Origin of the sequence: Streptomyces sp. NPDC056987 (assembly GCF_042673865.1) — a bacterium.
Classification (GTDB): domain Bacteria; phylum Actinomycetota; class Actinomycetes; order Streptomycetales; family Streptomycetaceae; genus Streptomyces.
Window position 1 is genome coordinate 1 of record NZ_JBHURV010000005.1, and the last position, 50,315, is coordinate 50,315.

Here is a 50,315-nt window from a genome sequence, read left to right on the forward strand (position 1 = left end):
GGACCCGGTTGCGCGGGCCCCGGCCGGTGAGCCGGCCTGGGTCTGAACGGGTCAGGTGCGCCCACGCGGGACCGGGTTCCGGACCGGCCCCGGCAGAGGCGCTGAGGCGTTAAGGCGCTAACGGTCGCAACTGGTACGGCCCGGATACCAACGGCACGCCATCGCCGCGAAGCCGCCGTCCGCGACCACCGGCACGGACAGCGTCGCGTCACCGCGCACGGTCCTGCCCTCGCGTACCAGTCCGCCGGGACCGTCCGTGACCGTCTCCACCAGCCATGTGCCGTGGCCGAGGCGCAGCGGGACCTCGGCGGTGCGGGCCTCGCCCGCGAAGATGCCGCCGATGAACCAGCGTCCGCCGTCGCGCCGGGCCAGGACCGCGCTCCTGCCCGGGTCACCCGCCAGCAGCTCCGTCGTGTCCCAGGCCGCCGGGATCTGCTCCAGGAAGCGCCGGGCCTCGGGGCGCGCGTCGTACGACTCCGGCGTGCCCGCGAGATTCTGGATGCCGGACTCGTAGAGCACGGCGAGCCCCACCTCGCCGGCGTCCGAAGCCGCGTTGGGACGCTCCGCACGATGGAAGGCGCCCGGCGTGTAGTCCATCCCGCCGATGACATTGCGGGTGAAGGGGAGCGTCGCCAGGTGCTCCGGGGTATTGGTCCTCTTCTCCTCACCGCTGACGCCCTCCAACGTCATGACCTGCGGCCATGTGCGGTGGATGCCCTTGGGGATCGTCGAGCCGTGGAAGTTGACGAGGAGGTGGTGCTTCGCGGTTCCGGCCAGGATCGCGTCGTACCAGCGGAAGGTCTCCTGCGCCTCGGAGTCCATGAAGTCGATCTTCACGCCCTTGACGCCCCACTTCTCCAGTGTCGGCAGCCACTGCTGCCGCTCCTCAGGAGTGTCGAGGTCGCGTTGGTGGATCCAGACCTGGATGCCGACGCCGCGCTCGCGGCCGTATCGCACGAGCTCCGGCATCCAGCTGTTCGTCTGCCAGTCGGGGTCGGTGACATCCCACTGGTCCGGGTCGAAGTACCAGCCCGCGTCGACCACGGTGTACGGCCAGCCGCGCTCAGCCGCGTAGTCCACGTACGCCTTCTGCTTCTCCAGGCTCTGCCCGGCCGGCCTGCCCCCGGCGAGCCAGGTCCACAGCGCGGGCGCGGGCTTGATCCAGGAGGTGTCGCGGACCTTCGAGGCGGGGGCTATGTCGTCGACGAACGTGGATTCGGTGACGGTCGCCAGATCGCCGGTGATCACGGCACGCCAGGGGGTGGTGAGAGCCCCGTCGACCCGCACCTGTTCGTCCCAGAGCCTGACGCGGTAGGTGGCCGATCCCGCGTCGTGGGAGAGGCGCGCGCCCGAGTAGGTCCCGGTGAGGTCGGACTCCGCGACCAGTGCGTAGGTGTCACCGGTCCTGAAGAGCGCCTGCATCATGTACTCGCCGGCGGGCGCGTCGGCCGCGTCGTACCGGGCGAACAGATTCTCGTTGTCCTTCCGGTACTTGCCGAGCCAGGACGCCGAACCCGCGGGCAGGGTGAAGGCGGAGGTCTCACCGAGCACATCGCCGGTGTCGCCGGGCAGGACGTAGCGGTACGCGACCCCGTCGTCGGAGACCCGCACGAGCAGATCGAGCCTGGCGCCCTCCGCGGTGCCGAAGCGGAAGCGCGCCTCGGTCATCCGGGCACGGCGGTCGCGCTCCTTGCCGACGGTGGTGCGGTACGACTCGGAGACCGTGCGTTTTCCGAGCCCGAGGAAGTGCAGCCCGGCGGAGAGGTCGGCTCTTTCGGTGACGATGCCGACGGGAGAGGGCTCGATGACGGTCTCCCCGTCGTGGGTCACCTCCAGCGACGGACTGCCGCTGGAGGGATCGAGTCTCAGCATGGCGCCGGGACCGTGCCCGGCTCGCGCGGACGGGGCGGAAACCTTCCAGGCGGCAGGCTCGGCGCGGGCCGGGAGCGCGGTGACGAGCGCTGCGGCGAGGCCGAGACACAGCATCAGGACTGTCGCACGGATACGGTCATGGACCGCCATAGGGATCCATCCCTTCCTCCATAGACATCGGATGAATGGGAGGGTGGCGGGGATTTGAGGGCCTGTCAATGAATCTGACGCGCAATTCATTGGATGGCTGAGAAGCCGTTGCCGCCCCGATGGCGCGGTCTCTCTTGATCGAAATGGATCGCGATCTGGTTGTGCCGCAGCCGGTGCGGCGCGGACCTCGGCCCCCGGCGACCCCGCTTCCCCGGTGCGGTACCTGTTAGGTACCGTAGGTGTATGCCGTCACTCAACATCAGCTTCACCGACGACGAGCTGGAGGCCGTGCGCGCCGCCGCCGCCGCCGAGGGCAAGTCGCTCAAGCAGTACGTCCACGACCTGCCTCTGCGTGAGCAGCAGCGGCTGCAGTTCCTCCGCTACGCCGTCACCTGGGGCGAGCAGCACAAGGGCGAGTTCGACGAGGCGTTCGCCGGCGAGGTGCCGCCCGCCCCGGGCGGCAGGCAGCAGGTGGAAGCAGCCTGATGCCGGTCCTGTACATCGATGTGGCCTGGCTCCTGGATGTACAGGAGCAGGCCGTTCCGGAGGACGTGTCCGTGGCCGACTACTCGGCGCTCGTCGCGGCCGTCGCCCGGCACAAGACCCGCATCCCGCGCCCGGCCACGAGCGAACCCGACGTGTCCTGGCGCGCCGCGGCCCTCATCCACACGCTGGTACGGCTGGAGCCGCTGCCGTACCGCAACAGCCTGTACGCCTGCCAGGTGGCCGCCGCGTACATGCACGCCTCGGGTGAGGGCATCGACCCGCCGTACGGGGCGCTCGTCGAGCTGGTGCGCGCCATCCAGTCCGGCAAGGCCAGCGTCTACCAGGCCGCGGACCGGTGTCCTGGTCGGGGACACCGGAGCCCGGCCGTCCCGCCCCCCGGCCCGGGGCGGCCGGAAGCGCTGCCGGGAACGAGTACACCGCGACCGCCCGCCCCGGGGAAAGCGAGTTTCGGTGGTCACGACGCCCAGAACACGGTCCGGAGTGCGCACGGTGCACGGTCCGGGGCGGATCCCGCGCTCCGCCCGTGGCGGGCGGGCCGCCTCCTGGTCACGGCGCACGGTCGGCGTCGGGCGCCGGATCGCACCGGCCCAGCCGCGGGCCCTCGCCCGAGAAGTGGAAGGCGTACACGAGATCGTGCACGCCCGAGCCCGTCGCCAGCAGATCCCGCCCCAGCAGCCGCTCCGCGGTGCGCAGCCGGGCCGCGACCGTGGTGCGGCTGCCGCCCAGGCGCCGGGCGGTCCGGCGTGCGTCGGCGTTCGACTCGATCCAGGTACGGAGCGTGTCCCGGACGCGCTGATGGCGGGGGTCCCGCAGCGGGCCGAGGAACTCCGCCGCCCACGCGGCGGCCGGGGACGGGACGGCCACCGGTGCCGGGCCGTCGGCGGGTGCGCCGTCCTGGTGCAGTGTGGTGACGGCCAGGGCCAGCGCGGCCCGCGCGCGGATGTCGCGGAGGTCGAGGCCGAGCGCGGCCTCGGACCGCTTGAGGTGGGCGGTGACCGTGTTGCGGCTGATGCCCAGCAGGGCGGCCACCCCGGACCGGGGGAAGGAGAGGGCGAGGCGGGTGGTCTCGGCGGTCAGCTCCGGCAGGAACCGCAGCGGTCGCAGCAGGGCGTGGGCCCAGGCGAGCGTCTCCGCACGCGGCAGCAGCCGCTCCAGCGGCTCCTGCCTCCGGTAACCGGCCACCCTGCCGGGGGTGTTGCCGGCGACCGCCAGCGCGTGCCGGGCCTCTTCGTACGCCGCGGCCGTCGCGCGCAGCGGATGCGGGGAGCTGACGCCCAGCGCGTACTCCTCGCTCTCGGCGACCAGTTCGCGCAGGACGCCGCCCAGCTCCGGCGGGGCGTGCTCGTCCTCGGCGACGAGGCAGATCAGATGCTCGTCGTAGACCGGGCAGCGCACCATCAGGGCCCGGCCGTGGTAGCCGGCGGGGTCCTGGTGGGCCTGGGCGATCCGGTCCCGTTCGCCGGGCCGGCAGCGCAGCAGATGCACCCGGATCCGGTCGGCGCCCAGCAGCTCGGGAACGGCTCCGGTCGTCATCCGCCGGGCCAGGACGGGGTCGCCCGCCATGAGCGCCATGAAGAGCGCCACCCGCATCTGGTGGGCCTTCTCCTGGTAGTCGCGGAAGACCGTGCCAGCCGCCCGGGCGCGGTGCAGCAGGGCGATGATGTGGCCGGTGTGCGAGGCGGCGGCCGCCTCCTGGCTGGTGAGCCGGTCGGCCCCGGCCAGGATGAGCACCCGGTGCGGGCTGTCCGGGCCGACGCGCTCCAGCCGTACCCGTACCGCGCCCACCTCGGTGGCCGCGGCGGCCATCCGGCCGGTGGCCAGCCGGGTGAGCACCGGTGCGAGCGCGGGCAGTATCTCCCGGGGAAAGCCGGGCGTCGACAGCTCCACGGTGTGCCCGCGGCCGACCAGGGCGACCTCCGCGCCGAGCTGCCGGTGGAGCCAGTCGACGACCCCCTCGACCCCCGCGTCCGGCCGCCAGGCCTGCCGGCCGACCAGATAGAGCAGTTCGTCGAGCCGGCCCGCGGGCGGGGGTGTCTCGGGCCGGCCACGCATACGTACTCCTGACAACTCCGCCGACGGCCCCCTGAACAGGGACAGTTTACGGCGTGGTCACCCCGCCTTCTTCACGAACTCCGTGGTGTACGTCTTCTCCAGGTCGACCTTGGCGTTCTTGAGGTTGGGGTTGAACGCCTTCAGGACCCGCTCGACCGTCGCGGGCCCGTCGGCCGGCATCACCCCGTCCGTCGTGAACATCGGCAGGGTGCTCCTGATCGACTGCGCGTACAGCTCCTTGCCGCCCTGCGCGTAGTCCGCCGGCATCTTCGCGGCGATCTCCTCGGGGGTGTGCGAGGACATCCAGCGGAGCGTCTTCACAAAGGCGTTGGCCAGCTTCTGCACCGTCTCCTTGTTGCCGTTCACCCAGTCGGTGTTCATGTAGAGACTGGAGGAGGGGTACGGTCCGCCGAGCGCCTCCTTCGACCCCTCGGGCGTCCGCATGTCGACGAGGACCTTGCCGAGCTTCTTGTCGAGGATCTGCGCGACGGTGGGGTCGGTGGTCATACCGCCCTCGATGGAGCCCTGCTGGAGCGCGGAGATGAAGGTCTGCCCCGCCCCGACCGCCACCGTGGAGAACTCCTCCGTCGACACCCCGTCGTTGACCGCGAGGTACTTCGTGAGGAAGTCGGTGGACGAGCCGAGCCCGGTGACCCCGAGCTTCTTGCCCTTGAAGTCCTTCGGGGAGGTCAGCCCGGCCGCCGCCTTGTTCGAGACGACCTCGACCTCACCGGGGGCGTGCGAGAACTGCACCACGGACTCCACCTGCTTGCCCTTGACCTGAAGATCGAGGGTGTGGTCGTAGAAGCCCACGACGCCCTGGACGTCCCCGGAGACGAGCGACGTGGTGGCCTGCACGCCCGCCGGTTCGGTGAGGAGCTGCACGTCGACGCCCTCCTCCTTGAAGTAGCCCAGTTTCTGGGTGAGCATCGCGGGCAGATAGATGACCTTGTCCAGGCCGCCCACCATGATCTTCACCTTGCCGCCGGAGCTCCCGCCGGCGGCGGAGTCGCCGCCGCAGCCGGTGACGGTGGACAGGGCGAGCAGCGCGGAGACCGTCGCCGCCGACATTCTGAGATACGTACGCATGGCCGGTCACGTCCTTGTGAGGAGAAGCGGGGGAGTTGTCGGGTGGTGGTGGGAGCGGGAGGAGGGGCGCCGTCAGCGCTCGGCGCCGGACTCGGCCGGCTTCCAGCGGAAGAGGCGTTTCTCCAGGAAGGTGAGGAGCGCCTCGGCGAGCAGGGCGACGACCGCGAGGATCACCATCGCCGCGTACACCCCGGCCGCGTTGAAGGTGCCCTGCGAGGCCGAGACCAGCAGCCCGATGCCCTTGGTCGCGCCGATGTACTCGCCGACGATCGCGCCGATCAGCGCGAAACCGAAGCTGACGTGCAGGCTGGTGAAGATCCACGAGGTGGCGGAGGGGATCACCACCTGAAGGGTGACCTGACGGTTGCTCGCGCCGAGGATCCGCGCGTTGGCCACCAGGTTGCGGTCCACCTCCCGCGCGCCCTGGAACGCGTTGAAGAAGACGGGGAAGAAGACCAGCACGACCGCCGAGGCGACCTTGGAGGCCGGGCCGAGGCCGAACCAGATGAGGAAGATCGGGGCGAGGACGATCCTCGGCAGCGCGTTGAGCACCTTGATGTACGGGCCGAGCACATCGGCCAGGAAGCGGACCCGGCCGAGCGCGATCCCGAGGACCACACCGCCGGTCACCCCGATGACCCAGCCGAGCAGCGCCTCGTACAGCGTGTACCAGATCTGCTCCCACAGGGGGCCCTGCGGGGTGCCGTGCACCGCCCACTGCACGATCTGGTCCCAGATCTTCGACGGCATCGAGAAGTTGAAGGGATCGATGACGGCCGCCCTGGCCAGCCACTCCCACATCCCGATCAGGGCGATGAGCAGCAGGACCCGGGCCCCGTACACCAGGACCTGCCGGTTGCGCGCGGCGCGCGCCCGGGCGCGGGTACGGTCGCCGCCCCCGTCCTGTGCGGTGGCGGCGGGCTTCGCGGGGACCGCGCCGGCGGTCACGGTCTCAGGCGGCATCGGCCGCACCCCTCTCGCGGGTGATCCGGACCTCTTCGCCGAGCGACGACCAGATCTCCCGGTAGATCTCGATGAACCGGGGTTCCAGCCGTACGGACTCCACCTTGCGGGGGCGCGGCAGGTCGACGGTGAAGACCTCCTTGACGGTCGCGGGACCGGCCGTCATGACCACGACCTTGTCGGCGAGGGCGATCGACTCCTCCAGGTCGTGGGTGACGAAGACGACCGAGGCGCCCGTCCCGGCCCACAGCTCCAGCAGTTCGTCGGACATCAGCGCGCGGGTCTGGACGTCGAGGGCCGAGAACGGCTCGTCCATGAGGAGAAGTTCGGGGTCGTTGACGAAGGTCGCGGCGAGCGCGACGCGCTTGCGCTGGCCGCCCGAGAGCTGGTGCGGGTAGCGGTCCTCGAAGGACGCGAGCCCGACCCGGGCGAGCCACTCGCGGGCCCGCTCCCTGGCCTCGGCCTTGGGCACACCGCGGAAGCGGGGGCCGGCCATCACATTGGACAGGACGGTGCGCCAGGGGAACACGGCGTCCTGCTGGAAGACGAATCCGATCTTGTCACCGATGCCGTCGACCGGCTCGCCGGCCACCAGCACCTCGCCCTCAGTGGGCTCCTCCAGACCGCTGACCAGGGTCAGCGTCGTCGACTTGCCGCATCCGGTGGGGCCGACCACGGCGACGAACTCGCCGCGTTCGACCGTCAGATCCAGATCCCTGACGGCGGTGTGAAGCGCACCGGACGGGGTCCGGAACGCCTTGCTCGCTCCCCGCAGCTCGATGGCTGGGCTCGTTCTGCTGCTCATGGGCCGGGAGGCTAGGAGTGACCCGGACCACAGCGGCAGTCTTGTGGGCGCAACCCGTCGTTGTGCGCGCAAACCGCGTTCTGCTCATTCTGCTCACGCCCGGACGACAAAAGAACCGCACAGGGCTGGGCAGCGGCGCCCCGGCGGCTTACGTTTCGTTCACAACGGTGTTAAACGGAGACAGCCGTTCCCCGCGGCGGGACGGATCCGGGAGCAGCGTGATCCGGGCGGAACAGGATCCGGGAAGAGCGGAACGGCCGGCGGGCCGGACATGAGGAGGACCTATGCGTGTGCGCTGGCCCCGCCGTGTCTTCGCCCAGGTGCTGGCCGCGCAGCTCGCCCTCACCACCGGGGTGATGACCCTCGCCACCTGCCTCTTCCTGGCTCCCCTCGGCTCCGAGCTGGACGACGAGGCGATGCACCGCGCCCTCGCCATCGCCCAGACGACCGCCGCCGATCCCGACATCGCCCGGGAGGTGCTCACCACCGCGCCGAGCGCCCGGGGCCCGGTGCAGACCGAGGCCGAACACATCCGGCGGGCCACGGACGCGCTCTACGTCGTGGTGATGGACACCCGCGGGGTGCGCTGGTCCCACACCAACACCGCCGAGATCGGCCGCCATGTCTCCACCGACCCGAGCGTCGCGCTCTCCGGCCGCGAGATCCGCCAGATCGACGACGGCACCCTGGGCCGCTCCGCCCGCGCCAAGGTGCCGCTCCTGGACCCCGGAGGGAAGATCGTCGGCGCGGTCTCCGTCGGCATCGCGTACGCCAGTGTGCGGGAGCGGCTGCTCGACGCCGTGCCCGCCCTGCTGCTCTGCGCGGGCGCCGCGCTCGCCGTCGGGGCGCTCGCCGCCTACGCGGTCTCCCGCCGGCTGCGCCGCCGCACCCACGGGGTCGCCTTCGCCGACATCTCCGCCCTGCTCGACGAGCGCGAGGCGATGCTGCACGGCGTACGGGAGGGGGTCGTCGCCTGCGACCGGTACGGCAGGATCCGGCTGGCCAACGACGAGGCGGCCCGGCTGCTCGGGCTCGGCGCCGACGCCACGGGACGCCCGCTGGACGAGGTCCTGCCGCCCGGCCGGACCACGGACGTGCTGGCGGGGCGCGTGACGGGGACCGATCTGCTGACCGTCAGCGGCCGCCGGGTCCTGGTCGCCAACCGGATGCCGACCCGGGACGGCGGGGCCGTCGTCACCCTCCGGGACCGGACCGAGCTGGAGCAGCTCGGACGGGAACTCGACAGCACCCAGGGACTGCTGGACGCGCTGCGCGCGCAGGACCACGAACACGCCAACCGGCTGCACACCGTACTCGGACTCCTCGAACTCGGGCGCCACGAGAAGGCCGCCGCGTTCGTCGCCGAGATCGCCGACACCCACCGCTCCTCCGCGGAACAGATCGCGGAACGGGTGCACGACCCGCTGCTGTCGGCGCTCCTCGTCGGCAAGGCGGCCGTCGCCGCCGAGCGCGGTGTGTCGTTGCGGGTCTCCGCCGCCACCCTGCTGCACGACCGGGTGGTGGACCCGCGCGACCTGGTGACCGTGCTCGGCAACCTCATCGACAACGCGCTCGACGCCGTCGCCGGGCACCGGGACGCCGCCCCGGGCGGTGCGGAACACACCGGCCCCCGCGCCGAACCCTTCGTGGAGGTCGAACTGCGGGCCGAGCACACCACCGCCGTCCTCCGGGTCGCCGACACCGGACCCGGTGTGCCGCCCGCGCTGCGCGACCGGATCTTCGCCGAGGGCTGGTCCACCAAGCACACCGGGCATCCCGCCCACCCGCCGCTCCCGGCCGGCCGGGAGCACCTGACGCCGGGGGAGACGGCCGCGCCGGGCCCGGTCGCCTTCCACCGGGGCAGAGGGCTCGGCCTGGCCCTGGTGCGCCGGCTCGCGGAACGGTACGGCGGGATGGCCCGGGTCACCGCCCGCGCCGGGGGAGGAGCGGTCTTCACCGTCGTCCTGCCCGAGGCGCTCACCCCGGCCCCCGCCGAGGGGGACGACACCGTGGGGGACGACACGGCCGGGGACGGATTCGCCGAGCGTCAGCTCATGGCAGCAGGAGAGCCCCAGTGATCGATGTCCTCGTCGTGGACGACGACTTCCGCGTCGCCGAGATCAACGCCGCGTACGTGGCCCAGGTGCCCGGCTTCCGGGTCCGGGCCCGTGCCCATACCGCCGCCCAGGCGCTGGCCACCCTGGAACGCGACCATGTCGATCTGGTCCTGCTCGACCACTACCTCCCGGACGAGACGGGCCTGACCCTGGTGCGCCGGATGCGCCAGCTCGGCCACCAGGCCGATGTGATCATGGTGACGGCCGCCCGTGACGTGGCCACGGTCCGGGCGGCGATGCGCTACGGCGCGCTCCAGTACGTCGTCAAACCGTTCAGCTTCTCCGGGCTCAGCGCCAAGCTCGACGGGTACGCCGCGCTGCGCCGCACCCTCGACGGCGTCGGCGGCCGGGGCGAGGCCGGCCAGGAACAGGTGGACCGTATCTTCAGCGCCTTCAAGACGGCGGACACCCCGCGCTCCGAGCTGCCCAAGGGGCACTCCGCGGCGACGGTCGGCCTGATCCGCCGGGTCCTGGGCGCGGCGGGCCGGCCGCTCTCCGCGCACGAGGTGGCCGAGCGCACCGGGGTCAGCCGCTCCACGGCCCAGCGTTATCTGAAGTACCTGGAGCGTACCGGCCATATCAGTCTCACACTGAAGTACGGCGACACCGGGCGCCCGGAACACCGTTACGCCTGGGCCCCGGTGCCGTGACCCGGGCCGCCGCCTTCCCGCGGCCCGGGTCCGTCCCCCCGGCCCTGGGCGGCCGGAGGGACGGACCGGGCCCGCGCCGGGCTCAGTTGACGTACACGCTCGGGCTGCCGGACTGGCTGGTGTCCTTGACCGGGCCGTACTTGGCGGAGAAGTAGCTGGAGGCGGGGCAGGTGATGGGGCCCGACGACCGGCTGAACAACTGGTTCGCGAACGTGATGGAGTTGTCGGTGTTCGACGTCGTGCCGTTCAGCCCCGTGGAGGTGTAGACGCAGGTCGTCGTGCCGAGGATGGTGCTGAGTTTGACCGTCGTCTGCACCACGCCGGCGCTTCCCGCGGTCACCGTGAGCGCGCCGGCCGAGGCGACCGAGGTGGTGAACGGCAGGTGCTCGACCGTGATGCTCTGCACCCCGGTGGTGCCGATGATGTTGCTGGTGCACCCGCCGAAGGTGTGCGCGGTGAGCGACTCGGTGGCGGTGCCCGGGGCGGCCGGATTCCCGGTGACCGTCGCGGTGAACTGCGAGGCGGTGCAGGTGATGCCGGTCGTGCCGCCGGAGGTGGTACGGATCGCGACGGTCGTGCCGGAGCTGAGCGAGGACGTGAGCACATCGCCGACGGCGACGGCGGAACCGGCCGCGCTGCCGTAGGTGAGCACATTGCCCGCCGCCGCCGAGGTCCCGGCGGCGGCCGCCGGACCCACGGCGAGAAGGGCGGCGGCGGTGGTGAGGCCGGCGGCGGAGAGAAGAGTGCGTCGTGCGCGCATGCGAAGTCCCTTTCGCGAAGGCGGGTGGGGAGAGTGACGCGGAGACATGCCCGGGTGGGGCGGTGGGTGCGGTGACGGGTACGGCGGTGCCGAACGCCCCGCCGCGGCTCGGCCACGGGGCGGAGAACGGGTGGGAACGGGGCCGGCGCCACGGACCCGTTCCCGTGCCGGGGACGAGCCGCGGCACAGGAATCCGCGGACGGGAATCCGCGGAAGGAAACGGCGGAAGGAAACGGCAGAAGGAACCGCGGAGGAGAACCGCGGAAGGAGAACCCAAGAGGGTTGTAGACCTGTCCGGGCGACCGAGTCAAGGTTTCAAGTGTCAACCGGCAGAGGAAAGTTACCCACGGTACGCCGACGTCGGCGGGGGTGTCCGGACGCGCACCCGCCGTGAGCTGCCGACGGTCCGCCCGGGACCCGGCGAGACCGTGACCGTACCGCGCACACGATCAACACCCAATTTTCACAAGGCTGTTGACCCCGACCATACCTGGGAGTAACTTCACCTCGACTCCCACGGCCGCGCCGTCGCCACACCGGGAAAACCCGTCGGCGCCGGGAGTCGTCCGCGCCAGGACCCCGCCGCGCAAGCTCGTTCCGGTCACCACACCCTCAGGAGCAGCTCATGGCCACGTCCGAACTCACCGGTGGTGAGGCAACGCCCGAGGGCGACGAACCGCGAGGAAGGGTACGGCTGCGCCGGGCGGCCGTCATGGGCGTACCGGCGTTCGCGGTGGCCGCCGCGCTGGTCGTCCTCACCGCCCAGGGCGCCATCGCCGCGCAGTTCGCCATCTCCGGCATGCCCTTCGTGGTCACCGCCGACCGCCTGGAAGCCGAGGGCTTCGAGCAGTTCGGCGGGATGGACGAAATGGCTCCGGGCAGCCCCAACGCCGGTGACACCGGCGGGCAGGTGCTGGTCGTCATCTCCGCCATCAAGAAGGCCGAACTCACCAAGCTCTGCCAGAGCGTCGAACTCGGCGGCACCTACCTGCACATCACCGCGGGCAACAAAGGCACCCCGGTCTCCGCGACCGATCTGGCCACCGACTCCACCGAACTCAGCGGAACGCAGGCGGACTTCAAAAACATCGAGATCGGCGGGGACGCCAGCACCTTCACCAAGGCCGGCGTCAAGGGCCCGCTGGGCGTCTTCGGACAGCAGGCCGACACCGTCGTCATCACCAACCTGCGGCAGACCAACTACGCCACCACCGCGGCCCGGTTCACGCTGCCCAACCTGAAGCTCAACTTCAGCTCGAAGGGCTGCTGAGCGTGGTTCCGCCGCCCGGGGCGGCGGAACCCCCGGCGGGGACCGCCGCCCCCGCCGGGGAGGACCGCCCGCAGCGCAGCCGGGGGCGCTTCGCCACCTGGCGAGGCCGCCGCCCGTTCTGGGGCGGTTTCCTGCTGCTGCTCGGCGGGGGCGAGATCCTCCTCACCGAACAGGCCTCCATCTCCGTCGTCCTCCAGGCGGGCGCGGGCGGCATCGCCGCCTATGTCCTCCCGCTGATCATGGTGGTGTGCGGGCTGCTGCTGATCCTCAACCCCGCCCAGCGGCTCTTCTACTCCGTCATCGGGGTGCTGACCGCGCTCGGCACCTGGGTCACCTCGAACCTCGGCGGCTTCGTCATCGGTCTGCTCCTCGGCGTCATCGGCAGCTCCCTGGCCTTCGGCTGGCTGCCCGACCAGCAGCCGCGCCGCCGGCGCCGCTCCGGACGGCGGCCCGCGGCCCCCGTCCCGGCCTCCGCGCCCACCCCCGCGACGGACCCTCCCGCCTCCTGACCCCGTCCCGCCCCGCCCCGATCCGACCCCGGCCGCCACCGGCCACCCCTCCACACACGAGCGGCCCCGAGCGGGCCCGGCCCCACCGGCCGGGCCCGCTCAGTCATGCCCGGGGGCCCAGCACGGCAGTCCGTCGAAGCGCTTCGATCGACCTATGGACAGGTCATCGGCATGCCAACTACCCTCGAACACAGTGTTGTCGAAGCGCTTCACCCCACAACGGCCCGCCTTGGAGAGCTGAATGGTCACCCTCGCCGATGTAGCTCAGCATGCCGGAGTCTCCGCCAGCACGGTGAGCTATGTCCTCAGCGGCAAGCGGTCCATCTCCGCCACCACCCGCGAGCGGGTCGAGCGCAGCATCGAACAGCTCGGCTACCACCCCAACGCGGGAGCCCGCGCCCTCGCCAGCAACCGGTCGAACATCATCGCCCTCATGATGCCGCTGCGCACCGACATGTATGTGCCGGTGATGATGGAAATCGCCCTCGCCGTCGCCACCACGGCCCGCACCTTCGGATACGACGTCCTCCTGCTCACCGGCGAGGAGGGGCCGACCGCGGTGCGCCGCGTCGAGGGCAGCGCCCTCGCCGACGCCATGATCCTGATGGACGTGGAGCTGCACGACGACCGGCTGCCGCCGCTGCGCGAGACACACCGGCCCGCCGTCCTGATCGGACTCCCCGCCGACACCACCGGACTGAGCTGCGTCGACCTGGACTTCGCCGCCGCGGGCGCCCTCTGCGCCGAGCACCTCGCCGGACTCGGACACCGGGAGATAGCCGTCATCGGCGAGGCGCCGGGCGTCTACGAACGCCTCACCGGCTTCGCCGAACGCACCCTGAGCGGACTGCGGGAGCGCAGCGCCGAGCTGGGCCTGCGGGTGCTGCACCGCCCGTGCGAGGGCAGTTACGCGGCGGTCTCCGCCACCGTCGGCCGGATCTTCGACGAACGCCCCGGCACCACCGCCTTCATCGTCCAGAACGAGGCCGCCACCGACCCGCTGCTCGCCCTGCTGCGCCAGCAGCGCCGCGCGGTGCCCGAGGACGTCTCGGTCGTCGCCATCTGTCCCGACCAGGTCGCCGTGCACGCCTCGGTCCCGCTGACCTCCGTCGCCGTCCCGGCGCAGGAGATGGGGCGGCGCGCGGTCGAGCAGGTCGTCGCGAAGCTCGCCGGACGCGGCACCGACGAGGTCGTCCTGATCGGGCCGGAGCTCACCGTACGGGAGAGCGCGGGCCCCCGGGCCACGCCCGGGAACCCGCTCTAGTACCCGACGCGTCGTCAGTTGCCGCTGACCGAGAAGCTGTTGGTCACGAAGTCCAGGCCGCCGGAGGACGAGGTGATCTCGTACCCGAACTGGACGTCACCGACGGTCACATTGCCCCACCACCCCTTGGTGTCCTTGATCCACTTGAGGATCGGCAGGACGTCGACCGTCCCGGAGGTGGAGTTCGAGGTGCGCAGGAACGAGAACACCTCGTTGGAGCCGTTGGACCCCTTGTAGACGTTCCAGGAGTGGCCGCCCAGCGTGACCGATCCCTGCGAGGTGCCGAGCGGGCCCACCGCACCGCGGTAGTTCACCCACAGCATGATCTCGTAGTCGTAGTTGCTGTCCCAGATGTCGTACGAGGTGTTGTAGGCACCCGACGACGGCACGGTGACGTTGTAGCTGCTGCGCAGCGAGGAGAGCGAGTTCAGCGGCTTCCCGATCACCTTCTTGGCGTTCGGGTACGACTTGATGCCGCCGGTGTTGGGATGGTTGGCCCACACCCCCCAGTTGGACGAGGAGTTGGCCCAGATGGTCTGCGGGCCGGTGCCCGAACCCCAGATGTTGTTGTAGAGCGTGTAGCCGTCGGACGTGGTGTAGTTGCCCCACTGGTCCGACGAGGACCAGATCGCCGCCTGCGCGGGTGCGGCGGCGAAGCCGACGAGCGCGGCGAACGCGACCACGGGGGCGAGCAGCAGCCGTTTCCAGATGCGCAGTGCCATGGTTCCCTCCATGGGTGGGGGAGTACCGCGGCCCCGGGGCGGAGCCGCGGCCTCGCCAGCCTCGTAGCCCCGTGGAGCGCGGGGACCGTGGGGGTGCCGGCGAAGGTCTTCGGTCGTGCGGTGCGCTCGTGGTGCGGTGTCCGGGGCACGGCGAGGGCTCCCTCGCGGGTCACACGGCGCGGGCCCCGGCGCGGGCCGGTGGACTACCCGGGGAGCGGGCGGAGCACGGCGACCCCGAAGCGGTCCAGCTCGACCGCGCCGTCCACGGGCCGGCCGCCGAGCACCTCGTGATGACGGCCGTCGACCGGGACCGTGACGGCCTTGCCGCCGTGATTCAGCAGGAAGAGGAGATCGCCGCGGCGCACCGCCTCCACGCCCTCGGGCAGCCCCTCCAGTGTGGGGGAGACTCCGGCCTCCCCGGCGATCCGCGTCAGCAGCGCGCGCAGGGCCGCGGGTTCGGGGAGCGTGGAGACGTACCAGGCGCGCCCGTGGCGTACGACGGCCGGCAGACCGGCCAGCTCCCCGCTGCGGTACGAGGCGACCGCCTCGCCCGTGGACAGCTCCAGCTCCTCCGACCAGAGCCCCGCGCGGAACCCGTCGCACTCCACGGTCTCGTCCGCGTCGAGCGGCCACCACTCGTGGAGCGTGCCGATGCCGAACAGGGTGCGGAGCCGGGCGTCCATGCCGCCGGCCCGCACCCGGTCGTCCTCGTCGGCGACCCCGGTGAGGAAGCCGCACACCAGGGTGCCGCCGCGCGCGACATGGCCGAGCAGGTTCTCGATGGCGGTGTCGTCGAGCAGGTAGAGATGCGGGACGACGACCAGCCGGTACCCCCGCAGATCGTGGTCGGGCCGGGCGAACGCGGTGGGCAGGTTCGACTCCCACAGCGCGCGGTGCCAGTCCCGTACGATCCGCGCATGGTCGAGGCGGTCGGAGAGCCGGCCGTCCTGCTGGTCCGCCCACCACGAGTCCCAGTCGTGCAGGACGGCGATCTCCTCCGCCCGCACCCGGGTACCGGACACCTCAGGGCCCAGCACCGCGAGATCGGCGCCGATCCGCCGGATCTCGCGGAAGGCGCGGCCGCTCTCGCCCGCGTGGCCGAGCATCCCCGAGTGGAACTTCTCAGCGCCCTGCCGGGACTGGCGCCACTGGAAGTAGCAGATCGCGTCGGCCCCCCGGGCCACGGACTGGAGCGACCAGAGCCGGTTCAGCCCGTACGGCTTGGGAGGGTTGACGCCCCGCCAGTTGACGGCCCCGGCCGCCTGCTCCATCACCGCCCAGGGTCCCTTCGCCTGGGAGCGCGTCATGTCGCCGATCATCGCGCCCAGCTGACCGGCGGCCGGGTCCTTCGGATCCGGATAGATGTCGACCGAGACGACGTCCTCGTGCTCCGCCCACTTCCAGGCGTCCTGACCGATCCAGAACGGCATGAAGTTGGTGGTGACCGGGATGTGCGGGGTGTGGCGCCGGACGATGTCCCGCTCGGCGACGTAGCATTCCAGCAGCGCGTCGGAGGTGAAGCGCCGGAAGTCCAGGGCCTGCCCCGGGTTCTTCATGTACTGGGCCCGCCGGGGCGGGATGATCTCCTCCCAGGAGTCGTACCCCTGGCTCCAGAACGCCGTTCCCCAGGCCTCGTTGAGGGCGTCCAGACCGCCGTATCTGGCCCGCAGCCAGGCCCGGAAGTGCCGGGCCGTCCCGTCGCACCAGCAGTGGGTGCAGTACTCGTTGTTGATGTGCCACAGGTGCAGCGCCGGATGGCCGCCGTACCGCCGCGCCAGGTCCTCGGTGAGGGCGGCGGCGTACTCGCGGTAGACGGTGGAGCTGGCACAGAACTGCTGGCGCGAGCCCCACCACACGGTCCTGCCGTCCTCGTCGCGCGGCAGGGTCTCCGGGTGTCGTGCGCCCATCCACGGCGGCGGGGAGGCGGTCGGGGTGGCCAGCACCACGCCGATGCCATGGCTGTCCATGAGATCCATGAGCCGGTCCAGCCAGCCGAAGTTCCGTGCGCCCGGGCGCGGTTCGAGCTTCGCCCAGGAGAAGACGCCGAGGGTCACGGAGTTGACCCCGGCCTCCCTCATCAGCCGGGCGTCCTCGTGCCAGGTCTCCTCGGGCCACTGTTCGGGGTTGTAGTCACCGCCGAACAGGACCCGGCCGCGGGTGGAGTCGTCCAGGGAAGGCATCAGGCGGGGTCTCCGTACTGGATGCCACGGCCGTTGGTGCCCAGATAGACCCGGCCGTGGACACGGGGGTCGCCGGTGATCGTCTCGCCGGTCCATCCCCACTGGTGTGCGTCGTCGTTGATCCTGGTCCAGCTGGCGCCGGTGTCGTCGGAGCGGTACACACCGACGAAGTTCTCCGTCGCGCCGGTCTGGAAGACGGCGGGGTACGAGGCGCCCGGGGCGGCCTTGCCGAAGCCGAGGGCGTACGAGCCCCAGCAGCTCGTCAGTTTGGTGAAGGTGGTACCGCCGTCGGTGGACCGGTACAGGCCGTTCCACTTGGCCGAGAGCCACAGGTCACCGGTGCGGCCCGGGGCCGCCGCGATCCGGAACTGGACGTCCCCGGAGGGCAGCCCCGACGCGCCTTTCGTGAAGGTCGCGCCGCCGTCCGTGGACCGGTACACCGCGCCGCCGTCGGTGTCGTACCCGTAGAACCGCCGGGGGTCCGCCGGGTCCGCGACCGGCACCGCGCCCTTGGGGAACGTGGTCACCTCGCTCCAGGAGGCGCCGTTGTCCGTGGAGCGGAAGCCGGGGTGCTTCGTACCGTCCCAGTGGACGAACGACCACAGCAGGGTGGCGCCGTCGGCGCTCACCGCGATCGGCCCCGGCGCGGTCGAGGCGATCGCGGGCTGCGCGGCGAACGGCGCCCAGCTCCGCCCGCCGTCGTTCGAGTAGGCCCCGTTGCCCGCGTCGCCCCAGCCGGTCCGCACGACGTACGCGGGCTTGAGCGCGGCCAGCGCCAGTCCGGTGGCCGAGCCGAAGACCGGATTGGCGGCCATGCCCCGGGACGGGGAGGCGGTCAGCGAGTCGTGGTACATCACCCCGATGTCCCCGAGGCCGCTGAGCAGGGGCGCGGTCCCGGTGGGCGGCGAGATGAGCTGCCGTACCGCGGACTCCTCCAGGCCCCGGATCTGCGGCGCCCAGCGCACCAGGTCACGGGTGCCGTACAGGGTGGCGCCCGTTCCGAACACCAGGTGCCTGGAGTCGTACGGGTCGAGCGCGACGGCCTGGATCCACCAGCCGAACTTCGGTGCGGAACCGCCCCAGTTGAGGTACGGGGTCTCCCGCACGTCCAGGACCGCCGCCTCCTTGAGCGAGGTCCAGCTCCGTCCGCCGTCGGTGGACCGGTACAGGGTGTCGACCGGCCCCCAGCGGTTGTTGGTGGAGACGACCACCGTTCCGGCGACCCGGGCGTCGACGGCCACACCGCCGTAGCCGAAGGCGTCGCCCCCGCCGGGCCTGACCGGGGTCACGTCCGTCCAGGCGCCGGTGGCGGTGTCGAGCCGGCGCACCGAGCCGTCGGTCTGGTTGTTGGGCCCCGGCGTGTTGGCGTACGTGACGTACAGCGCCCGGGTGTTCGCGTCGTAGGCGGCCCGGACCGGCACCTGGGCGGCGGAGCCGGCCGGTTGGCCCGGTACGGCCTCCCAGTTCACCCCGTCGCCCGTACGGTAGAGGGCGCCGCCGCCGTCGCCCCACCCCGCGTACACCACCCGGCCGGCGGCCACCAGCAGGGTGATGCCCTGGCCGGAGGGGTTCGGGGCGGGCGGGAAGGCGGCGGCGGACCAGGTGGCGCCCCGGTCCGCCGACCTGAGGAGCCCGTTGTGGCGGGTGCCGAGATAGAGCGTGTCGCTGTTCAGCGGCGAGACGAGCAGCCGCTCACCGGTGCCGCGCCCGTCCTCGTTGGCGCCGAGCTTCACCGTGAGATCGCTGCGGCTCCAGGTCGCGCCCCGGTCCGTGGAGCGCAGCACCGCGCCGTTGCCCGCCCAGGACTGCGTGTAGGCGCCCAGCGCGAGATAGACCCGGTCGGGCTGGGCCGGGTCGACGGCGACGGCCTCGACACCGAGCAGGTTGTAGTCGTCCCAGCCGATGTGGTCGGTGAGCGCGGTCCAGGTGGCGGTCGCGTCGTCCCAGCGGTACGCGCCGCCGATGTCGGTACGGGCGTACGCCAGGCCCTTGACCGCCGGGTGGAAGAGCACCCCGGTGATGAACCCGGTCCCGCCGATGGCCGCGGTGCGCCAGCGGTACGCCTGCGCGGCCACAGCCGCGCCGGCCCGGTCCGCTGCGGCCGCCCCGGGGGCGGCGGCGGGCGCGGCGCCCGGCCGGTCAGCGGCGGCCGCGGCGGGCGCGCCGGTCAGGGCGAGCGCCGCGGCGGCTCCGGACGCGGTGGTGAGCACGGTACGTCTGCTGTGTCCCTGGTGCGGCTCGGACATGACGTCACCTTCCGTCGGTGGGGGGCGTGACGAACGGGGTGCTGTGCTGTACGGGCGGTGCTGTGCGTGGGGGAGGGCACGCGGCACGGCGGGGCGCGGTCAGCCCTTGACGGCGCCGGTGAGCATGCCCTTCCTGAAGTGCTTCTGGACGAACGGCGAGACGACCGCCACGGGGAGCAGCGCCAGCACCATGACGGCCATCTGCACCGAGAGCGGCGAGAGCTGTCCGGTCTTGATCTGCTGGCCGAGTCCGGCCGGCGGCTCCTGCTTCTGCACGAGCTGGATCATCACGTTCTGCAGCGGCATCATCTCCTGGTCGGTCAGGTAGATCGACGCGTTGAACCAGGCGCTCCAGTAGCCGACGGCGTAGAACAGCGCGATGACTGCGAGGACGGCGCGGGAGAGCGGCATGACGATCTGCCAGAGGATCCGCAGGTCGCCCGCGCCGTCGATGCGCGCGCTGTCCATCAGCTCCGGCGAGATGTTCATGAAGAACGAGCGCAGCACCAGGATGTTGAAGACGCTCACGGCGCTCGGCAGGATCAGCGCCAGATAGCTGTCGGTCAGCCCGAGCGCCTGCACCAGCAGATACGTGGGGATCAGGCCGGCCCCGAAGAACATCGTGGCGAGGAGGGTCAGCAGGATCCAGCGGTGCCCGAGCGAGTTGGTACGGACGAGCCCGTACGCGCACAGGACGGACACCGTCATGCTGAAGAGCGTGCCCACCAGGGTCACCCCGAGGCTGACGAGGGCCGCGCGCTGCACCTGGCCGCCGCCGAGCAGTTCCTGGTAGGCGATGAAGGTGAGGTCCTTGGGGACCACCACCAGCCCGCCGGCCTCGGCGATGGTCTCCCGGGAGGAGAGGCTGGTGACGATCACGATCCACAGCGGGAAGAGGATCGCGAGGCAGGCGGCGGTCAGCGCGATGCCCTTGCCCGCGAGGCCCGCCCTGGTCGGCTCCTCCTCCCAGACGGGGCGCGGCGGGGCGGCCCAGCGGCCCGGCGGACGCGGCGCCCCGCCGCCCGTGCCGGAGGCCCCGGGGTTTTCGGCGCGGGTGGCCATGTCCGTACCGGGGTCGGTGAGACTCACTTCTTGTACACCCCCTGCTCACCCATGAGATGGGCGACCTTGTTGGCCGTGAGGACCAGCCCGAGGCCGATGACGCCCTTGATCAGGCCGGCCGCCGCCGCGTAGCTGAAGTCCTGGTTCCTGATGCCCGACCACCACACGAAGGTGTCCAGCACTTCCGCCGCGTCACGCCCCACGGCGTCCCGCTGGAGGAGGATCTGCTCGAAGCCGACGGTCAGCGCGTCGCCCACCCGCAGCACCAGCAGCAGCGCGATCACCGGGCGCAGGGCGGGCAGCGTGACGTGCCACATCCGCCGCCAGCGGCCCGCGCCGTCCATGGCCGCCGCCTCGTACAGCTCGTGGTTGACGGAGGAGAGCGCGGCGAGGAAGACGATGATGCCCCACCCGGCGTCCTTCCAGACGCCCTCGGCCGTCACCAGGAACTTGAAGACGCCCGGGTCGGTCATCAGGTCGAAGCCGTCGATCCCGTGCCGGCGCAGGGTCTGCGCGATGATCCCCGCGCCGCCGAAGATCTGCTGGAAGACGGTGACGACCAGCACCCAGGAGAAGAAGTGCGGCAGATACATGACGGCCTGCGCCACCGCGCGCACCCGGGGCCTGATCACACTGTTGATGAGCAGGGCCAGCGCGATGGGGACCGGGAAGTACAGCACGAGCTGGAGGAAGAACAGGACCAGGGTGTTCCGCGCCGCCGCCCAGAACGCGGAGTCGGCGAAGATCCGCTGGAACTGCTCGAAGCCGACCCAGGGGCTCTGCACCATCGCGATGAAGCCGTTGTCGCTGAGATACGGGTCGTAGTCCTGGAAGGCGACGACATTGCCGAGGATCGGTACGTAGGCGAAGACCAGGACCAGGAGCAGCGCCGGCAGGGTCATCAGGAGGAGCGTCCGGTCGCGCCGCAGCCGGATCCGCCACCCGAGCTTCGGCCCGCTCTCCTTCCGCCGCCCCGGCTTCCGCTCCACCACCCGGGGCAGTGTCCCGGCCCGGGACCGCCCTGCGTCCGCCGCTCCGGCCGGTTCGCCGTCCCCGGCGGGCGGCGCGTCCGGCACTGTGCTGTGCGACACGATGAACTCCTCGTTCTCTCGCGTCAGTTCGCGGCCGGTCCGGACGCGTCGAGCAGCTTCTTGTACCAGTCGCGCAGCTTGTCGCCGCCCTGGCTCTTCCAGTCGGAGACGGCCTGCTGCATGTCGCCGACCTTCTTCCGGCCGCGGACGACGTCGTCCTCCAGTTGTTCGAAGTTGTCCGCGAGATTGGTCCAGCGGCCCGGCTCGGTGACGGTCAGCCCGTAGAAGGGGGTCTTCTTGGTGAAGGCCCCCATCCGCTGCTGCCACTCGACCTGGGCCTTCGCGATCTCGGGGCGGTCCGGGTGGGCGATGTACGCGGCCGGGTCACCGGTGTAGTCGAAGGCCCCGACGATGTCGATGTTGCCCTGGTCGTTCTTGACCGGCAGCCCGTCCTTCACCGAGAAGTGGGTGCCCTCCACCCCGTAGTCGGTGAGCATCCGCTCCGTGGTGCCGTACGGCGCGGCGGTGAAGTTGGAGACGGCGAGCACATCCCGGACGAGCTTCTCCGGCGATCCCTTCCTGACGAAGGCCCACATCCCCGCGGGCTGCTGGGCGTAGAGCCGCGGATCCCCGCCGTCATGGCCGAAGATGTCCATCGCGCCCATCTCGAACTCGGCCTTGGACCTGCCGGTCTGCTCGACGGACTTGCCGTACCAGCTCGACAGGTCCTGGTTGTAGATCAGCACCTGCCCCGAGACGAACCGGTTGCCGCCGTCGCCCTGGACGGCCCTGGCGTCCGGGTGTACGACATCGGCCGCGTACAGCTTCCTCATCCACTCCAGCGCTTCGAGGTACTCCGTGGTCTCGATCCGGTTGACGAGCTTGCCGTCGACCAGGTCCCACCACAGCGCCTTGTCGCTGCCCGGCGGCACACCGAACACGTTGAAGGCGGTCCACTTCAGGTCGTCGCAGGCCCAGACCTTCGACCGGGCGCTGGTGATCTCCTTGGCGAAGGAGAGGAACCCGTCCGCCGTCGTGGGGAGTTCGTAGCCCTCCTTGTCGAAGATGTCCTTGCGGTAGAAGGGGGCGATGTTCACGACGTACGAGGCGGGCATCGGGATGCCGCGCAGCGCGCCGCCGAAGATCGAGCGCTGCCACGCGTCGGTCGGCACGGCGGCGAGGTTCGGGAAGTCCTTGACCTTGTCACCGGACAGATAAGGGCCGAGATCCTCGAACTTGGCGTTGACCGCGCCGGGGATCTTGCCCGTCAGATTCCAGCTGGGCACGATCACCACGTCGGGGATGTCGCTGGAGGCGAGCACCGCGCCGAGCTTCTCGTCGTAGGTGTTCCCGTCCTGGTTCTGCCAGACGGTGCGCACCCCTATCGCCTCGTTCATCGCCCGGTAGTACGCGTTCGAGCCGGCCGGCGGTGTGCCCCAGAACGGGGACATGATCTTGATGGTGCTCCCCTTGCCGAGCTTGCCGGCGACGGAGGACTTCTGCTCGGCGGCGGGGATGAAACGGGTGAACCCCGCCGAAGACCCGTTCCTGGACGGGATGTCCGGCGGCACGACACTCCGCGCCGCGAAGGCCGGAAGGATCTTCCGCGCGTCCTTCCCGGAGGTGGCGCCCTCCTTCTTGCCGCTCTGCCCACCGCCGCAGGCGGTCAGCAGCGGGGCCCCGCCGGCCACCGCGGCGGCGGCGACCGCCGTGGAGGCGAGGAAGCTTCTCCGGCTGGGGGCGGAGGAGGACTTCGGCGTCATTGCGTCAACCCTTCGTGGTGCGCCGGAACACCCGGCGGAGGGCCGCCGGTCGGCTGCGATGTCGTACGCGGGTGCGAGGTCGTACGGGGTGCGTGTCGTACGGGGGACGAGCGTGAGCCGAGGATCCGGCCGATCCGAAGCAGCTGGTGAACGACCGGGCCATCCCGGAAATCGGCCATGAACTGTCGAAGCGCTTCGATGTTGCTGCGAGGTTAAATCAACGCCCCGAGGGGCACAAGAGTCGGTCCCAAGATTCCTTGACGGCGCGTCGTGCCTCATCAACAGGGGCATGACGGAACCGTGTTGAGGCACCCAGGAGCCGGCGGATCGGTGCTGAGGGACGCCTTGACATGCGACGAAGAGACTCGGAGCATCGAAGCGCTTCGAAAGTCCGACAGTCCCCTCGATCCAGGAACCCGTCCCGCCCTCCGCCAACTCCGCCAAGAGGAACCGCCCGTGACGCCAGTCCAGCCGCCCTTCCGCGACCCGCAGTTGTCCCGTGCCGAACGCGTCGACGATCTCCTCGGCCGGCTCACCCTCGACGAGAAGACCGCCCTGCTGCACCAGTACGCTCCGGCGGTGGAGCGCCTGGGCGTCGCGGCCTTCCGTACCGGGCAGGAGGCCCTGCACGGGGTGGCCTGGATGGGCCCGGCGACCGTCTTCCCCCAGGCCGTCGGGCTCGGCGCCACCTGGAACGAGGACCTCGTGCGCCGGATCGGCGAGGCCGTCTCCACCGAGGCACGGGCCATGCGCACCCGCGACGACCGGGTCGGCCTCAACGTCTGGGCCCCCACCGTCAATCTGCTGCGCCACCCCTGGTGGGGAAGGAACGAGGAGGGGTACGCGGAGGACCCGTGGCTGACCGCCGCCACAGCCGTCGCCTACACCCGGGGCCTGCGCGGCGACCACCCCGACTTCTGGCGCACGGCGCCGGTGCTCAAGCACTGGCTCGCCCACAACAACGAGACCGACCGGGACACCACCTCCTCCTCGGTCCGCCCCCGCGTGCTGCACGAGTACGACCTGAGGGCCTTCCGCGCGGCCGTCGAGGCGGGCTCCGTGGCCGGTGTCATGCCCGCGTACAACCTGGTCAACGGGCGCCCCAACCATGTCTCGCCGTATCTGCGCGAGCACCTGCGCACCTGGACCGGCCGGGAACTGCTCGTCTGCTCCGACGCGGGCGCCCCCAGCAACCTCGTCGACTCCGAGGCGTACTTCGACACCCACGAGGAGGCCGCCGCCGCCGCGCTGCGCGCCGGTGTCGACAGCTTCACCGACCACGGCACCGACCCCGCCCCGACGGTCGCCCGGATCCGGGGCGCCCTGGAGCGGGGGCTGATCGGCGAGGACGACATCGACACGGCGGTACGGCGCCAGCTCACCGTCCGCTTCTCGCTCGGCGAGTTCGACCCGGGCCTCGACCCGTACGCGGACATCGGGCCCGCGGGCGGCTGGGACACACCGCACCACCGCGCGCTCGCCGAGGAGGCCGCCGAACAGGCCGTCGTCCTGCTCAAGAACGACGGCCTGCTGCCGCTCACACCCGGCCGGCGGATCGCGGTGGTCGGACTCCTCGCCGACGAGTGCAAACTCGACTGGTACAGCGGCACCCTGATCCACCGCGCCACCCCGCTCGACGGGATGCGCGCGCGGTTCGGGACGGACCGGGTCACCTTCGCCGAGGGCACGGACCGGGTGCGGCTGCGGGCCACGGAGTACGGCGGCTGGGTCGCCGTACCGGAACCCGCAGGCCCGGAGGCCGAGGGGCCGGCGCGCGGCGCGGAGGGCGCGCTCGACCCGGCGCTGCTCGCGGGCCGCACGGACCTGCCCCCGCTGACCGGCGGGGCGGACGACCCGGACGCGGCCGAACTCGCCCTGATCGACTGGGGCGGCGGCGTCCTCACCCTGCGCGCGCCCGACGGCCGCTACCTCTCGGTCGCCGAGGACGGATACGTACGCGCCGCCGCGGACCAGCCGGGCGGCTGGGTCGTCCAGGAGACCTTCCGGTTCGAGGAGCATCGGGGCGGGCACCTCCTCCTGCACCTGGGAACCGGCCGATACGTCTCTGTCGCCGCCGACGGCCTGAAGGTTGCCGACCGGGGCGAACCGTTCGAGATCGAATACACCGAGCGCGGGGAGGAGGCGGTCGCCCGCGCGGCGGCCGGGGCGGACGTGGTCGTGGTGGTCGCGGGCAACGACCCGCACATCAACGGCCGCGAGACCGAGGACCGCGACACCCTCGCCCTGCCCGCGCAGCAGGACCGGCTGTGGCGCGCCGCCCACGCCGCCAACCCGCGCACCGTCCTCGCCCTGACCTCGTCCTACCCCTACGCCGTGTCCGACGCGCACACCGCACTCCCGGCACTGCTGTGGACGGCGCACGGCGGCCAGGCCGCGGGCACCGCGCTCGCCCGGATCCTCGCCGGTGACGTGTCACCGGCGGGCCGGCTGCCGCAGACCTGGTACGCGGCCGACACCGATCTGCCCGGCCTGCTCGACTACGACATCATCGGCGGCAGGCAGACCTATCTCTACTTCGACGGCACACCGCTCTACGCCTTCGGCCACGGCCTGTCGTACACGTCCTTCGACTACGACGACCTGGTGGTGGACCCGCCAGGACCCCTCGATGACACCGTCCGCGCCCGCGTCACGGTCACCAACACCGGCGCCCGCGCCTCCGACGAGGTCGTGCAGCTCTACGTGCGCGAGGCGGGTCCCCGCCCGGGGAGCCCGCACCGGCGGCTGATCGGCCACGCCCGGATCCGGCTCGCCGCCGGGGCCTCCCGTACGGTCGGACTGACCGTTCCCGCGGCCGCGCTCGGCCACTACGACGTGGCGCACGGGGCGTGGACCGTACCGGCGGGGACCTATGTCTTCGAGGCGGCGGCCTCCAGCGCGGACATCCGCTGCTCGGTCCCGGTCGCCGTCCCGGGGCAGGCCCCGCGCCCCCGCTCCGTGCGCGAGGACGGCCTGGCCGCCGCCGACTACGACGAGCAGACCGGTACCGCGCTCGTCGACCGGACGAAGACGTCCGGCGACGCGGTGACCGCGCTCGACGGCTCCGGCGAACTGCTCTTCAGGGCATGCGATTTCGGGGACGGGGTGCGCACCGTCTCCGTCGAGGTGGCGGGCGAGGGCTCGGTGGAGATCGCCCTCGCGGGCGGCGGGACGGTGGCGCTCGTGGAGGTGCCGCCGCCGGGGGGCGGTCCGTACGACTACACGACGCTCCACGCGGAGGCACCGCTCACCGGGGTGGCGGATCTGCGCCTCACGCTCAACGGGTCGGTGCGCCTGGCCCGTGTCGGGTTCGGCGGCTGACCCGGACGCGCCGACGCCCGCCGCCGGAGAGGCGACGGGCGTCCCTGGGTCACCGTTCGGGCCGCCGGACCCTTACGGTACGAGCCGCAGCAGCTTGTTGGGCGAGCCGCTGCCCGGTCCGGTCACCACCCCCGAGGTGGCGCCGTTCACGAGCGCCGTGGCGACCTGCGCCGGGGTGGCGGCGGGGTGCCCGGCGAGATAGACCGCCGCGGCCCCGGCGACGTGCGGGCTGGCCATCGAGGTCCCGGAGATCGAACTGGTCGCCGTGTCGGAGGAGTTCCACGCGCTGGTGATGGAGCTGCCGGGGGCGAAGAGGTCCACCCGCGCGCCGTAGTTGGAGTAGCTCGCCCGCGCGTCGGTGCTGGTCGTCGCCCCGACGGTGATCGCCTCCGGGACCCGGGCGGGTGAGTAGTTCTGCGCGTTGGCGTTGCTGTTCCCGGCGGCGACCGCGTAGGTCACCCCGCTCGCGATCGAGTTCTGCACCGCCGTGTCCAGCGCCGCGCTGGCGCCGCCGCCGAGGGACATGTTCGCGACGGACGGGCCGCTGTGGTTCGCGGTGACCCAGTCGATTCCGGCGACCACCCCCGCCGTCGTCCCCGATCCCGCGTTGTTGAGCACCCGGACGGCCACGACCTTGGCCTTCTTGGCGACACCGTACGCGGTGCCGGCGGCGTTGGCGGCGACATGCGTGCCGTGGCCGTTGCCGTCCTGCGCGGTGTTGTCGTTGTCGACGGCGTCGTACCCGTAGGACGCCCGGCCGCCGAAGTCCTGGTGCGTGATGCGGACTCCGGTGTCGATGACGTACACGGTCGTGCCCTCGCCCGCCGAGTCGGGGTAGGTGTAGGAGCTGTCGAGCGGCAGCGACGCCTGGTCGATCCGGTCGAGACCCCAGGACGGCGGGTTGGTCTGGGTGCCGAGGGCGCGTACGGTGCGGTCCTGGAAGACCTGGTCGACCGCCGGGTCGGCGGCGAGTCTGCGCGCCTGGGCGTCCGAGAGGGTGGCGGCGTAGCCGTTGAGCGCGGCCGTGTAGGTCCGCTTGACGGTGCCGCCGTACTCGGCGACCACCCCGCGGCCCGAGGCCGAGGCGGCCTTGAGACCGGAACTCTTCTTGAGCGTGACGATGTAGCTGCCGCTCACGGCGTCCTGGGCGCCGGCGCCGACGACCGTGCCGACCGCGGGCGCCGCCTGGGCGGGCAGGGAGAGTGCGCCGAGAGCGGCGGTGGCCGCTACCGCCGTGAAGACCGCGGTGATCCGGTTCCTGGTGGTACGTATCACTGCCATGGTGAGGGGTCCTCCTCATCGTGGTGCGCGGGGGTGTGCGTAGAGAAACGATCGCGGAGAGCGGCGTTCCGGAGCAAGGGAAGTGACGGAATGTCATAGCCATGACATGACAAGGAAATGAACGGGAATTGAGAATCAACCCGCCTGCGGACATAACGACTTGGCGCACGCCCGGTGGAGAAGGCGCGAGGCCCCGGTCCCGGGCGGTGTGGGCAGCGCGGGACCGGGGCGGTCAGGGTCTGCCCCTAGGGGGCAGCTCTCGTCAGGGAGCGGTGATCAGGTGGTGCGGGGGCACGGTCACCGTGCGGGCGCCGGGCTTGCCCTTCAGGACCACCTTGCGCAGCGCGACGTTGTTGGACAGGTCGGTCTCGTGCAGCCGCTGCTCGGGGTTGGCGATCACCTGGATGTAGTAGGTGCCGTTCGGCAGGTCCGTGACGTCGAAGGACTGGCCGGGACGGTACTGGGTGTACGTGTCCCCGGAGCCGACGTCCAGCACCTCGCGCACCGAGATCGAGTTCTCCACACCGCACGCGGTCGACAGATCGGTGTTGTACGGAGCCCAGTTGGCGTTCTCCACCGTGTAGTCGATGGCATCGGTGTTGGCCAGGCAGAACGCCTCCTTGCCGCTGCGCACGATCTCGCTCTGGTCGGCGCTGAGCAGCCGGTAGCTGGCGAAGTCCGTGAAGTGCCAGTGCTCGTGGCCCACCCGGGCGTCCCACTCCATCGTCCCGGAGGGGGAGTAGCCGACCTGCTTGCCGGACGCGTCGTAGTAGTACTGGTACGCGTCCATCAGGTCCTTGCCGGGCGTACGGAAGCCGTCCACCACCAGCGGAGCCGGACCCGCGTTCCACACGTTGGCGCTGAACGCCAGGTAGTCCTTGCCTGCGATGTCGCCGTCCTCGCCGTCCGTGATGGCGATGTCCCAGGCGGGCAGGGCCCGCAGGTCGGGCTTGGGGACGTCGGGCACGCTCGCGCGGCCGGTCGGGCGCTGGGCCGCGGCCTTCAGCGCGGGCTTGACCCGCGAACCGTCGTTCCTGCCGGTGGCGTCGCCGGGCTGGGCCGACCTGCTGACGGCCGCGCCGCCGTTCTTGAGCACGTGCGGGAGCTCGGGCGTGGTGGGGGCGTCCGCGCCCCGGCCGTCGTGATGGCCGCCGTGCGCCGCGGCGGCCGGTGCGCCGGCCTTCGGTCCCGCGCCCATCGAGTGACCGGCCATGGAGCCGCCTGCCATGGAGTGACCGGCCATGGCGTGGTCCGGGGCTCCGGACGCCGCCGGCTTCCGCCCCGACCGGGCGAAGCCCGCGCCATCGTCGTCCGTGGGCTGCCGCACGGTCACCTTGACCGTCTGCGGCTTGTCCGCCATGTTGAACAGCTCGCGGTAGCGCTTCGCCACGGAGACGGTGGCGGTGTACTCGCCGACCGCCAGATCGACCGGCGTCCCCTCGTACCGCCGGCTGGTGTTGGTCGCCCACCCGTTCTCGACGCCCCACACCGAACCGAGGGTGAAGGGGTTGGCCGGGCAGCTCTCCGGATACTTCGAGGTCGCCGGGGCGTCGGGCCGGATCCGCCCCGACGCGTTGTTCGGGCAGAAGGTCTCGCTGGTCGACAGCACCTTCTTGCCCGCCGCGTCGGTGAAGGTGATCTGCAGGAAGTCCTGGAGGCCGGTGAAGTCCTTCACCATCCCTTCCGGGAGGGTCTTGATCCGGGTCGTGCCGCCCTTGTGGATGATCTGCTGGGCGACCACGGGCGTCTTGTAGTCGGCCGCGCGCTTCACCCGGAACTCCAGGGGCCCGCCCTCGACGGTGACATACGTACCGAGGTCCACGTACACGCCCGGCTCGCCCTCCCACCGGTTGAGTGTCACGGAGGTGGAGGCGGCTATCAGGTCGAGTTGCGGAGCGGTGGGCGTGGCGGCTCCGGCGACGGGCGCGGCTCCGGCCACGCCCGCGACGACGGCGAGCGCCGCGGCGCCGGCGACCGCCGAACGCCGCGCGCGGCTGTGCTGAGGTCTGGTCATCGGTTCCTCGTCTGGCTCTGCCACGGGGGCAGGGGGATGGGGGTGACGCTCGCGGTTCGTGCCGGTACATCCCGATGTGCCGGGCCGAGCTGTGAGCAACCTGTGAGATCCGATGAGGTGCCCTCCGGTTGCCTGGGTCCCCGAAGTAGCTGATCGTTGGCCGGAATTCAACGCTCTTCCGTGGATCCGGCCAAGGTGAGGTGCGACCACTTTCCCCGGTGTGGCCGACGTGGTAGACGGCCGTGCTCCGGTGGCCCCGGACATGACGGAGCGCCCCGGCCGAACGAGCCGGCCGGGGCGCCGTGGTCCCCAGGAGGAGGGGGCGGTGCGGTCAGACGAGGTCGGCGTACTGGTTCCAGCCGCCGGAGCCGATCTTCACGCGCTCCTTGAAGGGCGTGGCGGCCAGGCCCGTACCCGCGTAGAAGTACAGCTCGCCCGCCGAGTTGGACGCCAGCAGGTCCGCGCGGCCGTCGCCGTTCAGGTCGCCCGGCGCGGTGAGCTTGTTGTACTGGCTCCAACCGGCCCCGCCGACCTGCGACTTCGGGCCGAACGGCGCGCTCGCGTCGCCCGTGCCCGCGTACAGGAACAGCCCCTCGGAGCTGCGCGCGACCAGGTCCGCGCGGCCGTCGCCGGTCAGGTCACCGGCGCCGACGATCGTGTTGAACTGCATCCAGCCGCTGCCGCCGACCTGCACCCGGGCCTTCACCGAAAGCCCGTTGCCGCTGCCCGCGTTGAAGTACAGCGCGGTGGAACTGCGGGAGAGCAGATCGCTCTTGCCGTCGCCGTCGAGGTCCCCCGGGCCCATCACCAGGTTGTACGCCTTCGAACCGCCCGCGAGCTGCGGCTTGTCGGCCGCGTAGAGGCCCGTGTTGTACAGCGCCCCGTCGTACGTGCTGTGCTCGATCAGGTCCGAGATGCCGTTCGCCCGCAGCGACACCGAGTGCGTCAGCCGCGAGTCGGCCGGGTCCCAGCCCTCACCGACGAGGTACCGCTCGCTGAGGCGTCCCGTACCGGTGGCGACGTAGTAGAAGAGGTCGCCGTTGGGGGTACGGGCGAACACCCCGTCCTTGCCGAAGTGCGGCGGGTTGCCCGCGCCCGCGAACTGGGTGAGCATGCCCCAGTTCTCGCCGATCGTCTCGCGGGCGGAGAGGGTGCCGTCGGCGTTGCCCTCGTAGTAGTAGAGGGTGCCGTCGTACGCACGGGCCACCAGGTCCGGGGTGCCGTTTCCGCTCAGGTCCGAGCCGCCGACGATCTGGTTGTACTGGAGCCAGCCGGTGCCGCCGAGCTGGATCCGCTCCTGGAACGGATACCCGCTGACGCTGCCGTTGCCCGGGTAGAGGTACAGCCCCGTCTCGTTGCGCACGAGGATGTCGGCGAAGCCGTCCCCGTTCAGGTCGTCCACGCCGATGAGCTGGTCGAACTGGCTCCACCCGGCGCCACCGACCTGGATCCCGGCGCCGAAACCGGTACCGGTGCCGGGGAAGAGGAAGAGCCCCGCCGCGCTGCGCGCCAGCAGATCGGGCTTGCCGTCCCCGTTCAGGTCGCCGGGGACGAACAGCTTGTTGTACGCCTGCCACCCTGTGGAGAGGGTGGTGTACGAGGTCATCCCGCCGTCGCTGGTGGCGTTCGCGCCGTTGTGCAGCCGCAGCGCGCCGGTGGGGGAGAGAGTGAGGATGTCCGGCTTGCCGTCGCCGGTGAGGTCGCCGGGCAGGAGCAGGTCCTTGACCTCGGCCGCGTCCTCGGGGATGACCTCGGCGCCGCCGGTGGCCCAGTCCACCCATACGGCGCCGTAGTTGGTCCGGTAGACCAGCTCACCGAGGCCGTTGCCGTTGAAGTCGGAGCGGTTGACCGCGGCGCGCGCCGCCGCCCGCGCCGAGGCGGAGCCCTTGGACTTGGCGGAGCTGCGGTCCGGGACGGCGAACGTGGGACGCTCGGCGCCGTCCGGCACCGGCAGGGTGACGGTGCCCTGCGGCCCGCCGGGCGCCCCGTCGGCCGAGGCCGGAGCGGCCAGGACGCCGCCGGTCAGCACCGTGGCGCAGGTGAGCGCGGCGGGCAGGGTGATGCGTCGGCGCCACCGGGCCCGGGGTCTCGCGGGAGTGGACATACAGCCTCCAGTCAGTGGGTGGGAGGGCGCCGTCGGTACGTGGCGCGGCGGCGGTGCGATGGTGTGCGCGCCGGCCTGACACGCCGGACCGCCGGCTCGTGGCACGGCGGAAGCTGCCCCCGTCAGCGATGACGCCCTCCCCAGGTCGTGCACGTAGGTGTAACCGCCAGCAGCTCCTGAAAGCAAGTGAGTTGTGAAGCGGGGCTGGACGATCAGTGTACGAATGGGGAGGAATATGTGGCTGGTATGGGGTCATCCGGTACGCCGGAGGTGAACGCCCGGTGACCGGTACCCGGTTCCCGTCAGGGGCCGGACCGCGCGCCGCGCACCGCGCCCCGGTTCCGTACGTCGATCGCGGTGAGCGCCAGCGCGAGCGGCCCCGGCGCCAGAAAGGCCAGCGGCAGCATCATCCAGCCGCAGAGCACGGCCGCGGCCAGCGCGAGCAGCACCAGCGCGCTGCCGCCCGGGTCCCGGGGCACGTCCCGGGCCGCCCCGAGCACCGCCGGGCGCCAGTCGGTGAGCGACTCGGGGCGCGCGCACGCGCGCAGGCCGATCACCGCCGCGCAGGCGCCGATCGCCCCCGCTACCACGGCGAACACCCGCGCCCCCGGCAGCCCGGCGCCGGCCAGTGCCAGATCCGCCGCCAGCAGGAGCGCCCCCGCAAGGGCCAGCGCCCCCGCGGCGAGATCGCCGGGGCGCAGCCGCTTCCGCAGTACGGTCAGGTACCGGCCCGCGGTGGCCGGCCGGTCCCGCTGGCCGCCGCGCAGCACCTCGCAGGCGGTGGAGAGCGCCGCGGGCACGGTGACCAGCGGCAGACAGACCACCGCCGTGATCAGACCGACGCTCAGCACATCGGCGAAGAGCGTCACGCGCGGCCCGAAGATCTCGCCCGGCTCCCGGGCCGGCGCCGCGCTCATCCCTTGATCCCGGAGTTCGCCATGCCCTCGACCAGGAACCGCTGGAAGGCGAGGAAGAACAGCACGATCGGCAGCAGCGCGATCACCGACATCGCGAACATCGGGCCGAACGCCGACTGGCTGGAGGCGTCCACGAACGACCGCAGCGCCAGCGTCAGCGTGAACTTCTCCGGGGAGAAGAGATAGATCAGCTGGGTGAAGAAGTCGTTCCACGTCCAGATGAACGTGAAGATCGCCGTGGTGATCAGCGCGGGCCTGATCAGCGGCAGGATGATCGAGAAGAAGCTGCGGAACGGACCGCAGCCGTCGATCCGCGCCGCCTCCTCCAGCTCACGCGGCAGCCCGCGCATGAACTGCACGATGAGGAAGACGAAGAACGCCTCCGTGGCGAGGAACTTCGGCAGGATCAGCGGCCAGTAGGTGTTCACCATCCCGAGCTGGTTGAAGATGATGTACTGCGGGATCAGCACCGCGTGGTGCGGCAGCATGATCGTCGCGATCATGAACGCGAAGAGCGGCCCCCGGAAGCGGAAGCGCAGCCGCGCGAAGGCGTAGGCCGCCAGCGAGCAGCTCAGCACGTTGCCCACGACCGCGCCGCCCGCGATCAGCAGCGAGTTGGACAGCATCCGCCATACGGTCACGTCGTTCACGCCGTCCAGGGCGGTCGTGTAGTTCGACCACTCCAGCCTTCCCGGCAGCAGCCGGAGACTGGCGATCACCTCGTCGGCGGGCTTGAGCGAGGTGGCCAGCAGCCAGGCCAGCGGATACAGCATCACCAGCAGCACGGCCAGACACCCGGCGTGCAGGGCGATCCGGCGCCACGGAACGGGCTTGCGGGACACGGCGGTCGGGTCGGTGGCGGGGGTCGTCGTGGTGGTCATCGGGCCTCCTCGTCGGCGTAGAAGACCCAGGAACGCGAGGTACGGAACAGCACCACGGTGATGGCGCCGATCGCCAGCAGCAGCACCCAGGCCATGGCGGAGGCATAGCCCATGTGCGAGGCGACGAAGCCGCGGTCGTAGAGGTACAGCGTGTAGAAGAGCGTGGAGTCCGCCGGACCGCCCTTCCCCGCGCTGACCGCGAACGCGGGCGTGAACACCTGGAACGCCTGGATGGTCTGGAGCACCAGGTTGAAGAAGAGGACCGGCGACAGCATCGGCAGCGTGATGGAGAGGAACTGCCGCCACCGGCTCGCCCCGTCCACGGCCGCCGCCTCGTACAGCTCCGACGGGATCTGCTGGAGCCCCGCCAGGAAGATCACCATCGGGGAGCCGAACTGCCACACCGTCAGCAGCGCCACCGCCAGCAGCGCCCAGCCGGGCCGGTTGACCCAGCCGCCGGTGCCGAGCAGCTCGTCGACCGTGCCGCCGTCGTTGAAGATCGCCCGCCAGACCAGCGCGATCGACATGGACGCGCCCAGCAGCGACGGCGCGTAGAACGCGGACCGGTAGAACCCCTTGCCGCGCCGTACGGACTTCAAGGCCAGCGCCACGGCCAGCGCGAGCCCCAGCTGCAGGGGCACGGCGATCACGACGTACCCCAGGGTCGCGCCGACCGACCGCCAGTAGCGCGGGTCCTCGGTGAACATCTGCGTGTAGTTGCGCAGCCCCACCCAGTTCGGCGCGTTGAACATGTCGTAGTCGGTGAACGACAGATAGAGCGAGACGGCCATCGGCAGCAGCGTCAGCACGCTCGCGCCGAGCACCCAGGGGGAGAGGAAGACCCACGCGGCGCCCTCGCGCCGGCGCCAGCGCGGCCGGTGCGGCGCCGGGGAGGCCCCGCCGCGTGCCCGGGCCGCGGGTATGTCGGTGGTGGTCATCTACCTCAGCTCCGCCTTCGCCTGGGTGACGTAGTTCTCGGCCGCCTCGCGCGGCGACATCCGCCCGAACGACACCTGGTCGTAGTCGCGGCTGAAGGTGGTCTGCAAGGCGCTGTCACCCGAGGGCGGGGCCTGCGGAGGGTCCTTGAGGGCGCCCTCGACCGTGGCCTGGTAGTCGGCGACCGTCCGGTCGAAGTCCTTGAGCCCGGGGACCACGTCCGCGCGGATCGACTCGTTGACCGGGATGCCGCGGCTCGCGCCGAGGATCTTCGCCGCGTCCTTGTCGTTGATCATGAAGTCGATGAGCTGGGCCGCCTCCTTCGGATGCCCGGTGTTGGCGGCGGCGCCCATGAACATCGACGGCTTGAAGTACTGCCCCGGCGTGCCGTCCTCGCCCGACGGCATCGGCGCCAGGGTCACCCCGTTCGCCACGAGCGGCGTGAAGCCGCTCGACGGCGCGTCCCAGTTGAAGTCGGAGACGGCCTTGCCGCGGCCGAGCGGGGTGTTCTCCACCGAACCGTCGAGCTGTGTCGTCTGCTCCGCCGGGGAGACCGCGCCCTCGCGCCGCAGCCCGTCGGTGAAGGTCCACCAGCGCGCCAGGTCCCCGGCCGTGAAACCGAGCCCGCCGCCCTCCGTGTAGAGGGACTTGCCCTGGCCGCGCAGCCACACCTCGAAGCAGTCCTCGCTCTGGCCGGGGTCGACGGCGCCGGGCTTCCCGGTACGCTCCGCCAACTGCCGTACCGCGTCCGCCCAGTCGTTCCAGGTCCAGCCCGCCCGCGGCGGGGCGACCCCGGCCGCCCGCCACTCCTTCGCGTCGTACACGACGGCCTCCGTGCCGCGCGCCTGCACGAGCGCGTACTGCGTGCCGTCCACCGCCCCGGTGGCCAGCAGCCCCGGGTCGATCTCGTCCGTCCGCAGGGCCTTCGGCTGCGTACCGAGGTCCAGCAGGACCCCGCCCGTCGCGTACTGGTCGATCATCCGGTAGTCGAGCTGCATCACATCGGGCGCGTCGCCGCCGGCCGCCTGCGTGGCCAGCTTCTGCTTGTACGCGTCGTAGCCGGCGAACGACGTCTGCACGACGATCCCCGGGTGCCTGCTCTCGAACAGCGCGACGGCCTCATCGGTACGGGCCGCCCGGTCGGGGTTCCCCCACCAGGTGTAGCGCAGGGTCACCTTCCCGCCGGTGCTCGTCCCCTCGCCCCCGCCGCAGGCGGTGAGCAGGGCGGTGAGCGTGAGCGTCACGAGGAGCGCGCAGGACCTCGTCGTCCTGTTTCCGGGCATGCTGGACTCACTTCTCCTTTCCCTGTACGTGCTGGTGTGCGGTGGTTACGCGCCCGGCTGCGGGAGGGTCGTCCCGGGCAGCTCGTACTCGTCGCGGCGCCCGCACATGCCGTAACCGCCCAGCCGGCTGGGACCGCTGTCGTACGCCCGTGAACCGGCCAGATACTCCGGCTCCCCGGCCTCCAGCGCGTCGAGCTGCGCGCCCGTGCGCTCCGCCGTCGCCAGCGCGCCGGCCCGCCACAGCTCCCGCCACGCGGCCACCTTGGGGCGGATCAGCCGGGCCGCGGCCCGCTGGAACTCCCGGTACGGGCCGTTGTCACCCGCCTCCAGCGCCTCCCGCAGGACCAGATAGCCGCTCACGGCGAGATCCCTGCGCTTCCGCGCGGCGGCCTCCGCCTCGGGGCCGGACTTCGCGGGCAGCGTCGCCGCGGCGGCGTACCGTTCGGGGTCGGCGAGATAGTCGGGCGGAAAGGTGAAGACGGCGTCGCCGGCCTCCGGCAGACCGCTGTTCTGCATCAGGACCGTGATGCGCAGCCCGCCGCCCTGCACCATGCGGTGCACGGTGCCCGGCGTGAACCAGGCCACGGCGCCGGGCTCCAGCGGCGTCTCCCGGTAGCCATCGGGCGACAGCGTCTGCACCGCGCCCCGGCCGCCCGTGACGACATACGCCTCCGTGCACACCAGGTGCAGATGCGGGCTGCCGCCGCACACCCCGTCGGCCGCCTCCCAGTCGTAGGCGCTCAGGTGCGAGAGCCCGACGGCCCCCGGCAGCGGGTGCGGCAGGCTCACCACGGCAGGCCCTTGAGGTGCGCGCCGACCCGCTCGCGGTCCCAGGCGCCGTCGGCGACGACCACCCGGTAGCGGTACGCGAAGGACTCGCCCGGCGGGAGCGCGAACTCCTCGAAGAACGCCCAGGAGAACGCCACGGTCGGGATGGGCTCGGAGCGTACGAACCAGTGCGAGGCGTGGATCGCGCCGTTGTCCTCGTCGTTCTCCGGCGCGTGCGCGAAGACCAGCGTGGAGTGCCCGTCCACGTCGTCGTGCTCGCCGGTGAAGGCCAGCCAGGGGCCCTGCGTCCCCATCAGGTTCTCCGGTTCGGGCTCACCCGCGCCGGGCGGGCCGAGGACGGCGCCGCCGGTGAAGTCGCGGGGGCCGCGCCACTGGAGCCCGGTGTACCCGGCCATCTCGCGCCCCGCGGTGGTCGGCGAGCCGAACAGCAGCGGCTCGGCGCGCAGGTTCGTCAGCCGGATCGTCCAGTCCAGCGCCCAGGCGCCGGCGTCCTCGTCCACCGAGTGGACGGTGATGCCGCGCTCCTCACGGGCCCACTCGGCGCCGCCGTTCTCCACCCAGGTGAGGTCCTCGGCGAAGCCGAACCGGTTCTCCTCCACCGCGAAGACGGGGAAACCGTCGTGGCGCATCGAACCGACCCGCTCGCGGATCGGCAGATACCCCTCGCCGTGGACGTACGAGTTGCCGCCCCAGAAGTTCTGCCCGGACAGATGGCTGGCCGTCATCTGCAGCCCCTTGTGCCACCGGTGGTCGTTGGGGCGGTAGCCGGTGACCGGGCGGCCCGCGAGGGTGCGCAGGGGATGGATGTACGGTTTCCGCGCCTCGAAGGGGTCTGGATCGGGCCGGTAGACGTAGGACAGCAGCTCGACGCCGCCGTGGCGGACCGAGATCCGCTCGCCGTGGGTGTGGGTGACCTGAATCGTCATCGCTGGGGGCTCCAGTCGGGGTGGCCGCCGTGCATGGCCGTGTAGTAGGGGTCGGTGGGGGTGATCCCGCCCGCGTGCACAGGCTGCCCACTGAACGCCGCCTTGTAGAGTGCCGCGGCGAATTCGACCGTGCGCCGCGCGTCGGCGCCGCTGCCCGGCGGCCGGACCCCGGCCGCCATCGCGTCGAGTACGGCGCCCAGTTGGGCCGCGTGCGAGCTGGGCACATCCGCCGCCGGGGTGCGCCAGGCGTCGGCCCGCTCCGCCCCGACATGCGGGGCCGGGGTGTAGACCCAGTCCGCGTTCGTATGGCCGTAAAGGTGCGTCAGCTCGACCGTGGCGTCGGCGCAGTCGATCCGGATCCGGCTCACCTCGTCCGGCGACAGGACACTGTTGACGACGGTGGCGAGGGCGCCGTTCGCGAACCGCACCAGCGCCGTCGAGACATCCTCGCTCTCCGTGTCGTGGACCAGCCGGGACGCCATGGCGCGGATCTCGGTCCAGTCGCCCAGCAGATGCAGCAGCAGGTCGTACTGGTGGATGCCGTGCCCCATCGTGGGGCCGCCGCCCTCGCTGGACCACCGGCCGCGCCACGGCACCGCGTAGTACGCGCTGTCGCGGTGCCAGGTGGTCTGGCAGTGCGCGACCAGCGGGGCGCCCAGTTCGCCGCCCGCGATCAGCTCCCGGGCGTGCGCCGCCCCGGAGCCGTACCGGTGCTGGAAGACCACCGAGGCGTACGCCCCGGACGCCGCCTCGGCCGCGGCGATCTCGTCGTACTCCGCCAGCGTCAGGGTCAGCGGCTTCTCGCACAGCACCCAGGCGCCCGCCTCCAGCGCGGCGACCGTCTGCGCGCGGTGCAGGGAGGGCGGGGTGCCGATGAGGACCAGGTCGGGGCGGACGGCGCCGAGCATCGCGTCGAGCGAGCCGAACCCCTCGACCGTCATTCCGCCGTCGGCGGCCGTCGCGCGGAACGCGTCCAGCCGTTCCTGGTCCACGTCGACCGCGGCGACCAGCTCGATCCGGCCGGCGTGGGAGCGGAGGGCGGAGAGATGGCTTCCGGTGACGATGGCGCCCGTGCCGACGACGGCGGCGCGCAGACGGGCGGGGGACTGGTCCATGCGGTGCTCCTCGGATGGAAACCGATCTTCATTGACGCCGGTGGTGCGGGGTGTCAACCTTCGGGGCGTGCAGGTGACGATTCGAGAGGTCGCGAAGGTGGCCGGGGTCTCCCCGTCCACGGTGTCCCGGGCGCTGGCGCCCGGCGGAACGGTGAGCGAGGCGACGCGCGAGCGGGTACGGGCCGCGGCGGACCGGCTCGGCTATCAGCCGAACCCTTCGGCACGCGGCCTGATCACCGGGCGTACGGGGCACCTCGGACTGATCGTGCCGGATCTGCTGAACCCGTTCTTCGCGGACATCTGCAAGGGGGTGCAGGCGCGGGCGCGCGGACTCGGCCACGCCGTGTTCGTCAGCGACGCCGAGCGCGACGAGGGCCTGGAGCTGGACGCGATCCGCACCCTGGCCCCGGAGGTCGACGGCATCGTGCTGTGCTCCCCGCACCTCAGCGGCGAGGAGCTGGCGTCGCTGCCCGCCCTGACCGCCAAGCCGATCGTGCTGCTGCACCGCAAGGAGCCCGGCTTCGCGAGTGTCACCGCCGATCTCGTCGAGGGCATGGGCGACGCGCTCACCCATCTGCACGCCCTCGGACACCGCAGGATCGCCTACGTGGGCGGGCCGCGCTCCACCTGGGCGGCGCGTGAACGCGCGGCCGGGATCGAGGCCATGGCCGAGACCGGCAAGGTCGAGATCGTCCATGTCGGGAGCGTCGCGCCGCACTTCGACGGGGGCATCACCGGCGCGGCCGACGTGGTGCTGGCCAGCGGCGCGAGCGCGGTGGTGGCCTTCAACGACATCGTTGCGTTCGGACTGATCAGCCGGTTCACCGCGCGGGGCGTCCGGGTGCCGGAGGAGATGAGCGTGGTCGGCTGCGACGACATCGCCCTGTCCGGAATGGCAGCCCCGCCGCTGACCACCGTCTCCGTACCCAAGTCGCACGGCTCGCGGGCCGCCGTCGACCTGCTCTTCCGGATCCTGGGAACCCCGGCCGTCGAAGGCGCCGAACCCCTGCAGCGCGTCCTGCCGACCCACCTCGTGGTACGGGGGTCGACGGCCGTCGTCGGCCGGGGCTGACCTGCGCACTTCCGAGCCCTTCGGTCGAGGGGGGAGCGAGTGTCTGCAAACGTTGCCAGTCAGTTTCCAACTGGCCGGGAAGTTACGCCCGCAAGAACGATCGAGTCAATGAAATCTCCGGAATCAGCAGCGAACACACCGCCGGAGGGCGCCCTTGTCGGTGACGCGCCGGCATGCAATCGTTGCCGCGGAGATCCCGGACTCCCGACCCGGGATCCTCACCCGAGCGAGCGGAGATCCCCATGCAGGACCCCACCGTGCGTCGTCGTCGCTGTGCCGTGGTGGGTCTGGGCGCCCGGGCGCAGTTGTTCACCGAGGCGCTGGCGGGGGAGTACGCGGACCGCGTGGAACTGGTGGGGTTCTGCGACGTCAACGGGCACCGGATGGCCGTCCACAACGAGTGGCTGGCCGCCGCGCGCCCGGGGCTGCCGCCCGTACCCGCCTACGGCGCCGACGCGTTCGGGGAGATGCTGCGCCGCGAGCGGGTGGACCTGGTGGTGGTGTGCAGCGTGGACCGTACGCACGACCGGTACATCGTCGAGGCCCTGGAGGCCGGGTGCGACGTGGTGACCGAGAAGCCGATGACGACGGACGCGGCCAAGGCGCGGCGGATCCTCGACGCCCGGCGGCGGACGGGGCGCGAGGTACGGGTGGCGTTCAACTACCGGTACAACCCGGTGCACGCGGCGGTACGGGAGACCCTCGCCTCGGGCGCGATCGGAGAGGTGGGCTCGGTCCACTTCGAGTGGCTGCTGGACCTGCGGCACGGCGCGGACTACTTCCGGCGGTGGCACCGGGAGAAGGCGAACTCCGGCGGCCTGCTGGTGCACAAGGCGACCCACCACTTCGACCTGGTCAACTGGTGGCTGGACAGCACCCCGCGGACGGTCTTCGCACAGGGCGGCCTGTTCTTCTACGGCGCCGAGAACGGGCGGCGCCGGGGGCTGGCCCGGGAGTACGACCGGGCCCACGGCGCCCCGGCCGCCGAGGACGACCCCTTCGCGGTGCGGCTGACGGACTCACCCGCGCTCACCTCCCTCTACCTGGACGCGGAGGGCGAGGACGGCTACCACCGCGACCAGAACGTGTTCGGCCCCGGGGTCACCATCGAGGACGACATGGCGGTCCTGGTGCGGTACGCGTCGGGGGCGACCCTGACCTACCACCTCACGGCGTACGCCCCCTGGGAGGGATACCGGATCGCGTTCAACGGGAGCCGGGGCCGGCTGGAGCTGCTGGTCGAGGAGTCCACCTGGGCCCGGCCCGCCGCGCGCGCGGCGGGCGGCGGCGCCGTGCTGCACGGGGCGGCGGTGGGCGACACCGCGGGGCGGACGGAGCTGCTGCTCCGGCCCTTCTGGGCGGAGCCGCGCGAGGTGAAGGTGGCGACCGGGGAGGGCGGCCACGGAGGCGGGGACGTACGGATGCTCGCCGACCTCTTCGGCGCACCCGGGGACGGCTCCGACGCGCTGGGGCGGGCGGCGGACGCCGCCGACGGCGCCCGGTCGCTGGTGACCGGCCTGGCCGCCAACGAGTCCCTCGCCACCGGGCTGCCGGTCCACACCCGCGACGTCCTGGACATCTGACCCGGGGCCCGGGCACACTCCTCGCCTCTGGCCCCAACTGCCGTGCGGCACCGCCGAGTCGGCACACCGATGCCCGGACCACACCGGTCCGGGCATCGGCGCGTCCGCACTCCGCCACCCCGGATTCATCCGGCTCTGCGCGAACCATTGACGCCTCCGCACGCTCCTCCCTATCTTGCCGTTCGAAGTTCTGACCATCGTCCGAGATATCGAACGAGGAGCCGCAGACACTCATGCCACGCACACGCTGGAGGCCGGCTCTCACGGCCGTGGCGCTCCTGGTGACGGCCAACGCGCTCCAGGCGCCCGCGAGTGCCGCGCGGGAGACGGCGCGGGACACCGCCGTGAACACCGCCCAGGACACCACCGACTACACGCTCGACATCGACACCCGCGGTACGGGCCCCCGGATCGACGACACCATGTACGGCGTCTTCTACGAGGACATCAACCGCGCCGCGGACGGCGGCCTGTACGCCGAACTCGTCCAGAACCGGTCGTTCGAGTACAGCCGGGCCGACAACGCCTCCTACACACCGATGACCGCGTGGACCCCCACCGGCACCGGCACGGTCACCGCCGTCGACGACGGCGACCGACTCCACGAGCGCAACCGGACCTATCTGCGGCTGGACCCCGACGGGTCGGCCGAGGGCACCGGCGTCGTCAACTCCGGCTACAGCACCGGGATCGCGGTGGCCGAGGGCAAGCGGTACGACGTCTCCGTGTGGGCGCGCACCGACCGGCCCGCCGGCACCCCCCTCACACTCGCCCTGCGCGACGCCGACGGCGCCGCCCTCGCGCCCCCGCTGCGCGTCACCGCGCGCGGCGACACCTGGACCCGGTACACCGCCACCCTCACCGCCACCGCCACGAGCACCGCGGGGCGCCTCGCCGTCACCGCGGGCGGCACCGGCACCGTACGGCTCGACATGGTCTCGCTCTTCCCCCGGGACACCTACAAGGGCCGCCCCGGCGGACTGCGCAAGGACCTCGCCGAGAAGATCGCCGCCCTGAAGCCCGGGTTCGTCCGCTTCCCCGGCGGCTGCCTCGTCAACACCGGCAGCCATGAGGGGTACGACGAGGAGTCGGGCTGGCAGCGCAAGCGGTCCTACCAGTGGAAGGACACGATCGGACCGGTCGAGCAGCGCGCGACCAACGCCAACTTCTGGGGCTACAACCAGAGTTACGGACTCGGCTACTACGAGTACTTCCAGTACGCCGAGGACATCGGCGCGATGGCCCTGCCGGTGGTGCCCGCCCTCGTCACCGGATGCGGCCAGAACCAGGTGACCGACGACCCGGCCCTGCTGCGGCGCCACGTCCAGGACACCCTGGACCTGATCGAGTTCGCCAACGGCCCGGCCACCTCGGCCTGGGGCAGGAAACGGGCGGCCATGGGGCATCCGAAGCCCTTCGGCCTCACCCATATCGAGGTCGGCAACGAGGAGAACCTGCCCGACGCGTTCTTCGAGCGCTTCACCGAGTTCAGGAAGGCAGTCGAGGCCCGGTACCCGGACATCACCGTCATCTCCAACTCCGGCCCCGACGCGAGCGGTACCACCTTCGACCGGGCCTGGCAGCTCAACCGGGACGCGAAGGTCGACATGGTAGACGAGCACTACTACCGCAGCCCGCAGTGGTTCCTGGAGAACAACGACCGCTACGACGGCTACGACCGCTCGGGGCCCAAGGTGTTCCTCGGCGAGTACGCCTCCCAGGACAACCGCTTCCGCAACGCGCTCGCCGAAGCCGCCTTCATGACCGGCCTCGAACGCAACGCGGACGTCGTCAAACTCGCCTCGTACGCCCCGCTGCTGGCCCACACCGGCGCCGTGCAGTGGCGGCCCGACATGATCTGGTTCGACAACACCCGGTCCTGGGGCTCGACCAGCTACGAGACGCAGAAGCTGTTCATGACGAACACCGGGGACCGGGTCGTCCCGAGCACGGCGAGTACCACCCCGGCGCTCTCCGGCCCGATCGAGGGCGCCGTCGGCCTCTCCACCTGGGCCACCAGCGCCGCCTACGACGACGTACGCGTCACCGGCGAGGACGGCACCACACTCCTCGACGACGACTTCTCCGACGGCGACGGCCGCTGGACGAAGGCGGCGGGCGCCGGCGCCTGGACCGTCGAGGACGGCCGTTACGTCCAGTCCGACGCGGTGGCCGAGAACACCCTGGTCACGGCGGGCGACCCGGCCTGGCGGAACTACGACCTGAACGTGAAGGCCACCAAGCGCTCCGGCAAGGAGGGCTTCCTGGTCGCCTTCGGCGTCAAGGACACCGGGAACTACTACTGGTGGAACCTCGGCGGCTGGAACAACACCCGCTCCGCCGTGGAGAAGGCGGTCGGCGGCGCCAAGCAGTCGATGACCGAGGACAGCACGACGATCGAGACCGGCCGCGCGTACGACCTGCGTGTCTCGGTCCGGGACCGCGAGGTCACCCTCTTCCTCGACGGCGAGGAGTGGGGCAGCTTCACCGACGACAAGGTGGCCGAACCCTTCCGGCAGGTCGTCACGCGCGACGGGAAGGACCTCGTCGTCAAGGTCGTCAACGCCCAGGACGCCGCGGCCCGCACCACCATCGACCTCGGCCGGTCCACCCGCGTCGCGTCCACCGCGCGGCTGACCACCCTCAGCGGCGACCCGGACGCCGTCAACACCGCCGACGAGCAGCCGATCACACCGCGCACCTCCACCCTCACCGGGGCCGGCGCGCGCTTCACCCACACCTTCCCGCCGAACTCGATCACCTTCGTACGCCTGGGACTGCGGTGACACCCACCGTTCCGCGGGCCGCCAACGGGGCGCCGTACGACCTCCACCACCCACACCTCTCATCCCCTCTGTCAGGAGCCGCACGCATGACCACTGAGCCGCTGCACACAGAAGCGGAAGCGACGAAGGACCGCCACCGGACGGGCGCCGGCCCGGCGTCCAGACGCACCGTGCTAGCGGGCGCCGCCGCGGTCGGCCTCACCGCCGCCGTGACCGGCCAGGCCCGGGCCGCCTCGGGGGGCAGGGCCCCCACCCGCGAGCTCTTCGGCCGGCTCGCCGACGGCACCAAGGTGCACCGCTGGACCCTGGAGAACGGCGGCACCCGGCTCAAGGTGCTCAGCTACGGCGGCATCGTCCAGTCCCTGGAGATCCCCGACCGCCGCGGCCGCTCCACGAACGTCTCCCTCGGCTTCGACAACCTGGACGACTACCTCACGGCGACCACCTTCTTCGGCGCCCTGATCGGGCGGTACGGGAACCGGATCGCCGGGGGCCGCTTCACCCTCGACGGCCGGACCCACCAACTCCCCCTGAACGACGGGCCGAACACCCTGCACGGCGGCACCAAGGGGTTCGACAAGAGAGTCTGGGACGTCGAGCCTTTTACGGACACCACCGGGGTGGGCCTCGTCCTGCGCCACATCAGCCCCGACGGAGAGATGGGCTTCCCCGGCACCCTCAAGGCGAAGGTGACGTACACCCTCACACCGCGGGGCACCTGGCGCATCGACTACGCGGCCACCACGGACCGGGCCACCGTCGTCAACCTCACCAACCACACCTACTTCAACCTCGCCGGGGAGGGGAGCGGCGATGTGTACGGCCATGAACTGACCCTGGAGGCCTCCCGCTTCACCCCCGTCGACACCACCCTGATCCCGACGGGGGAGCTGGCGAGGGTGGCCGGGACGCCCTTCGACTTCCGTACGGGCAAGCCCGTGGGCCGGGACATCCGCGCGGGCCACCCCCAGCTCGTGCGCGGCCAGGGCTTCGACCACAACTGGGTGCTCGACAAGGGCCTCACCGCCGCGCCCCGGCCCGCGGCCACCCTCCGGGACCCGGGCTCCGGGCGCACGGTACGGATCGCGACGACCGAGCCGGGGGTGCAGTTCTACTCGGGGAACTTCCTCGTCGGTACCCTGACCGGCACCTCGGGCCGGATCTACCGGCAGGGCGACGGCCTGTGCCTGGAGACCCAGCACTTCCCCGACTCCCCGAACCAGCCCTCGTTCCCCTCGACCGTCCTGCGTCCGGGGGACACCTACCGGTCCACGACGGAGCACTCCTTCCACGCCTGAGCACCCACCGGGAGACGGGCCCCCGACACGCTCGGGGGCCCGTCTCCGCACGGCGCGGCACCGCTCAGCCACACGCGGGGGCGGTTCAGCCGCGGGTGGACGGCTCGGCGGCGAAGGCCGCGAGCCACACCAGCGGGGCGTTCCAGTTGACCGCCACCTCGTTGGTGGAGTACGAGCCGATGTCGTCGATGTAGCAGGCGGCGGGCGCGCACCCGGGCAGCCGCTCCTGCGCGACCGGGTCCTGAAGCCCCGCGTTGGGCCCGCCCGCGAGCGAGCCCGCCGGCGGGCGGGGGAGCGACGGGTCCGCCTGGTGCGCCCAGAACCGGTGGTGCTGGTTCTGCGACGACCGCTCGCCGTACCCGGTGACGTAGGACAGGTCGAGCGCGTTGCGGCCCAGCAGGTAGTCGAGCGTCTCGATCGCCCCGGCGCGGTAGCGCTGCCCGCCCGTCAGGTCGTACGCCACGGCCAGCACCACCGCGTTGTTGGCGACCTGGCCGTTCGAGCCCCACACGTACCCGCTCGCGGGGAGCGGTACCGCGTACCCCTGGCCCGCCATCGTGGCGAGGTGGCCGTCGGCGGCCGCGGTCACCGAGGCGCGGATCCGGGCCGTGTCGGACGCGGCCAGCCCGGTGGGCACGGTGGCGAGGGTGAGCCGGCCGAGCGCCGCCGTGTCGGCCCAGCCGAACCCGAACGCGGTGAGGGCGCCCGCGGAGGTGTGCCAGGGCGAGGTGGTGACGGCGTCGCGGTACGCGGCCTCCCCGGTCGTCGCGTACAGCTCGGCGGCGGCCCAGTAGAACTCGTCGCTCACCGTCGCGTCGCCGTAGGCGCCACCGCCCGTCCCGTCCGAATCCGGCGCGATCAGCGCCGGGTTGGCGCGGGCCGCCGTCCAGGCGCGCCGGGCCGAATCCAGGCAACGGGCCGCGAACGCCGCGTCGTACGGGGCATAGACCCGGGCGCACTGGGCGGCGGTGGCCGCCAGGTTGAGGGTCGCCGCCGTCGACGGGCGATGCAGCTCCCGCTGCTGGCCGTCCTGCTCGGGCCGGGTGGGCAGCGCCGTCCAGGCGGCGTCATGGATCTTGTGGAACGCCATCCCCGCGCGCGGTTTGTCCGCCGGTACCTGCATCCGTATCAGGAAGTCCAGCTCCCAGCGCGCCTCGTCCAGCACGTCGGGGACGCCGTTGCCGCGCTCCGGGATCCGGAGCGTGGAGTCGCCCAGCGCCCCGGCCGTACCGGCCCGTCCGGCGCGTTCGTACGTGTTGACCATCAGCCAGGTGGAGAGGCCCCCGTTGACGACGTACTTGCCGTGGTCCCCCGCGTCGTACCAGCCGCCCCGCACATCGCGGCTGTAGTCGCAGACCCCGGCCTGGCAGGGCACGCTCGTGTCGCCCTTGTTCGGCGCGACCCCGAGATGTCCGGCGGGCCGCCCGTACCCCGTGCCCGCGAGCGACGCGTCGATCGCGATACCGCTGCGCTGCTGGTGGAAGAAGGACATCGCGTCCGAACGCAGCGCCCGGTAGAGCCCGGTGCCGATGGCGAAGGGATGGCTGCTCCGCCCGTCCACGGAGAGGGTGAAGTTGCTTCCCGTCCCCGTGTAGGAGGAGAAGTCCGCGAGATGGGTGGCGTCGCGCGAGGCGGTGTCGGTGCCCCGGACGGTGGTGGTCCCGGAGGCGACGACCGCGCCCGCGGCGTTTCTGAGCTGCCAGGTGAGCGGCGCGGCCGACGCGGTCACGACGGTGGCGCGCTTGGGGCCGTCCGGCAGATAGCCGAGCTGATTGGCGCGCACCGGGGTGTCCGCGGCGGCGGACCGGGCGCCCCCGGAGACGTCGGCGCCGACGGCGGACGTGGTCGCGGGACCGGTGACCAGCAGCGCGGCCGAGAGCGCCGCGGCGGCGAGCCAGGAGACGGTACGGCGCGGACCGCGGAGCGGATACGTCGGAACGGGCATGGTGGGGGTCCCCTTCGCAGGCGGCTCGAACACGGGGTGGGGGCACGGGTGATGGGAGCGCTCCCATCGGAGCGTTGCATGGACACGTCAACCGGTCAATGTGTGCGGCGCGGAAAAGAACCCGGCGCCGCCACCGGGCCGGAGCGTACGGCGCGGGGCGCGGGAGGGGGCCGCGCGGACCGACATGATGGAACCGTCCCCGCGACCGCAACGGCAATCGGAACCCCGACCGCAACGGCAAAGGCAATCGGAACCCCGACCGCAACCGCAACCGTCACCCCGACCGCAGCAGCGACCGCAACCGCAACCGCAGCAGCGACCGGAACCCCGACCGCAACCGGAACCTCCCGACCTGGCAGGTGTGTCCATGACGATCGACCTCAACAGCGACCTCGGCGAGGGCTTCGGTGCCTGGCGCCTCGGCGACGACGACGCCCTCCTCACCCTCGTCACCAGCGCCAACGTCGCCTGCGGCTTCCACGCCGGCGACCCGACCGTGATGCGGCGCGTCTGCGAGGCGGCGGCCCGCCGCGGTGTCGCGATCGGCGCCCAGGTCGGCTACCGCGACCTGCCCGGCTTCGGCCGCCGCTTCATCGACGTCGACCCGCCGGAACTCGTCAACGACGTCGTCTACCAGATCGCCGCCCTCGACGGCTTCGCCCGCCTCGCCGGCACCCGTGTCACCTACGTCAAACCCCATGGCGCCCTCTACAACGCGATCGTCCACCACGAGGAGCAGGCCGCCGCCGTGGCCGAGGCCGTGCACCGCTACGACCCCGCACTGCCGGTGCTCGGACTGCCCGGCAGCGCCTGGCTGCGCCACGCGGACCGCGCCGGACTGCCCTGCTTCCAGGAGGCGTTCGCCGACCGCGCGTACACCCCCCGGGGCACCCTCGTCCCCCGCCGTGCGTCCGGCGCCGTACTGCACGACCCCGAGGTGATCGTGGCGCGCTCCCTGCGCCTGGTCACCGAGGGAGTGGTCCAGGCCGTCGACGGCACCGACGTCCCCGTCCGCGCCGACTCCCTCTGCGTCCACGGCGACACCCCGAGCGCGGTGGAGATCGCCCGCCGCCTCCGCGACACCCTCACCCGTACGGGCCACGGCCCCCGGCCCTTCACCGCGCGATGACCGCGCCGGCCGGCCCCGTTCTGCGGCCCATGGGCAGCGCGGCGCTCCTCGCCGAACTCGACGGGCTCGACGCCGTCCTCGCCCTGCGCGCCGCGCTGGCGGACGACACACCGCGCGGCGTACGGGACCTGGTCGCCGCCGCGCGCACCCTGCTGATCACCTACGACCCAGGGGTCACCGGGCACGAGGCGCTCGCCCGCGAGGTGATCCGCCGCGCCCGGGCGCCCCGTACCGTACGGCCTCCCACGGCCGGCCCCCACGGCGAACTGACCGTTCCCGTACGGTACGACGGCGCCGACCTCGACGAGGTGGCGCGGCGCACCGGGCTGACCCAGGCCGAGGTGATCGCCCGTCACACCGCGCCCCGGTACACCGTGGCCTTCGCCGGATTCGCGCCCGGCTTCGGCTATCTGACCGGCACCGACCCGCTGCTCGCGCTGGACCGCCGCGCGGAGCCCCGCACCGAGGTGCCGGCGGGCTCCGTCGCCGTGGCGGGCGGCTTCACCGGCGTCTACCCCCGACCCTCACCCGGCGGCTGGCACCTCCTGGGCACCACCTCGCTCACCCTGTGGGACGAGCGACGCGACCCGCCGGCGCTGCTCGTACCCGGCAGGGCCGTCCGGCTGCGGGAGACCGGCCGGTGAACGGGCGTCACCTGGAGATCCTCGCCCCGGGACCGCTGACCACCGTCCAGGACCTCGGCAGGCCCGGCTGGGCCCATCTCGGTGTGACGGCGTCCGGCGCCGCGGACACCGCCTCCCTCACCCTCGCCAACCGGCTGCTCGGCAACCCGGAGAACACCGCGGCGCTGGAGATCACCCTCGGCGGGCTGCGCGCCCGGATCCACTCCCGCGGCCCGGACGGGACACCGGGCGTGCTCCACCTCGCCCTCACCGGAGCGCCCTGCCCGGTCCGGCTCGACGGCGCGGCCGCGGGGATGAACTCCCCGGTCGCCGCGGCCGACGGCCACGTCCTCGAACTGGGACCGCCCTCCTCCGGGCTGCGCACCTATCTCGCCGTACGGGGCGGGCTCGACGTACCGCCCACCCTCGGCTCCCGGTCGGCCGATCTGCTCTCGGGCCTGGGCCCGCCGCCCCTGACGGCGGGTCAGGTGCTGGCCGTCGGGCCGGCCGCTGGGCCCCTGCCCGGCGTGGATCTGGCGCCGTGCGCCGCCCCGCCACGGGAGTTCACCCTCCGGGTGGTGCCGGGGCCGCGGGACGACTGGTTCGACGCGAGGTCCCGCGAGACCCTGTACCGGGCGCGCTGGGAGGCCACCAGCCGGAGCAACCGGGTGGGGGTGCGGCTGGCCGGCCCCGCCCTCGTACGCGGGAGGCACGACGAACTGCCGGCCGAGGGGATGGTCCGCGGCGCGCTCCAAGTGCCCCCGAACGGGCTGCCGATCCTCTTCCTCGCCGATCATCCGGTCACCGGCGGCTACCCGGTCATCGGGGTCGTCCACACGGACGATCTCTCCCTCGCCGGGCAGCTTCCGCCGGGCGCGGCCGTGCGCTTCCGCCGCTACGGGGCCGGCCGCTGATCCGGCGCCACGGCTCCGGGCACCGGTCCGAGTACTGGTCCGAGTACTGGTCCGGGCTGGGAACGCGACTGTGGTCCGTCTCATAGAAGAACGGGGCGCGGAACGGGAACGCGATGCAATGGTTTACCGTTCATACATATGTGGACGCGGAGGGAACCGTGTCCCCGGGCCTTCCCCCGAGCGCCCGGGAACCGCCGAGAGGCGACCGCCCTCCGCGACCGCACCCGAACGGCCCCGGCTGGAATCCCCCGTCCAGCCGGGGCCTTCGTGCGTCCGCCGCCGGGGCGGGGGGGGCGCCCCCGGGGGGGGGGGGGGCCCCCCCCCCGGGCGCCCCCCGCCCCCCCGCCCCCCCCCCCCCGCCCGCGGCCCCACCCCCCGCGGCGGCA

The 50,315-nt window shown here is 72.1% G+C and carries 37 protein-coding genes and 1 pseudogene; 15 read left to right on the top strand and 23 right to left on the bottom strand.

All coding sequences use genetic code 11. The features are described from left to right. Positions 1-117: 117 nt before the first annotated feature. Positions 118-2,022 carry a glycoside hydrolase family 97 catalytic domain-containing protein gene (locus ACFTZC_RS07600; protein ID WP_382887806.1) on the bottom strand — a complete coding sequence of 635 codons (1,905 nt, stop codon included), beginning with the start codon at positions 2,020-2,022 and terminating at the stop codon, positions 118-120. A gap of 243 nt (positions 2,023-2,265) precedes the next feature. Here ACFTZC_RS07600 and ACFTZC_RS07605 point away from each other — a divergent pair, with 243 nt between their 5' ends. Together ACFTZC_RS07605 and ACFTZC_RS07610 are read left to right on the top strand one after the other, a co-directional pair. Next, positions 2,266-2,508: a hypothetical protein gene (locus ACFTZC_RS07605; RefSeq protein WP_365816511.1), complete on the top strand. Its 243-nt coding sequence runs from the start codon at positions 2,266-2,268 to the stop codon at positions 2,506-2,508. Continuing rightward, positions 2,508-2,864, top strand: a pseudogene (locus ACFTZC_RS07610) (toxin Doc); the annotation flags it as partial. The gene ACFTZC_RS07605 and the pseudogene ACFTZC_RS07610, both read left to right, overlap by 1 nt. A gap of 211 nt (positions 2,865-3,075) precedes the next feature. Here the strand turns inward: ACFTZC_RS07610 and ACFTZC_RS07615 are convergent. The 4 genes from ACFTZC_RS07615 to ACFTZC_RS07630 form a co-directional block, all read right to left on the bottom strand. Next, positions 3,076-4,581, bottom strand: coding sequence for a helix-turn-helix domain-containing protein (locus ACFTZC_RS07615; protein WP_382887808.1), 1,506 nt, complete (start codon positions 4,579-4,581; stop codon positions 3,076-3,078). A 57-nt stretch (positions 4,582-4,638) separates the two neighbouring features. Beyond that, positions 4,639-5,670, bottom strand: a complete 1,032-nt coding sequence (locus ACFTZC_RS07620) for an ABC transporter substrate-binding protein (RefSeq protein ID WP_382887810.1) — start codon at positions 5,668-5,670, stop codon at positions 4,639-4,641. Positions 5,671-5,742: 72 nt separating this feature from the next. Beyond that, positions 5,743-6,633, bottom strand: a complete 891-nt coding sequence (locus tag ACFTZC_RS07625; RefSeq protein ID WP_382887812.1) for an ABC transporter permease — start codon at positions 6,631-6,633, stop codon at positions 5,743-5,745. Continuing rightward, entirely contained in the window at positions 6,623-7,438 is an 816-nt protein-coding gene (locus ACFTZC_RS07630; protein ID WP_382887814.1) for an ABC transporter ATP-binding protein, read from the bottom strand. The genes ACFTZC_RS07625 and ACFTZC_RS07630 overlap by 11 nt, the downstream gene beginning before the upstream one ends. A 284-nt stretch (positions 7,439-7,722) precedes the next feature. On the opposite strand from ACFTZC_RS07630, the gene ACFTZC_RS07635 reads away from it, so the two are divergent. Together ACFTZC_RS07635 and ACFTZC_RS07640 are read left to right on the top strand one after the other, a co-directional pair. Continuing rightward, positions 7,723-9,516 (top strand): ATP-binding protein, encoded by a 1,794-nt coding sequence (locus ACFTZC_RS07635; protein WP_382887816.1) that lies wholly within the window; start codon positions 7,723-7,725, stop codon positions 9,514-9,516. Beyond that, a complete protein-coding gene (locus ACFTZC_RS07640; RefSeq protein ID WP_382887818.1) occupies positions 9,513-10,205 on the top strand; it encodes a response regulator in 693 nt (230 codons plus the stop codon). Before ACFTZC_RS07635 ends, ACFTZC_RS07640 begins: the two co-directional genes overlap by 4 nt. A gap of 82 nt (positions 10,206-10,287) precedes the next feature. Here the strand turns inward: ACFTZC_RS07640 and ACFTZC_RS07645 are convergent, their stop codons facing one another. Continuing rightward, positions 10,288-10,965, bottom strand: coding sequence for a Tat pathway signal sequence domain protein (locus ACFTZC_RS07645; protein WP_382887820.1), 678 nt, complete (start codon positions 10,963-10,965; stop codon positions 10,288-10,290). Positions 10,966-11,590: 625 nt separating this feature from the next. On the opposite strand from ACFTZC_RS07645, the gene ACFTZC_RS07650 reads away from it, so the two are divergent. From ACFTZC_RS07650 to ACFTZC_RS07660, 3 genes are all read left to right on the top strand, one after another. After that, positions 11,591-12,235, top strand: coding sequence for a DUF6230 family protein (locus tag ACFTZC_RS07650; protein WP_382887822.1), 645 nt, complete (start codon positions 11,591-11,593; stop codon positions 12,233-12,235). 2 nt (positions 12,236-12,237) lie between these two features. Then, a complete protein-coding gene (locus ACFTZC_RS07655) occupies positions 12,238-12,744 on the top strand; it encodes a DUF6114 domain-containing protein (protein ID WP_382887824.1) in 507 nt (168 codons plus the stop codon). Positions 12,745-12,985: 241 nt separating this feature from the next. Beyond that, on the top strand, positions 12,986-14,008 hold the full coding sequence (locus ACFTZC_RS07660; protein ID WP_382887826.1) for a LacI family DNA-binding transcriptional regulator: 1,023 nt from the start codon (positions 12,986-12,988) through the stop codon (positions 14,006-14,008). Between the two features lie 14 nt (positions 14,009-14,022). Here ACFTZC_RS07660 and ACFTZC_RS07665 read toward each other — a convergent pair whose 3' ends face one another. The 6 genes from ACFTZC_RS07665 to ACFTZC_RS07690 all read right to left on the bottom strand — a co-directional run bounded on the left by ACFTZC_RS07665 (position 14,023) and on the right by ACFTZC_RS07690 (position 23,012). Then, a complete protein-coding gene (locus tag ACFTZC_RS07665; RefSeq protein ID WP_382887828.1) occupies positions 14,023-14,730 on the bottom strand; it encodes a hypothetical protein in 708 nt (235 codons plus the stop codon). Between the two features lie 203 nt (positions 14,731-14,933). Continuing rightward, positions 14,934-16,910 carry a beta-galactosidase gene (locus ACFTZC_RS07670; RefSeq protein WP_382887831.1) on the bottom strand — a complete coding sequence of 659 codons (1,977 nt, stop codon included), beginning with the start codon at positions 16,908-16,910 and terminating at the stop codon, positions 14,934-14,936. After that, on the bottom strand, positions 16,910-19,156 hold the full coding sequence (locus ACFTZC_RS07675; RefSeq protein WP_382887833.1) for a 1,4-beta-glucanase: 2,247 nt from the start codon (positions 19,154-19,156) through the stop codon (positions 16,910-16,912). The genes ACFTZC_RS07670 and ACFTZC_RS07675 overlap by 1 nt, the downstream gene beginning before the upstream one ends. A gap of 99 nt (positions 19,157-19,255) precedes the next feature. Next, positions 19,256-20,218, bottom strand: a complete 963-nt coding sequence (locus tag ACFTZC_RS07680; RefSeq protein WP_382888105.1) for a carbohydrate ABC transporter permease — start codon at positions 20,216-20,218, stop codon at positions 19,256-19,258. Positions 20,219-20,241: 23 nt separating this feature from the next. Next, positions 20,242-21,219, bottom strand: coding sequence for an ABC transporter permease (locus tag ACFTZC_RS07685; protein ID WP_382888106.1), 978 nt, complete (start codon positions 21,217-21,219; stop codon positions 20,242-20,244). Between the two features lie 113 nt (positions 21,220-21,332). Continuing rightward, a complete protein-coding gene (locus ACFTZC_RS07690; RefSeq protein WP_382887835.1) occupies positions 21,333-23,012 on the bottom strand; it encodes an extracellular solute-binding protein in 1,680 nt (559 codons plus the stop codon). A 456-nt stretch (positions 23,013-23,468) separates the two neighbouring features. On the opposite strand from ACFTZC_RS07690, the gene ACFTZC_RS07695 reads away from it, so the two are divergent. After that, positions 23,469-26,333 carry a glycoside hydrolase family 3 C-terminal domain-containing protein gene (locus ACFTZC_RS07695; RefSeq protein WP_382887837.1) on the top strand — a complete coding sequence of 955 codons (2,865 nt, stop codon included), beginning with the start codon at positions 23,469-23,471 and terminating at the stop codon, positions 26,331-26,333. Positions 26,334-26,405: 72 nt separating this feature from the next. Here ACFTZC_RS07695 and ACFTZC_RS07700 read toward each other — a convergent pair whose 3' ends face one another. From ACFTZC_RS07700 to ACFTZC_RS07745, 10 genes are all read right to left on the bottom strand, one after another. Continuing rightward, on the bottom strand, positions 26,406-27,614 hold the full coding sequence (locus ACFTZC_RS07700) for a S8 family peptidase (RefSeq protein ID WP_382887839.1): 1,209 nt from the start codon (positions 27,612-27,614) through the stop codon (positions 26,406-26,408). A gap of 262 nt (positions 27,615-27,876) precedes the next feature. Beyond that, on the bottom strand, positions 27,877-29,628 hold the full coding sequence (locus ACFTZC_RS07705; RefSeq protein ID WP_382887841.1) for a lysyl oxidase family protein: 1,752 nt from the start codon (positions 29,626-29,628) through the stop codon (positions 27,877-27,879). A gap of 331 nt (positions 29,629-29,959) precedes the next feature. Further along, positions 29,960-31,732, bottom strand: a complete 1,773-nt coding sequence (locus tag ACFTZC_RS07710; RefSeq protein WP_382887843.1) for an FG-GAP repeat domain-containing protein — start codon at positions 31,730-31,732, stop codon at positions 29,960-29,962. Between the two features lie 302 nt (positions 31,733-32,034). Then, the gene (locus tag ACFTZC_RS07715) at positions 32,035-32,649 is read right to left on the bottom strand and encodes a hypothetical protein (RefSeq protein WP_382887845.1); all 615 of its coding nucleotides are present in this window, start codon (positions 32,647-32,649) and stop codon (positions 32,035-32,037) included. Further along, positions 32,646-33,530, bottom strand: coding sequence for a carbohydrate ABC transporter permease (locus ACFTZC_RS07720; RefSeq protein ID WP_382887847.1), 885 nt, complete (start codon positions 33,528-33,530; stop codon positions 32,646-32,648). The genes ACFTZC_RS07715 and ACFTZC_RS07720 overlap by 4 nt, the downstream gene beginning before the upstream one ends. Beyond that, on the bottom strand, positions 33,527-34,468 hold the full coding sequence (locus tag ACFTZC_RS07725) for a carbohydrate ABC transporter permease (RefSeq protein ID WP_382887849.1): 942 nt from the start codon (positions 34,466-34,468) through the stop codon (positions 33,527-33,529). The genes ACFTZC_RS07720 and ACFTZC_RS07725 overlap by 4 nt, the downstream gene beginning before the upstream one ends. Beyond that, positions 34,469-35,749, bottom strand: coding sequence for an ABC transporter substrate-binding protein (locus tag ACFTZC_RS07730; RefSeq protein WP_382887851.1), 1,281 nt, complete (start codon positions 35,747-35,749; stop codon positions 34,469-34,471). Positions 35,750-35,794: 45 nt separating this feature from the next. Next, positions 35,795-36,538, bottom strand: coding sequence for a cupin (locus tag ACFTZC_RS07735; protein ID WP_382887853.1), 744 nt, complete (start codon positions 36,536-36,538; stop codon positions 35,795-35,797). Beyond that, the gene (locus ACFTZC_RS07740) at positions 36,535-37,464 is read right to left on the bottom strand and encodes a PmoA family protein (protein WP_382887856.1); all 930 of its coding nucleotides are present in this window, start codon (positions 37,462-37,464) and stop codon (positions 36,535-36,537) included. The genes ACFTZC_RS07735 and ACFTZC_RS07740 overlap by 4 nt, the downstream gene beginning before the upstream one ends. Then, the gene (locus ACFTZC_RS07745; RefSeq protein ID WP_382887858.1) at positions 37,461-38,579 is read right to left on the bottom strand and encodes a Gfo/Idh/MocA family protein; all 1,119 of its coding nucleotides are present in this window, start codon (positions 38,577-38,579) and stop codon (positions 37,461-37,463) included. Before ACFTZC_RS07745 ends, ACFTZC_RS07740 begins: the two co-directional genes overlap by 4 nt. A gap of 67 nt (positions 38,580-38,646) precedes the next feature. On the opposite strand from ACFTZC_RS07745, the gene ACFTZC_RS07750 reads away from it, so the two are divergent. From ACFTZC_RS07750 to ACFTZC_RS07765, 4 genes are all read left to right on the top strand, one after another. Beyond that, positions 38,647-39,651, top strand: a complete 1,005-nt coding sequence (locus ACFTZC_RS07750) for a LacI family DNA-binding transcriptional regulator (RefSeq protein ID WP_382887860.1) — start codon at positions 38,647-38,649, stop codon at positions 39,649-39,651. 242 nt (positions 39,652-39,893) lie between these two features. Continuing rightward, the gene (locus tag ACFTZC_RS07755; protein WP_382887862.1) at positions 39,894-41,234 is read left to right on the top strand and encodes a Gfo/Idh/MocA family protein; all 1,341 of its coding nucleotides are present in this window, start codon (positions 39,894-39,896) and stop codon (positions 41,232-41,234) included. A gap of 233 nt (positions 41,235-41,467) precedes the next feature. Continuing rightward, positions 41,468-44,020 carry an alpha-L-arabinofuranosidase C-terminal domain-containing protein gene (locus ACFTZC_RS07760; RefSeq protein ID WP_382887864.1) on the top strand — a complete coding sequence of 851 codons (2,553 nt, stop codon included), beginning with the start codon at positions 41,468-41,470 and terminating at the stop codon, positions 44,018-44,020. Positions 44,021-44,106: 86 nt separating this feature from the next. Beyond that, positions 44,107-45,318: an aldose epimerase family protein gene (locus ACFTZC_RS07765; protein ID WP_382887866.1), complete on the top strand. Its 1,212-nt coding sequence runs from the start codon at positions 44,107-44,109 to the stop codon at positions 45,316-45,318. An 85-nt stretch (positions 45,319-45,403) separates the two neighbouring features. On the opposite strand, the gene ACFTZC_RS07770 is transcribed toward ACFTZC_RS07765, so the two are convergent. Further along, on the bottom strand, positions 45,404-47,263 hold the full coding sequence (locus ACFTZC_RS07770) for a glycoside hydrolase family 9 protein (protein WP_382887869.1): 1,860 nt from the start codon (positions 47,261-47,263) through the stop codon (positions 45,404-45,406). A 367-nt stretch (positions 47,264-47,630) separates the two neighbouring features. Between ACFTZC_RS07770 and ACFTZC_RS07775 the strand changes: the two genes are divergently transcribed. From ACFTZC_RS07775 to ACFTZC_RS07785, 3 genes are read left to right on the top strand one after another with little or no spacing between them, the layout of a single operon-like run. Beyond that, positions 47,631-48,392, top strand: coding sequence for a LamB/YcsF family protein (locus ACFTZC_RS07775; protein WP_382887870.1), 762 nt, complete (start codon positions 47,631-47,633; stop codon positions 48,390-48,392). Then, on the top strand, positions 48,389-49,036 hold the full coding sequence (locus ACFTZC_RS07780; RefSeq protein WP_382887871.1) for an allophanate hydrolase subunit 1: 648 nt from the start codon (positions 48,389-48,391) through the stop codon (positions 49,034-49,036). The genes ACFTZC_RS07775 and ACFTZC_RS07780 overlap by 4 nt, the downstream gene beginning before the upstream one ends. Next, positions 49,033-49,929: a biotin-dependent carboxyltransferase family protein gene (locus ACFTZC_RS07785; RefSeq protein WP_382887872.1), complete on the top strand. Its 897-nt coding sequence runs from the start codon at positions 49,033-49,035 to the stop codon at positions 49,927-49,929. The genes ACFTZC_RS07780 and ACFTZC_RS07785 overlap by 4 nt, the downstream gene beginning before the upstream one ends. Positions 49,930-50,315 lie beyond the last annotated feature (386 nt).

Excerpts from the sequence above, each read along its gene's own strand:
- ACFTZC_RS07600 (WP_382887806.1), bottom strand. The coding sequence starts at position 2,022 with ATGGCGGTCCATGACCGTATCCGTGCGACAGTCCTGATGCTGTGTCTC.
- ACFTZC_RS07605 (WP_365816511.1), top strand. The coding sequence starts at position 2,266 with ATGCCGTCACTCAACATCAGCTTCACCGACGACGAGCTGGAGGCCGTG.
- ACFTZC_RS07615 (WP_382887808.1), bottom strand. The coding sequence starts at position 4,581 with ATGCGTGGCCGGCCCGAGACACCCCCGCCCGCGGGCCGGCTCGACGAA.
- ACFTZC_RS07620 (WP_382887810.1), bottom strand. The coding sequence starts at position 5,670 with ATGCGTACGTATCTCAGAATGTCGGCGGCGACGGTCTCCGCGCTGCTC.
- ACFTZC_RS07625 (WP_382887812.1), bottom strand. The coding sequence starts at position 6,633 with ATGCCGCCTGAGACCGTGACCGCCGGCGCGGTCCCCGCGAAGCCCGCC.
- ACFTZC_RS07630 (WP_382887814.1), bottom strand. The coding sequence starts at position 7,438 with ATGAGCAGCAGAACGAGCCCAGCCATCGAGCTGCGGGGAGCGAGCAAG.
- ACFTZC_RS07635 (WP_382887816.1), top strand. The coding sequence starts at position 7,723 with ATGCGTGTGCGCTGGCCCCGCCGTGTCTTCGCCCAGGTGCTGGCCGCG.
- ACFTZC_RS07645 (WP_382887820.1), bottom strand. The coding sequence starts at position 10,965 with ATGCGCGCACGACGCACTCTTCTCTCCGCCGCCGGCCTCACCACCGCC.
- ACFTZC_RS07650 (WP_382887822.1), top strand. The coding sequence starts at position 11,591 with ATGGCCACGTCCGAACTCACCGGTGGTGAGGCAACGCCCGAGGGCGAC.
- ACFTZC_RS07660 (WP_382887826.1), top strand. The coding sequence starts at position 12,986 with ATGGTCACCCTCGCCGATGTAGCTCAGCATGCCGGAGTCTCCGCCAGC.
- ACFTZC_RS07665 (WP_382887828.1), bottom strand. The coding sequence starts at position 14,730 with ATGGCACTGCGCATCTGGAAACGGCTGCTGCTCGCCCCCGTGGTCGCG.
- ACFTZC_RS07670 (WP_382887831.1), bottom strand. The coding sequence starts at position 16,910 with ATGCCTTCCCTGGACGACTCCACCCGCGGCCGGGTCCTGTTCGGCGGT.
- ACFTZC_RS07675 (WP_382887833.1), bottom strand. The coding sequence starts at position 19,156 with ATGTCCGAGCCGCACCAGGGACACAGCAGACGTACCGTGCTCACCACC.
- ACFTZC_RS07680 (WP_382888105.1), bottom strand. The coding sequence starts at position 20,218 with ATGGCCACCCGCGCCGAAAACCCCGGGGCCTCCGGCACGGGCGGCGGG.
- ACFTZC_RS07690 (WP_382887835.1), bottom strand. The coding sequence starts at position 23,012 with ATGACGCCGAAGTCCTCCTCCGCCCCCAGCCGGAGAAGCTTCCTCGCC.
- ACFTZC_RS07700 (WP_382887839.1), bottom strand. The coding sequence starts at position 27,614 with ATGGCAGTGATACGTACCACCAGGAACCGGATCACCGCGGTCTTCACG.
- ACFTZC_RS07705 (WP_382887841.1), bottom strand. The coding sequence starts at position 29,628 with ATGACCAGACCTCAGCACAGCCGCGCGCGGCGTTCGGCGGTCGCCGGC.
- ACFTZC_RS07710 (WP_382887843.1), bottom strand. The coding sequence starts at position 31,732 with ATGTCCACTCCCGCGAGACCCCGGGCCCGGTGGCGCCGACGCATCACC.
- ACFTZC_RS07715 (WP_382887845.1), bottom strand. The coding sequence starts at position 32,649 with ATGAGCGCGGCGCCGGCCCGGGAGCCGGGCGAGATCTTCGGGCCGCGC.
- ACFTZC_RS07720 (WP_382887847.1), bottom strand. The coding sequence starts at position 33,530 with ATGACCACCACGACGACCCCCGCCACCGACCCGACCGCCGTGTCCCGC.
- ACFTZC_RS07725 (WP_382887849.1), bottom strand. The coding sequence starts at position 34,468 with ATGACCACCACCGACATACCCGCGGCCCGGGCACGCGGCGGGGCCTCC.
- ACFTZC_RS07730 (WP_382887851.1), bottom strand. The coding sequence starts at position 35,749 with ATGCCCGGAAACAGGACGACGAGGTCCTGCGCGCTCCTCGTGACGCTC.
- ACFTZC_RS07740 (WP_382887856.1), bottom strand. The coding sequence starts at position 37,464 with ATGACGATTCAGGTCACCCACACCCACGGCGAGCGGATCTCGGTCCGC.
- ACFTZC_RS07745 (WP_382887858.1), bottom strand. The coding sequence starts at position 38,579 with ATGGACCAGTCCCCCGCCCGTCTGCGCGCCGCCGTCGTCGGCACGGGC.
- ACFTZC_RS07755 (WP_382887862.1), top strand. The coding sequence starts at position 39,894 with ATGCAGGACCCCACCGTGCGTCGTCGTCGCTGTGCCGTGGTGGGTCTG.
- ACFTZC_RS07760 (WP_382887864.1), top strand. The coding sequence starts at position 41,468 with ATGCCACGCACACGCTGGAGGCCGGCTCTCACGGCCGTGGCGCTCCTG.
- ACFTZC_RS07765 (WP_382887866.1), top strand. The coding sequence starts at position 44,107 with ATGACCACTGAGCCGCTGCACACAGAAGCGGAAGCGACGAAGGACCGC.
- ACFTZC_RS07770 (WP_382887869.1), bottom strand. The coding sequence starts at position 47,263 with ATGCCCGTTCCGACGTATCCGCTCCGCGGTCCGCGCCGTACCGTCTCC.
- ACFTZC_RS07775 (WP_382887870.1), top strand. The coding sequence starts at position 47,631 with ATGACGATCGACCTCAACAGCGACCTCGGCGAGGGCTTCGGTGCCTGG.
- ACFTZC_RS07780 (WP_382887871.1), top strand. The coding sequence starts at position 48,389 with ATGACCGCGCCGGCCGGCCCCGTTCTGCGGCCCATGGGCAGCGCGGCG.